The following is a 56,557-nucleotide window of genomic DNA, read 5'->3' as shown; positions in this document are numbered from 1 at the left end:
CGGTAATCAGGGATATGATTGGCAAACAGCGCCCCCAGCCCTTCCACATCGTTACGCCAGTCACGGTGCAGCTCACAGGCAACGCCGAACCAGGTCATCAACTGCGCGCCTTCGGCTTCCATCCGGCTCCAGGCCGATTGACGAGTCAGTTCGTTAAAGGTACCGGAAGCGTCGGTGACCACAAACACCTCAAAACCTTCGCTGAGAGCTGACAGCGCCGGGAAGGCCACGCACACTTCGGTAACCACCCCGGCGATAATCAACTGTTTACGACCGGTGGCTTTCACTGCCTTGACGAAGTCATCGTTGTCCCAGGCATTGATCTGTCCAGGACGAGGGATAAAGGGTGCATCAGGGAATTGAGCTTTTAGCTCCGGTACCAGCGGGCCGTTGGGGCCATCTTCAAAACTGGTGGTCAGGATGGTCGGCAGGTTGAAATACTTCGCTAAATCACCCAATGCCAGTACGTTGTTTTTGAAACGATCGGGATCGATATCTCGTACCAGTGAAAGCAGTCCTGCCTGATGATCCACCAGCAATACGGCGGCCTGATCCTTGTCGAGGCGTTTGTAATTTGCAGTCATGGTTTACTCCTGTGGGGTTTTGATTGTTGCGGCTAAAGTTGCCCTTGGCTGATAAGGCCAGAGCGCAGAGATTGTCTTAAAGTGTAGAACCGGATCCGGAGCTGTTTTTCCGGATCGGTTCTAAAGTGTGGATAAGCGCTTAACCAGCCTGGTGCTCAGCTGCCATGCTGCCGAACTTACCACCGTTGAAGTCCTGGAAAGCCTGCTGGATTTCCGCGTCGCTGTTCATCACGAACGGGCCATAACCGACGATAGGCTCGTCGATCGGCTCGCCGCTCAGTACCAGCAAGCTGACATCGTTATTGGCTTCGATAGTGACTGAATCCCCCGCACGGTCAAACCTGACCATTTGGGTTTCGCGCACCACTTCCTCGCCGTTAACATGAATGGCACCATGCAGTATCACCAGCGCCAGCGTATGGCCTTCTTTCACCGTCAACGTGGTGGTGTGGCCGGCGTTCAGCTTCATGTCCCAGACATTAAGCGGGCTGAAGGTGCGTGCCGGGCCTGCTGCGTCCCCGAAGCTACCGGCAATCACCCGAACCTGCCCTGCGCCGTCCGCCAGTGGAACCACCGGGATATCCGCATTCAGCAGCGTCTGGTAACCCGGCTCAGCCATTTTGTCCTTGGCCGGCAGGTTTACCCACAACTGCACCATTTCCATGGTGCCGCCGTTGCGCGAGAAGTCCCGTGAATGGAACTCTTCATGCAAAATACCCGAAGCGGCAGTCATCCACTGCACGTCACCAGGGCCAATCACCCCGCCGCTGCCGGTGGAATCGCGATGCTCGACTTCCCCCTGATAGACGATGGTCACCGTTTCAAACCCGCGATGCGGGTGCTGGCCAACGCCACGGGTGCCGGAGGCAGAGCGGAACTTGGTTGGTGCAGCGTGATCCAACAGCAGGAACGGGCTCATTTCCGCCCCCAGATCGTTATAGGAGAACAGCGAATTCACCAGGAAGCCGTTGCCGACCCAGTGGGCTTCAGGGCTGTTGTAAATACCGAGGATCTTTTTCATCTTGAACTCCTGTTTCAGGTCTCACGACCTTAGGTTGATGCCAGAAGTTTAATCCAACGCCATTTGCTGCAGTAGTAGGCAAGATGTACACTCAGCGTTCTATAAATGGAACGATAAGGACAGACGATGTTCACTGATTTGAACGATCTGTTTTACTTCGCCGCCGTGGTCGATCACCAGGGATTCGCCCCTGCCAGCCGTGCACTGGGCATTCCCAAGTCCAAACTGAGCCGCCGTGTGGCACTGCTGGAAGAACGTCTGGGCGTGCGCCTGATCCAACGCTCAACGCGGCGTTTCTCCGTCACCGACGTCGGCCAGAACTACTATGCACACTGCAAGGCGATGCTGGTGGAGGCCGATGCGGCGCAGCAGGCGATCGAACAAACCCGCGCCGAACCCTGCGGCACGGTGCGCATGTCCTGCCCGGTGGCGATCCTGCATACCCGTGTCGGCAGCATGGTGGCGGCCTTTATGGCCGATTATCCGAAAGTCACGGTACACCTGGACGCCACCAACCGCCGGGTAGATGTGGTGGGGGAAGGGCTGGATCTGGCGATCCGCGTGCGGCCACCGCCGCTGGAAGACAGCGATCTGGTGCTGAAGATCCTGGCGCAGCGCACCTGGTGTATCGCCGCCAGCCCGGCACTGGTGCGCACCCTCGGCCCGGTGCAACGACCGGAGGATCTGCATAAGTATCCCACGCTCGATCTCGGGCCTGCGCGTGCACAGCATTTGTGGCAGTTGACCGGGCCGGACGGCGAAAAAGTGGAATGGGAACACAGGCCACGACTGGTTACCGACGATATGCTGATGTTGCGTACCGCGGCGATTGCCGGCGCCGGTATTGTGCAACTGCCGTCGATGATGATGCGCGACGACATGTTGCGCGGCGAGCTGGTGCAACTGTTACCCGGCTGGCAGCCACAGGGCGGCGTGGTGCATGCGGTTTACCCGTCACGCCGTGGGCTATTGCCCGCGGTACGGCTGCTGCTCGACTATCTGGCGCAGCAGTTCGCGACTATCGAAGAAGAGTGATCAACCGGTGATTTCGATGGCGTTACCGTCCGGATCGCGGATGATCGCTTCGTAAAAACCATCGCCGGTCCAGCGTGGCGGCGCTTGCAGGATCCCCTCCTGCTGCGCACGCTGCGCCAGTTGATCGACCAACCCCTCGTCGCCGACCGACAGCGCAATATGCGCCCAACCGACTCGTTCTTTGGCCTGCTCCGCCGGCAGCAACTCCGGCAAACTCATGATCTCCAGCGTTGGGCCGCTAGCCAGGCTGACAAAACGGGAAACAAACCCCGGGCGGTTCTTGCTGACGTACAATTCTCCGGCCACGCCGTTGAAGTAACGCTGCCAGAACGCCACCTGCGCATCAATATCACGGGTCCACAGGGCAACATGGGCTATTTTCATTTCACTCTCCAATAGGGGAATCGCTGTACAACACCTTGCCACCGCTGTGGGTCACCTGCTGTTCGAGCTGTGGGTGTCTGCCGGGAGGCGTCACCAGGTAATCAACGCGGCTGGCATCGAGGAAGCTGTAAGGGGCATAGGTATTAAGTTTGTCGCCGGTACAGAGCACCGCCACGTTACCGGAACGCGTCAGCAAGCGTTTCTTGAACTGGGCATCCTGATAATTCAGCGCCGAAAAACCGCTGCCCGGCTCATAGGCGCAGATGCCGGTAAAGGCGATGTCGAAATAAAAACCGTCAATTTCCTGCACCGCTTTAGCGTCCACGCAACCACCGATGTCGGCATCGAGCTCACCGCCGATTAAAATAGTGCGGATCCCCGGCCTTTCCAGCATTTTAGCGGCGATACTCAGCGAATTGGTCACCACTGTCAGCCCTTGGTCAGATGGCAACAGATCGGCCAGGTAAAGGTGGGTGCTGCCGGCATCGAGGAAAATCACCTGATCCTGCTTGATCAACGCCAGTGCGGCCAACGCCAGAGCCTGCTTCTCATCACCGCTCAAATGCAGTCGTGCCTCGATCGGCCCGGTTGCCGGTGTCGGTGCCAGTGCGCCGCCGTAAATGCGCTTACACAGGTTCTGAGCCGCCAACTGGCGCAGGTCGCGCCGAATGGTGGCCTCGGTGGTGTTCAGGCGCTCGGCCATTTCGACCGCCAGCACCTGCCCCTGTTGCTGTAGCAGGGTCAGGATCGCTTCATGGCGTTGGTTGGGGAGCAGTTTGGACATTCTGTCTCTCGGAGGCGAATAAGTGATCATGAATGTACACAAATGTGCATAAACGTACAAATAATTCGAAAACGAGGCTGGCGGTTTTGTGGTTGCCGTCGTGGTGGGCATTTACTGCTGCTGTTGCTGGAAGAAGGGATCGGGTAAACACGGGAATTTCATCAGACGATCTCCTCAGCCCGAATGATTTGACTATACTGAGGCAAGCAACGTTACCGCAGAACGTAACGGCTTGGGCGCTAAGGGAAAAAGATGCTGTCAAAAGTGGTGAAGTGGCTGTTTCAATTGCCGGGCAGGCTGTTTGGGGGAGTTTTCAGGAGTCGCCTGACGATTTTTATCTTCTTTATGCTGATCGCCGTTGGGGTGTTCAGCGCCAAGCGCTATCTGCGTGCTCATCAAAATGACGATGAGTTTGTCTCGGTCATCCCCACTGATTACAACCGGGCTATTCAGCGTGAAATGCCGCTGCGCGAGGCACGCGAACAGTGCGGTGGCCCCCTGCATGACAATGCAGGACAACCCTGGCCAACCTCAGCCGGTTTCCTGCACCAGGCGGAACACCAGGCCAACGGGCGCCTGCAGCAACTGACGCTGGACAATCAAAACAACGATTTTCCGGTGTTGGTCAAACTGGAAACGCCCGGCCAGCCGCAACAGCTGGCCGAAGTGTTTATTCCCGCGGCCGGCAGTTTCCATCTCAAAACCAATCCGGCCGGCGAATATGTCCTGAAGGTCAGAAATATCAAAAGCGGCTGTAACTTCCGCTCCCGGCCTTTCACCCTCAACAGCCAGCAGAATTGGCGGCTGCCGCTAACCCCGCAAACGGACGGCAGCGTGCGGCTACAGCCGATCAGCGATCGTGAGTTTTAACCCGAGCGCTTATTTCTTCACCGGGTGATCGCGGCGAAACAGTTCCCAGCTTTCAATTTCCTGGCCATCAGGCAGGGTACAGGTGGAATACTGGCCGTTGGCATTTTGTTTGGCATTCAATTTGCCGCCAATCTCGGTGCAATAAACGTCTGCCGGATTGGCCATGCCGATCGGTTTCATTTTAGGTGGGGGTGGCGCATCGTTGGAGTTCATGGTGCAGCCCTGTAGCATCGCCATCCCTGCGAACAGCGAGATCATCAGAATTTTTTTCATGTTTTCATGCTTATACAAATTAAAACGGCGGTAACTGTTGTTAGCCGCCGTTTACGCTATCAGGAAATAAAGGATGCGCCCTGCTTCAGTACCAGATCGCAGGCCTTTTGCTTCACTTTTTCGGTAATTTGCGAGGTGCCCAGGCTGTTCAGATCCAGGCTCTTGCCTTCGCCGGTTTGCAGCAGACCGCCCAACCCTTGCTGGTAGTCCTGGCTCTTGGCGTTCTCAGGGCTGCTGATACCCAGCTTGCTCAACAACTTGTCCTGTACCGCTTCAGTGCTGTTGCCTGACAGTACGTTGTTTTTCACACAGTACTGCAGGATGCCGGCGGCATTGGTCATGCTGTTGGAACTCAGCGCTTTATCACCGCCGTTCAACAGGCCGGTTAGTGAAGACAGTGACGTGCCGCCAGTGCTGCCGCCTGACTTGCTCAGTTCACCGGCGGCGCTGCTGAGAGAATCCATCAGTCCGGCAGCCTGAGCCGCGCCACAGGTCATAGCGGTGGTCAATGTCAGTGCCAACAGTAAACGTTGCTTGGTGTTCATTAGGGTAAAACTCCTGTTATCTCGCCATTCCTGCCTGCTTCCATTGCCCTGTACGGCGGGGGAAATCAGGCGGGCCTATCCGGTGCAATAAGCGCAATGCGCTGGGTCACATCTTCGGACGCCACCACCGGCAACAAGTTCCTTTTAACGGACAATGCCGCGAATTTTTCAGAATTGAGGTAATTTTTTGGCTGAATAATCAGCAACAGGGGGCAGATCGAACGACCCGCCGGTGATTAGAACTGCCAGCGGAACCAGCCAAAGAACACGTTCCCGTTATTGTAGGTACCGGGAATATAGGTGGCCTGGAACGTCAGTTGTTTGTAGCCGATAGAGGCCAACGGCAAGGGTGCCGGGATAGGGATGTAATTCCAGTTATCACGCGCGGTGATGCTGGCGGTAAAGCCCAGGCCAAGACGGAAATCCTTGTCCTCCAGCGGCCGCCAGATCTTCTCATAAGCGTAACCGCCGATCGGTTCCCACTTATTGAACGAATCCTTGAATACCATCATATAGAGGCCATGCCAGTCGCCGTCGCTGTCGTAACGCGAGATACCATAGCCACCGCCCCACGGCCGCTCGTTGTACGAGTCGATTTTTTCCTGGCTGTAAGTCAGGCGGTTGTGCCAGGTAATTGCCGGCACATAGAGGTCTTTATTCGGAGAGTTGTTCCAGGTTTCGGCCACGTTACTGGTGAAACGCTGCCACAACCCCGGTTTTTCAGCCTGCGCGGAATTGCTATTTTCGGCACCAACCTCAGCGTAAGAAGGTAGTGCAGGAAATAGCAGCGCCACTGTGCAAGCCAAAATTGTCCGTTTAAAAAACATCATAAATTCCTGTAAAAAATAAGGCCGGGGATTCTTACCCATCACCCCATCAAGATCAAGCTGTATCTTATTTATCCAGCCTGTTTCTCCACCCTGTTGTCACTTGGTTAAGTTTAGCCGTCATCAGGGGCGAGAGCCGATTTTGGGCGCTCAGGCTATCCTTCCCTCAGGGCAGCGTCTGTCAGAATACTCCGCAATCGCCCCGCCACGCCGGCAGGTTCTGGCGGTTATAAAACCTGTGGGAAAACTTCTTTTCTACTCTGGGTGTAGCGAAATGTTTACTGCCGACCGGCAAGCAAATGTAACGGCGGTCACGTTTTTAATCGGGACTGAAAACCCGTTATATCGGCGATCCTATCCAGCTCAGGCCCCCGTCGGGCAGCGCCGCTGTAAATATGCAGTTACATCGCTGCAATAGAGGCCAATGTCGTCGATAACGGGTGGATGGCAGGCAGCAATTTAACCCGCAGGCAAAAGTACCGAACGTTCAACCAGCGGCCCATGATTTGGCTACACGCGCCAAATTTTACATATCTATTACATTCAATGAAAAATACCAACATCAATAACCTTACATTTGATGGTGATTAGTCACAACGTAAACCCCCGAATACAAGCCACCGGCTCCCGATACCGCCACCGCAACTTGAACAAGCCGATAGTTTAAATAATTGTTAAAGCTAACCAGCGAAGCCCTGCTCATACGGGTTCAGCGTTATTTCATGGTTCGCGACACAACATCACCGGCAATTAACTTTGCCGTTCTCTGCCTGATAAAAGAAAGATAAGAAATCCGGAGAAATACATGAAAATCACTATTGGAGCCTTTATCCTGCAACAGCTCCGCACCCTGAACATCGATCGTATTTATGGCGTACCCGGCGACTATAATCTGGCGCTGCTGGAACTGATTGAACAGGATGACAAGCTGGAGTTCATTGGCAACTGTAATGAACTCAATGCCTCCTACGCAGCCGATGGCTATGCACGGCTAAAAGGCGCCGGAGCGCTAATCACTACCTATGGCGTCGGCGACCTGGCCGCACTGTCCGGCATTGCCGGTGCCTACGCCGAATCGGCCCCGGTGGTCTGCCTGTCCGGTACCCCGCCGCTGCATGCCATGAAAAATCACCTGCTGCTGCACCACACGCTGGCGGACGGTAACTTTGATAACGTGATGAACTGTTTTAAACAATTCACCGTCGCCCAGGCATTAATTACGCCGGAAAATGCGGCAGTGGAAATTCCCCGCGTTATTTCCCGCGCCTGGACGGAAAAGAAACCGGTTTATTTGCAATTACCTTCTGATATTTGTGATGTAGAAATTGAAATCACTCAGGCGGTGGCACCACCGCAATTACCCGCCAGCGACAAATATAATGTTCAACTGGCGGCAATGGCGTTGCTTGCGCGGCTAAAACTGGCAAAAAAACCGATTATTCTGGTCGACCAAATGGTGGACCGCTTTCAGCTACAACAATTGGTGATCGACGTGGCGCATAAATTCGCCATCCCGCTCACCAACATGCCGACGGCCAAATGCATTATTCCTGAAACCACGCCGGGCTGGATCGGCGGTTACAGCGGTAATCTGTCACGCCCCGAACTCTATGAACACATGGCGCACTCAGACTGCGTGCTGAGCTTCGGCGTACGGTTGGTGGACTCCACCACCGGCTATTTCTCGCATCGCATCCCGTCCGACGCGCAAATCGATATTCAGCCGTTTTCAGTGAAGCTGGGAGAGACTTCTTATCCGGCAGTGGCGACGGCAGACCTGCTACAGGCGCTGCTGGCATTGGGTGAAGGCGTGGCAGATCATCAGCCGGCCGTGCTACCCGAAGCGCGCCATCGGCTGGCGACGCCGAGCGAAACCCCAATCGATCAGGCTTATTTATGGCAGCGCCTGCAACGCTTTATTCGGGCCGATGACGTGCTGGTGGTAGAGAACGGCACCTCGGGCGCGGCGATTGGCGGCATGCGGATGCCGGACGGCGTCCAGGTGGTTAATCAGCCGATTTGGGGCTCGATCGGTTATACCTTACCGGCACTGCTGGGTACCATGATGGCCGCACCGGAACGGCGGCACCTGCTGTTTATTGGCGATGGCTCGTTCCAGCTTACCGCGCAGGAAGTTTCCACCCTGCTGCGTTACGATCAGAAGCCTATTATCTTCCTGATTAATAACGACGGTTACACCATCGAGCGTTACATTCTCGGCGAAAATTCGTCGTACAACGATATTGGGCCGTGGGACTACGCCAAGCTGCCTGCCGTGCTCAACACCCAGGCGACACCGTTTTGCGTGGCGGTAGAAACCACCCAACAGCTGGAGTTGGCGCTCGAGCACGCCTCACGACAGGATCAATTGACCTTTATCGAAATAAAGGTGCCGATGATGGACACACCGCCGGTGATGAAGGAGTTCTGCAACCGCTGCAATAACTTTAATTTCGGCCTGACCAACCCGCGCCGCGCTTAGCTCCATCCGCCGTTGCTCAGGTAACGGCGGATTTTCCCAGAGCTTGCACCACCTGCTGCTGCAAGGTTTGCAGTATTGGGTGGTGCCGCCTGGCCCCCAGACGTAACGCATGCGCCACGGGTGGCAAAGGCAGACTGCGTTCAAAGTTGGCCTCGATCTGTACTCGCCGATCGACAGACTGCTGATTAAGCAGACCAATGCCCATTCCTGCAGAGATGGCCGCCAGCATCCCCGCCACCGACGGGCACTCCACCGACACCTGACAGGCAATACCCGCGGCGCTCAGGCGCTCTTGCGCCAGGCGGCGGTAAAAACAGTCCGGTCCGTAACTGACCAGTTTCACCCTGTCTCCGGGCTGATAGCGCCAACCCGGTGGTACACACCAGTGAATACGCTCCGTTGCCAGCACCACATCTTCTGCGCTCAGCGCATCGCAAAACTGTTGGTGTAGCACCAGATCCAGCGTTCCTTGCTCCAGTGCATTACGCAACACCTGGCTTTGCTCAATGACCAGTTGCACATCCACCTGTGGGTGTTGGTGGGTGAATGCCGCCAGCAAGGCAGCCAACTGAGGTAAAGACATCTGTTCCGTGGCACCAAAACGCACCTTACCCTGCAATAATGAAGGAGAAAAATGCGCCAGTGCCCGATCGTGAGCCTGCAGAATCTGCCGTCCATGCGACAACAGTGCCTCGCCATCCGCTGTGGCAGTCAACGTCATGCCCTGACGATTGACCAGCGTGCGCCCCAACTGTTCCTCCAGCCGTTTGATTTTCCAACTTACCGCCGACTGGCTGAGATTTAGCTGTTGTGCCGCACGCGTCATGCTACCGGTATCGATAACGCTCTGAAGCGCCCGTAAAGCATCAATGGATAAGCGCTGATTCATAGACACCTCATGACAAAAATCGGATTTACTCACCATAACTTGTCATTGGCGTCATAGGAAGACGATGAGTATGGTTTGCGTACAACACGGCAACCGGATAATCAACATGAACGGCTTAACATCTGTGCTTAATCAGCAGGTTATTGTCAATGGCCATCGTATTGCCACCGGCATACATGGCACCGGCATCCCCCTGGTATTGGTACACGGCACCCCTGCCCACTCAATCATCTGGCGGGATTTGCTGCCCAGCCTGACGGCGGCGGGCTTTAGAGTCCATATCTACGATTTATTGGGTTACGGCGCATCAGAACGCCCATTGTCGGCTGACACTTCAATTGCTGCACAGGCAGATTTACTGATCGACCTGCTGGACCATTGGCAACTGGAGTCCACCCACGTGTTTGGTCACGATATTGGGGGCGCATTGTCGCTACGCGCAGCGTTTGGGCACTCCCGGCGCTTTCGCTCGCTGACCATCGCGGATATTTGCAGTTATGATTCCTGGCCTTCGCCAAGCTGGCGCGGCATCCGCGATAATTATCATCAGTACGCCGTTATGGACGCCTCACAGCATGAGCAAACCCTGGCTCGCCAACTGAAAATGGCGGTGTTCAACAAATCGCGGATGTCCGGAGAGCTATTACAGCACTATCTGGCACCGATCGTCGGCGTGGTCGGTCAACCGGCATTTTATCAACATCAAATCGCCCATTACGACGCGCGCTATACTGAAGACTTCGCCCAGCGCCTGCCTGAGCTACGCCTGCCGGTGCAAATCCTGTGGGGTGAGAACGATGAGTGGCAACCGGTCAGTTACGCCTATCGTTTGCAGGGCGACATTCCCGGTGCCAGGCTGCAGGTGATCCCTCAGGCGGGCCATTTTTTAATGGAAGACGCGCCGGAAACGGTAGCCCAACGGCTGGTGACGTTTATTCATTCACTTAAATCGGGCGAATAGGCTCAGGAGAACATGATGCAACTGATTGGCATGCTGGATTCACCCTATGTACGCCGGGTGGCAATTTGTCTGAAATTATTGGAGATCGAGTTTGAGCACCGCGCAATTTCGGTATTCAGCGGTTTTGAGCAATTCAAAGCCATTAATCCGGTGGTAAAAGCCCCGACGCTGGTACTGGCCGACGATCAAATCCTGATGGACTCCTCACTGATCCTGGAATACGCCGCCGGCATAGCCCCCAGCGGTAAGGCTCTGCTGCCGACTGAGGGTACTGCGCGACTCTATGCCCTGCAACTCAATGGTCTGGCGCTGGCCGCCTGCGAAAAAACGGTGCAAATCGTTTATGAACAACAGTTACGGCCGCAGGAGAAACAGCATCAGCCCTGGTTGGATCGCGTTCAGGGCCAGTTGCTGGCAGCCTATGCCGAACTGGAAAAACAGTTGGCGCGAGCCGGCACCGCACTCGCGGTGATCGGCAGCGCTGAGGTCAGCGTGGCGGTGGCCTGGAGCTTCACTCAACTCATGTTGCCCGAATTGATTAGCGCCGATAACCATCCGACGCTGGCGGCATTTGCCGCCCAGGCCGAGCGGCATCCTGCATTTATCAGCACCCCACAGGTTTAACCCGCCGAGGCGCGGGTCATGCAACGTTGGCGCCGCTCATCCACCCGTTTGGCAAACCAGGCGGTGGTCAACTTGCGGGTTATTTTCGGGCTTTCCAGTTGAATGCCCGGCAGCATTTCCCGCGGCAGTTTCTTGCCGGTGGATTTCTCCGCCAGGGCATAGACTCGCTCATACAGGTCGGTGTCGGCAAACTCAGGCAAATCGCCCTTCTCCAGCGCCCGACGAATCGACGAGTCGCTCATGTCCAACCGCTTGCCGAGGGTGCGTACCGCCAGCTCGGTGGTGCCCGGCTTATCGGTACCGTAGTTAATCAAGTCGCCGTCCAGCGCCAACGGAATACCCGACGTGCGGCTGACTGCGCTCTGGAAGGCCGCGTTGCGGCTGGCGTACCAACCGGCATTGAAGTCGGCAAAGCGGTAAATCGGTTGGCTGTAGTTGGCCGGATAGCCCAACAGGTGAGCGATACCGAAATACATGCCGCCACGGCGGCTAAAGACTTCGCGGCGGATGGTGCCGTCAATTGGGTACGGATAGCCTTTGGCATGAGCTTCGGCGAAGGCAATACTCACCTGCATCGGCCCGGCGGTATGCACCGGATTGAGGCTGCCAAACAGTTTTTGCCCCATCGGCACCGAATTAATCATGTCATCAAAGATATCGCTCAGATCTTTCTCGGTGCGCACCTTATCGAGCCGCTCGCTGTAGCTCTTGCCGTTTGGTGATTTAATCATCAGGGCGGTATGCACCAGGAAGTTGGGAATATGCAGCTGGTCGGCGCGGCGGTCGATCTCTTTCCAGGCGATTTTTGGCAGCCCTGGCACTGACGGGTTGGCCTGGAAGGTCGACTCCTGCTCGGTGACGGCCAGCACCGAACACAGGTTCTGGTCGCTGGGTTCAATGCCCTGCGCAGCAAAAGCGGCGGTGATATCGGTGGCCCACCCCTGACGGTCTGCGGTGTTGGCCGGCATTAACCGCACCAGTTGGGCTTTGACGTCTGCCGGACGTTGCACCGGCGTAGTGGTCGTGGTTTTGGTGCTACAACCGGCCAGCACCAACAGTGCCCCCAGGCTCAATGGCTTGATAAAATGGCGAATTAGCATCTTTTCCCTGATCTTTTAGCATAAACTGCACTGACGTTAGCCCAGGCTGGGACCGTGATCCAGTTTAAATATGCCAATCCTCTCGTACGGCCACCAGGAAAATGCACTTTGATGATCTCAGGCATGTTCAAAGCGCCCTTAAACATGTATTTTATATGCAACATATAGAATCGTAATGCGGCAACGCAGAACCCAAGGAGTGATAGATGAACCAACTGCTTTGTTATAAAACCCTGCCTGAATGGAACAGCACCACGCTACCGGAAAGTTTCCAGCAAAAGCACAACACCCAGAGCGGCACCTGGGCCAAACTCAGGCTACTGAGCGGGACATTGACCTTCGCGTTGATGACCGAAGAGGGCGAAACTACCGAAACCTGGCAGTTCAGCCCCGAGAGCCAACCGCCGTTTATCGAGCCACAGCAATGGCACCGCATCGTTTCATTCTCCGATGATATGACCTGCCAGCTGGCTTTCTATTGCTCGTCGGAAGATTACTATCACAAAAAATACCAACTGACGCGTACCCACTCCGAAGTGATTGAGGCCGTACAGCAGATCGCGCCCGGCAAGACGCTGGATTTGGGCTGTGGCGGCGGGCGCAACTCGCTTTATCTCAACCTGAAAGGCTTCGACGTCACCGCCTGGGACAAACACGGCCCGTCGATCGATAACCTCAACGGCATCATCGATAGCGAAGGTTTGTCGCACATTCGCGCCAGCGTGCAGGATCTCAATACTTATACTTTCAGCGGCGAATACGACTTTATCCTTTCCACCGTGGTGTTGATGTTCCTCAACCCGGCGCAGATCCCGCGGCTGGTGAAAAACATGCAGGACAGTACCGTCGACGGCGGTTACAACCTGATCGTCGCGGCGATGGACACCCCGGATTACCCTTGCAGCCTGCCCTTCCCGTTCACTTTTAAACCGGGTGAGTTGAAAGACTATTACGCCGGGTGGGAAGTGCTTAAGTACAACGAGGACGTTGGCCAACTGCACAAAACCGATGCCGCCGGTAATCGCATTTCGCTGCGTTTCGCCACGCTGCTGGCACGTAAGCCATAACCCCTGTCTGCCTGCGCGCAACTGATGGCGAAATACGGCAATCAACATGAAGTTTATTACGTTGCCAACCCGCCCCCGCGGCGTTAGGATCGCGCCCGGCTACGGGTGTAGCCAGTGTTATTGGCTGTCAGTTCCGCGCATGGAGAGGTTATTGTGTTAGAAAGTTTTGGCGTCCTGAATCTTTGGACCTATCTGGCCGGGGTGATTTTTATCATCATCCTGCCGGGCCCGAATACGTTGTATGTGTTGAAAACCGGCGTAACACGCGGTGTGCGGGCCGGCTATACCGCCGCGCTGGGCGTGTTTATCGGTGATGCAATCCTGATTTTCTGCGCCTATATTGGCGTGGCCTCGCTGATCCGCACCACGCCGTTTCTGTTTACCCTGGTGCGTTTTCTCGGCGCGATTTACCTGCTGTTCCTGGGTGCCAAGATTCTCTACGCCACCTTTATCCAGAAAAATGCCGAGCAGCATCAACAGATTGAAGGCGGCCACAGCATTCTGCGCAAATCGCTGACGCTCAGCCTGACCAATCCGAAAGCGATCCTGTTTTATGTGTCGTTCTTCGTACAGTTTATCGATTTCAACTATGCCCATACCGGTCTGTCGTTCACCATTCTGGCGTTGATCCTCGAATCGGTCAGTTTTATCTACATGACCACGCTGATCTTTTCCGGCGCGATGCTGGCGCACTTCTTTAACCACAAGAAAGGCCTGGCAAAACTGGGCAATGGTCTGATTGGCCTGCTGTTCCTCGGCTTCGCCACCCGCCTGGCGACCCTCAGCTCCTGATCCCGCCGATTAACGGCTGACTCATTCAGCCGTTATGTCACGCAGAGCAAACCGATTGTCAGGCAGACAAAAGTCCTGCCGCTGGGCCTGCTGTAGACTTTTAAGGTTAATGATAGCGACCTTTTTTGTCTGACAGGAGGGCGTATGCCTGACAACACCCTAGCAGTGATGGACAGCGTTTCGCGTTTTCTCGATCGTCATCATGGGCTGTATATTGACGGCCAATGGTGCGAGTCCAGTGCCGAACATCGGTTGGTGGTATTTAACCCCGCTGACGGAAAACAAATTTCCTCCACCGCCGACGCCAACGCACAGGACGTCGCGCGTGCCGTACAATCTGCCCACCAGGCTTTCACCTCCGGAGTCTGGGCCCAACGTTTACCCGCCGAGCGCGAGCGCATTCTACTGCGCTATGCCGACCTGCTTGAACAACACACCGAAGAGCTGGCCCAGTTGGAAACGCTGGAACAGGGTAAGTCCATCAATATTGCCCGCATGTTCGAGGTCGGCTGCACGCTGAACTGGATGCGCTACACCGCCGGGCTGACCACCAAAATCACCGGCCAAACCCTGGACGTGTCAATCCCGATGCCTCCGGGCGCCAAATATCAGGTGTACACCCGTAAAGAGCCGATTGGCGTGGTAGCCGGTATCGTGCCGTGGAACTTCCCGCTAATGATCGGCATGTGGAAGGTAATGCCGGCGTTGGCGGCGGGTTGCTCTATCGTCATCAAACCGTCGGAAACCACCCCGCTCACCCTGCTGCGCATGGCCGAACTGGCCAGCGAGGCCGGTATTCCGCCGGGCGTATTTAACGTGGTAACCGGCAAAGGCACCGGCTGTGGCAAGGCACTGACCGAACACCCGTTGATCGCCAAAGTGAGCTTCACCGGCTCCACACCGGTGGGTAAAGGCATCGCGCGGGCGGCGGCAGATCGCCTGACCCGCGTCACGCTGGAGCTGGGCGGTAAAAACCCGGCCATCGTGCTGAAAGACGCCGATCAACAACAGGTTATCGAAGGCCTGATGGCGGGCAGTTTCCTCAATCAGGGCCAGGTGTGCGCCGCCAGCTCACGAATTTATATTGAAGCACCAATCTACGACAGCCTGGTCGCCGGGTTCGAGCAGGCGGTGAAGTCACTGACCGTCGGGCCGGGCATGGATGCCAATGCGCAGATCAACCCACTGGTCTCCAGCGATCACCGGAATAAAGTCGCAGCCTATCTGGACGACGCCAGATCCAAGCATGCGGAACTGATCAGCGGCGCAGCCGGGCCAGACTCGCAAGGGTTCTATATTCCGCCGACGCTGGTGATTAACCCGGATGATCAGTTGAATCTGGCACGCGAAGAAGTGTTTGGCCCGGTGGTGAATCTGATCCGGGTGGCGGACGCCGAAGAAGCGCTGAGCAAAGCCAACGACACCGATTACGGTCTGACCGCCAGCCTGTGGACCACCAGCCTGCAGGCAGCAATGGCTTATACGCCACGCATTCAGGCCGGTACGGTCTGGGTCAACACCCATACGTTGATCGACGCCAACATGCCTTTTGGCGGCTTTAAACAATCGGGTAGCGGCCGCGACTTCGGCCCGGACTGGCTGGATGCCTATACCGAATCCAAATCGGTGTGCATTCGTTACTAAAGAGCGCCTTCATCATCAATAGCGCCGCAGAAGGCGCTATTGATACTGCTTGCGATATTCGCTCGGCGAAACGCCAAAACGGCTTTTGAAGGCGGTGGAAAAGTGGCTGTGATCGGCAAAACCCCAGTCATAACCGATAGTGGCCAGTTTCTGCCGCTCCGGCGCGCTGCGTAACGCCTGTGCGCACAAGTCCAGGCGGCGGTGCTTGATATATTGCGCCACCACCAGCCCCTGACGAGCAAACATCCGATACAGACTGCGCACCGAAACGCCAAGCTCATCGGCGATCCACTCCGGCCGTAACTGCGGCGACTGAATATGCGTATCGATAAACGCCAGCGTACGGCTGAAGCTGCGTGGAGGGCTGTCTTCCCCCACCACGCGATCGACCAGCGCCGGACGCAACAGCGTCGCAACCGCGTTCAATATCGCCTCACTCTCTGGAGCGCTCATCTGTGAGTCTTGCATGCATCCCAGCACCAGTTGCCGGCTAAGGCGCACCACGCTGCTTTGCGCATCCAGCCGCCGCACGCACTGTACATCGGACGCAGACTGCTCAAGATAGCTGCGCGGCATCAGCAATGAAATTTGGCGGGAGTCTTGTTGAAAGGTAAAGCTGCTGGTGCGCGAAGCGTCGATTAGCGTGACGTCACCGGCGGACAACACCGCCTGCCGATCGCCCTGCTCCATCAATGAGCTGCCACGTAGCTGAAATACCGTGAAAAAGTGCGAACCGTCGCTACGGGCAATCTCCTGTTGGGTACGATACAACCGGGTTTGAGCGGCATCCACCACGCTCAGGCGCAGCGCGTGGGCACGGAATTCCTGCATAGCCCCGCTAAAGCCAGGCCCCAATGTCCTGGCGCAAAAGCGGCCGCAGGCGGAGTTGATTTTCGCCAACCACTCCTCGAAACCGGCCTCCCTGACCTGCGCGGAAATTGCCATGCTTTACCCCTTCACACATCAGCGACAAACGCTGTCGGCGTTGAACAGAAAATCAACATAACAACCCGATAACATACAAGCAATGCCGGAGCCGGGATCTGGCGCCGAGATCACAGATTGCGTCTTGAGCCACCCGATATGAAAAACCCGGCCGTAGCCGGGTAGGTAAAAACAAGAGTAAGGGGAAAATCTTAAGGCTGGGTGGTCAGCAGATAGTGGACTACGGCGGCGTACTCTTTGGCATAGCCGTCAACGCTTTGGCTCGCCATTCCGGCATTGTCGATCTTGTACTTGCCGGAAACATAAAACGATGGCGTGGCGCGCACGTCCAGCGCTTTGACCGCTTCATTCTGTTTGGCGATCATGCCCTTCACCAGCAGGCTGTGACGCGCATTTTCATAGGTGGCCGCATCAACACCGGCAGCGGCAAACACCCGCTGAATATCCTGTTCACTGTTGATGGCACGCTTCTTTTGCAGCTCGTCGAACAGCATGCCTTCGATTTTGTCCTCAATGCCCATCACCATCGCCACCGACCAGGCCTCGGTCAGCTCATTCCCCAGTTTGCCCATCAGGCCAACGTGGTATTTGGTCAGTTTGGTGCCCGCAGGCAATGCCTGGCTGACGGCGCTGCCCACATGGTAAGTCTCGGCAAACTGATAGCACGGGCCGCAATAGAAAGAGAAAAACTCCACCACCGCAGGGGCCGACGCCACCGGCTTATCCAGACGAGTATATTGCTCGCCCGCGCGGTAATCCGCCGCCGCAGCAACGGCAGGCAGCAATAACACCAGTAACGCACCGGCAAGCAGCCGATTAACTTTAGCCAACATAACTACTCCAATTCAGATGAGAACATTGTCCCTAACGCCGGTGTTTATAATCAAATTATCGGGACAAGACCAGTTTTTATTACCTTATGTTTATGTGGGATTGACCCATATCAAAGGCGTGGGCCAGACGTTTGGTGGTGTTCTCCGACCCAGGCACTATGCTTAAAAGAAGGCGTTGACCGGTGCGTAGCAGCACCAGGAAATCGGATACCGAGGTTAAAATGACACCCATTAATAAAAATATTGGCGAATACGATTTCACTGCGGAAAAGAGAGCGGGCATCATCACAGGCACCATCAGCGGTGAATTCCCGGACAGCGATGCCAGCCTTCCTCTGCTGCCCTTTTCCGGTACCTTTGTCGCGCCTTCCGTCGAGGAAGCCATAAACGATATTACGCGGCAATTCCCTGACATAGAGCCGGCGATAATCGATTTATTGCGAGATGAAATGCTCAGGGCGGGATATTAACCCCTCCTACTACCGTAATAGGTCACACCCCGATTAGAATATTCTTACTTACAGAACCTTTTCGGTTTGCCTACTCTTTCCATATTGCTAATACCAACGGCGGAAGATGATACTAGCCATCTTAATTTAGAGATTAAAGGTTATATTATGCGTCGTATTATGATGTTCATCAGCGCGCTGGCGATTAGCGCAATGCTTTCCGGCTGTATATTCCCGCCTCCAGGCGGTGGTGGCGGCGGTGGGCGCGGTGGCCCTGGCTATCATTTTAACGGCCCAGGTTAAGGAGTCAGCCCCTTGTCTGGGGCTGATCGAAAACACCACTGAAATAAATCAGGACATCATAATGAAAAAACTGATACTCATTATTACCGCCGTAATGGCGCTAAATTGCACATCGGCATTCGCTGCAACACCGGTTAATGAATATAATGACAGGCCGGTAGTTCATCAAAATAATAAAAAGCCGCACAGCAATAAAATGCAACCAAAATCACATCACAATAAACAAGCGCACAAGAAACCATATATAAAAACGCCAGAAAAACGTGCGCCAGAGGCTCGCCCCGCTCACCACAATTAATGCCGGTGACTGAGTCAGCGATGATTCAAATGCGGAAAGCTCACACCCACGTGCTTACCGCGGGTGTGAGTGGCTGAAAATTATTTATAGGCTTTTTGCCCGCAGGGTATCGCCGCTGCGAATAAAATTGCCGGCCCCCAGATGATGGATGGTGTGCAACTGCGGATCGGCGTCGGTAAAGTTCCAGCGGCCACCGTGAAATACCCGTTCATCTGCGGCAGCGGCGACCACTTCGCCGAAACAGGTGTCATATTTCTGCTGAGCGCCACTCTCCGGTAACAGACGGCACTCCAGCCAGGCCACGCAGCCCTGTTCTATCAAGGGGACATTCAACGTCGCACTGGAGATCGTGGCAATATTGAAACGGGAAAACTTATCCTCCACCTCCTGCCCCGAGATATTGCCCACCGCATAGGTGGTGTCGATAAACATCGCAGCCGGAATGCAGATACCAAACACCCCGCTCTCTTCGATCATTTGTCGGGAATGCGCCGCCTTGTCGACCACAATGGCAATTCGCGGCGGCGTAAATTCAACCGGCATCGACCAAGCGGCCGCCATCACATTGCGCCGTGCGCCATCCTGACTTCTGCTGGTGAGCAACACCGTCGGGCCATGGTTAAGTAAACGGCTGGCATGTTCCAGTGCAACGGGTCGAAAATGATTCATGGGAAGCCCTTAATGGAGGTATTTGGCTGATCAAATATCGGGGGGAATGGCGATGCCTTCCGTCCAGCAGTGTAGATCTGCGTTGCAGTGGGGATCAATTGCGTTGGCCGTGAAGAAGCACAGAATGTGTATGCATGAGCTGGCGGCATATTGAGGTCGGGCAGAAATACGCTGCGTCAGCCTTCACTGACGCAGCAGGATAAAACTAGTTTTTCGGCAGTTGAATACGCACCACGCTTTCTGGTTTACCGGCCTTGGTGCTGGCACCATCATTTTTCACCGTCACGAACAGCACATTGTTACTGGTATCCAGTGCCAGGCTGTTAGGGTGCGGTGGCAAATCCAGCGTTTGCAGGCGTTTGAGGGTCTTCGAATCGAACACCGTTAACGTACCCGCGCCGTGGTCGACACGGACCCCATTGCGGTTGGCGACGTACACCCGCTGATTACGATCGTCCAGCAGCAGACCGATCGGCACTTCATCGGTCAGTTCGCTGGCCAATACCTTGCCGCTGTCCGCGTCCAGTGCAAACACCCGGTGACCACTGCTGCGCTTCACGTAGTCGCGCTCCAGATGAGTGTTGCGATAGTTATCGCGATCGATCCCCTGATCCACGCCTAACAAACGGTTGTTCTTGCCGTCATACACCAGATTCAGCAACTGATCCGCCTGGATCTCTTTGGTGGAGGTGATCGCCAGCGTGTCGGCATTCAGGGTGATCAACTGTCCCTGCATGTTAGAGACAAATACGCGCCGTCCTTTTTCGTCGAGGGTGATGCCTACCGCGTTGTAGCCAAACCCTGGGATCATTTTTTCCAGTTTTTTGGTTTTGGTATCCACCACAAACAGCACGCTATCCACCCCGAAGCCCAGCCCCGGCAGGAACAAGCGACCGGTCTGCGCGTCATATTTCACCTCGCGGATACGGTATTGATAGTCTTCGGTTATCTTGAAGCGCTTAAGCTCTTCGAGCAAAAACTCCAGTCGTTTACCGCTGATACCGGCGTCTTTGTAGGTTTTTTCCAGCATGCTCTTTTCGGTCACCGGGATGCTGGCCAGTGCTCGGTTAGTGGTGGTGTCGACCACGCCGACCGAGCCGTTGAAACCCTGTGTCAGATAGAGCCGATGCCCGGCATCATCCAGCGCCACGCCGAAGCCCTTCACCTGCAGCGGGATCTCCGCCTGCACCGCCAGCGTGGCCGGATCCAGACGCAGCACGCGGGATTTCGCCTCTTCCTTCCAGTCCGGTGCACTGACAAACAGTGCCTGTTGGCTTGGGCTGAAGGCCATTTCCACCACCGCCGACGATAAAGGCTGACGCTTGATATCTTCTGGCTTAATCCCGGCATCACGGGCCTGTGCCGCACCGGCCACCACCAACGACGTGGCGATCAACAATGACAATAAAGCGCGGGGTGTTCCTAAAGTTCCAGACATCCGTTTATCTCCATGAAAGTAATAAAGTCAGTTAGGGTGAACAGTGTCATTGCCGTGGTACCGGCGGCAGGGCTGCCAGCGGCATATCCCCGTCGGCCAACTGGGCAAAATGTGAAAACACGTGCTGAATGCTGCCGGCGATCAGCTCAGCCTGGTGCGCGGTGTAGTGATCGGTGCGGTAGGTCATCATCACGCGCAGGGATTTCGCGCCATCGAGATTTTCTTCCATCACTTCAAACTGCAAACCGAGCAGCGATGCGGTTTTCTCCGGCTCTACCTGACGGTAGGCCACCCTGCTGCCATCCTGCAGGGTGAATGCCCCATTCAACTTGATGCGGCTGTGGATCTGAATGAACACTTCGAACATGTGATTCTTGCGATCGGCATCAACACCAAACAGCCCTTCTTCCACCAGATCGATGGGGATATCGGTGTAGGGCATGGAACCGTTGATGGTGTTTTTAACCTGATCAATCAGGCCCGCCACCGTCAACTGTTCGGCGAAACGTACCCGGTGCACCACCACAGTGGTGAAATAGCCGATGGTGTCGAAAAACTCGGCGTCGTTACGGCCAGAGGTGGAAGTGCCCACCAGCAGATCCGCCGGGCCACCGAGCAGGCGCAGGGCCGAGGTAATCCCGGCGTAGACCACGTTGAACAGTGAGGCGTTGTTCTTTCTGGCCTGCGCGTACAGCCCATCGGCCACCGCCGGGTCGACGTCAAACTCCAGCCAGCCGCCGTCAACGTCGGCGTCGGCCGGTACCGCAGGGTGGTGCGAAGGTTGCTGCTGGAACAACGGCTGACCGACCGGCGCGTCGCGCAGGTTATCCAGCCAGTAATCCAGGTGCTGCTGTACTACGCCGCCCGCCTGCTGCTGCCGGGCAAAGGCATGAAACTGCGGCACGGCACTTTTCCACTGCGGCGCCTGCCCCGCCACGCGCTGGCTATAGGCAACCCCCAATTCGTCCATCATCAGGTTCAGCGACCACTCGTCGAGCACCACATGGTGGAACAGCAGCGAAAGCAACTGCTGACCGGTGGCGGCATCCCGCAGGAAGGTAACGCGCAGCGGCAGCTCGGCGGTCAGATCAAAACGGTGATCCCCCGCCCTGGCCAACAACTCACTGGCATTACCGGCCGGTGTTTCATCGGAGAAATAAAACCAGCCGTAATCCAGCAGGTCAGCGGCTGGCACCACCTGTTGATATACCTCGCCGTCGCGGTCGATAAACAGCGAACGCAATACGCTGTGGCGGGTCATCACGTCGATAAACGCCTGACGCAGCGCGGTTTCATCCACCGGATCAAGGAAACAGATGGCGAATGGCAGATTGAAGATTTCGTCGTGGCCGAAGGCCTCGTAGACCTTCCACAAGGAGTGCTGTGCCAGAGACAACGGCGCCTGAACCACCTCCCCCTGTGTTTGCGCGGCAAGTTGCTGTGCGCTCGGTTCCGCCACTGCCTGACGTTTGGCGTAAGCCGACAATCCACGGGCGGTCGCGTGGCTGAACAGATCGTTAATGTTGAGTTCGATGCGGTGCAGGCTGAGCAGGCGGCCGATAACCCGGGTAGCCACCAGCGAGTGCCCGCCGCGATCGAAGAAATCTTCATCGGCGGTCATCTCCGGTGCGACCAGCGCGTCACGGAATTCCGCCAGGATCAGTTGGGTAATCTCGGCATTTTCTGCTTGCGCGTCTTGCGTCGCCAAAACGCTCTCGTGCAAGGTTGACGGCTGCTCAGCGGCAGGAAGTAGCGCCGTGGTTATTAACCGTCCGGCGAGGAAAGCAACAAACTGCTCCAGCAGGAAAGGCGCGGCATGTGGGGTTAAACGGGGATCCGTAACCAGTTCCAGCACCACCGTGTCCGGATCCGGCAGGCTCAGGGCCAGCACCATTTCAAACGGCGTATGCAGTGGTGGCAGCAACAGTCGTTCGGCGCTGACACCGTCAAGCTGCAACGCCACCGACGAGTCCGCCAGCCAGGTCACCAACAGTTGGGCCAGCTGGGGATTAGCCCGTTCCGCCGTTTGTTGTGCCAGCAGGCGACTTTCCGCCTCAGGATCCACAGGCCCCAGGGTCAGACGTTTGAGTTGCGCAGTGCTCATCCAGGCGTCCAGACCGCTCGCCTGCTGCGCATCGCCCTGCGGCACACTCAGTTGCACCGGTTGCCCGCCAGACTGCGCGCTGATAAAGCGCCCAAAACGCACGGCAATCGCCGCCAGCAGCGTCGCCGGGTTGTCTGCAGCAGGCAAGATTTTGCGCGCTACGCGAGTCGCTATACGCACCCCGGCCTGAGCCAGCAGCTCATCCTGAGGGGCGGAAGTCTGGTAATCGCGCAGGGCCGTCGCCTGACGCGGCCACGGCAGCGCCAGTTCGCTGGCTTCCGCCAGGGTCGCCACCGGAGGAATGATGGCAAAACTCGGCGTCGGCTCAATACCGTTATACAGCGCCGACAGCGTGGTCAATAATTGCCGACAGGACAGCGTTTCCGCCAAAATATCGTGCGCCACTACGCCTAATATCGCTCCGGTGCCGGTGAACAGCAGGAAACGTATCGGTGCTTCTCGCGCCAGTTCGAGAGGAGCGGCCTGCGCCTGCAGCAAACGGCTAACCGCCTGTCGTTCGTCCAACACCGCCTGAATGCTCACCGGGTTTAGCGTCGCGTTACCGCGCAGTTTGCGTAACCCCTGTTCGTCATCGAAGTCATAACGAACGTCCAGTTCAGGCATCAGCCGCGTCAGGGCTTCCAGCGCGCTAACCAAACGGCCGATATCCGGCTCGCCACCCAGACGCCAGGCCATTGCCTGCTGGCTGCTGCCATCGCCCCGCTGCTGGTGCATGAACCACGCCAGCTCTTCCGCTTCACTCAAGGGTTGAGAGGCATCCGCTGCCCGCGCACCCAGCGTCTGGAACGCTAGATCCAAACGCTGGGCTTCGTCATCGCTAAGAATATTGTCAAAATAACCGCTCACTGCTCTATCTCCTTGCGCCCGGCCACGCCGGAACATCGGGGAACGCGAGTCATGAAAAGGGGCGTTGGTACGCCCCTTGTGCAGACTGGCTGCTACCGCATCAGAATGTCAGTTCAAGTGCCGCGCCAATCATGCGCGGGCGCTGCTGAGTCGCCGTGTACACGTCGTTGCCGCTGACCATCACGCGACGCTCCGAGTCAAACAGGTTCTGTGCATACAGGGTGGCGCGACCATAGGCGAAGGTGTACGCCAGTTGGGTATTCGCCGACCAGTAAGAACCGATGCGCCCGCGTGAGTCGTTGTCGTACTGCGAGTAGTAGGAGTCCGAGAACGCCACGTTGCCGCTCAGTTCCAGCCCGGCCATCAGTTGGTACTTGGCGCCCATGTTGGCGGTATAAGCCGGCGCACGCGCCAGTTCGTGCCCATCGACGCCGCTGCCCGAGAACTTCTTGATTTTGGTCTTCAACAGGCCAACGTTAGTGAACAGCTCGAAGTCCCAGCGCGGCTGCCAGGTCGCCCCCATCTCCGCACCGTAGGTTTCCACCTTGTCGGCATTGCGGATCACCGATGAGTTTGGCCCCAGGGAGTACGGCAACTGCATGTCTTTGTAGTCGTTGTAGAAAATGTTGCTGGTCAGAATGACGTTGGCGTCTTTCAGGTGGTGACGGGTGTAGAGCTCATAGTTCCAGACATACTCGGAACCGTAGGTGTAGTTGACCACCGGCGTGCCGATAGTGATGCCCGCGCCACCGGCGTTATAACCCCGCGCCACTTTGGCGCCGTAGGTCTGGGTATCCGTCGGTTTCCAGGCCAGATCCAGCTTCGGCAGGAACACGTCGTAGGTTTCGTCGAAGTCGATACGTACGGCCTTGCTGCCACCGGTACGCTGACGGTGCTCTCGCTCCAGGCGGCTGGCGGCGGTAAGGTCCACCTGTGGCGTGATGGCATAGGTCAGTTCGGCAAACACCGAATTAGTGTCGGTTTTATCCTTGAAGGTGGAACCACCGAAAATATTAACGAACTCATCCTGCTTGGCGTGGAAGTAACGCAACCCCGCCAGCCCGTGCAGGCGGCTGCCCGGCCCGCCAAAGCGCGCCACCGGCTCCACATGCACCTCTTTGCCGCCGATATCGGCGTACGGCAAGGCATAAGCGGTAGGACGGTTGATATTGAAGTCGGTGTAGATCACCCGGTTTTCCAGCGTCAGGCTGTCGGACTGCTCCCAGGCCAGATCCCAGACGCCGCTGTTGGTGTTGCTTTTAAATACCGCACGACGCGGATCGTGACGCAGGCTGGTCGGGTGAACCAGCGGATTGAGGCTCTCGTTTTGCGGTGAGGTGCTGCCAAAATGGTTAAAGGTCAGCTTGGTGGTCAACTCGCGCATACCTGCCGGGTTGAACAACAGTTTGGCACGGGCGGTAGTGGCTTCAACCTCGCGCGGATCGCCCACCGGTTCATAGGCGGGCAGGTCGACGTCACTACGGCGGCGCTGACGATCGACGCTGACGCGGAACGCCAGTTGGTCTTCCACCAGCGGGCCGGAGACCATGGCGGACAGTTGTGAAGAATGCTGGTTGCCCGCGCCCCCCTTGAAGGCGCTTTCCCAGTCAAAGGTCGGATCCTTACTGGCCATCACGATGGCGCCGGCAATGGCGTTGCGCCCCTGAATATAGCTCTGCGGCCCGAGGAAGACTTCTACGCGATCCAGATCCCACAGCGACTGCGGGCCGTAGGCCTGCTCGTTATAGGTTAATGAACGCCCATCCAATGACAGATTGAGACGTGGGCGGGTGCCGCTGAGGAAGGCATTGGCACCGGTATTCGGGCCGGAGCCATCGATACCGCGCACGGTCGGAAGGTCGTTACCGATGCCCACATCCATGACGTTGGCAGTCATCCTCAGTAAATCAGGGACCTGCAACGCATTGGGCATAGAGGCAATGCGTTCGCTGTCGAACACTTGCACGCTGGAGCCGGTATCAAAAATGCTGCGTTTGATTTTTTCGCCGGTGACCAGCAGGCTCTCGGAGTCCTGCCAGTTGTCGTTACGTTTGCTGTCTGCGGTTTCCTGAACCTTCTCGTCCACGACGGCGGCGTTAACGCTGCCGACAGACAGAGAGCAAAGACCCAGAAAGAGTGAGGAAAATGCCCCGATGACCTGTAAGCCTGCTTTTTCCTTGTTTCCTACGATTTTATGCCTTTGAGCCGCTGAATGCTTGCTCATAGATGTATTCTCCTTTCATCCCAGATGCACAAAAATTTAATTGTTTTCACATAGGTAACGACGCTGCTTTTCACACTGACAATGGCATTGCGGCCTTCCTGACCTTGCTGTTGCATATCCTTGCCGCAGACAAACGCCCCACCCCCGATACGCAGCGGGTAGAGGCTGATTTTTGTCTGGAAACGTAAAGAATTGTTAATAATGATAATATTTTACATATTTTAATGCAAATCATTATCACTTGAGTGAATGAATGCCAGGAAAAACAATCAGAAAGGAGATCGGTAAAGCAAAAGAATCACATCACTAAAAAATCAATAATTTCATTTAAAATGAATATAAAACATAACCATATCAGAGTTAATAATTTACCCCCCTGAGTACCGCCCAGCATTAACCACATTATTCCTCTGCGTTATCATAATAAATATTAATAGTAATAATTTTCATTCCCATTAACATTGCAATATATTCTTACAGTCTCTAAATCTTGATGGAAACCCGATGAAAGCCTTGACCACGATGCAGGCCGCCTACTGGGTGGGCCGGCAATCCGCAGCGCCACTGGGGGGCGTCAGTGCCCACCTGTATGCGGAATTTAACTGCTGCGACCTGGATGTCGAACGACTGAGACAGGCCGTTGCCATTCTTTACCTGCATCACCCCATGTTACGCCTGCAGGTCACCGCCGATGGCCAACAAACTATCGCCCCCTGCGGCCCGCAACATGGCCTGCATCTGGACGATTTTAGCCACGCGGACACTGCCGATGTTACCCACAGGCTTGCCGAAAAACGGCTGGCGAAAAGCAGCCAAATGCTGCCGCTGGAACAGGGTATCCCCTGTGATATCAGCCTCAGCCTGCTGCCGGGTGGCCACAGCAGGTTACATGTCGATCTGGATATGATTGCCGGTGATGCCATGAGCTTTCGCGTGCTGATGGAGGATTTGGCGCGTTTTTATCATCAATGCCCGGTGGCACCGAGCGACAGCAGCATTGCCTACTTTGACTATCTGGAGCGGCAGCAAGCTGACACCGAGCTTCATGCACACCGCACCCGCGCGCAGGCCTGGTGGCGTGAGCGGCTAGCCCAGTTGCCGCCCGCACCGCACCTGCTGCGTACCCCGGATCGCTGCCGTAGCGATCGGCTGGCGCTGCAACTGAGCGCCACAGAAACCAAAGCCCTGGAGCAAGTCGCCAAAGCGCACCGCATCACGCTTTCATCGTTGTTTTTAGCGCTGTTCGCCGTCACCGTCGGCCACGGCTGGAGGCTGTCGCGCTTTCGGCTGAACGTACCGCTGTTCCATCGTGCCGAAGAGAGCGTCGACAACCTGATTGGCGACTTCTCCAATTTGGTGCTGCTCGGCGTGGAGCTGGATCCGGCAGAAAACCTGCCCGCCTTCTGCCGACGCCTGATGTCGCAGTTGGCAGAATTGATCGCCCATGCCGACTATCCGGGCGTCAGCGTGATGCGCGATCTGTCGCGTCTGCAGGGCAGCATGCAGCCCTCACCGGTGGTATTTACCGCCGGTTTCGGCATTCGCGGCAAAGCGCTGTTCTCAGGCAATGTCACCCGCACCTTTGGTCCGCTGGAATGGGTGATTTCCCAGGGACCGCAGGTGGCGCTGGATGCCCAGGTGGCGCACGCCAACGGCGGCATTCTGATCAACTGGGACGTGCGACTGGATGCCTTCCCGGATGGGCTGCTGCCACAGTTGTTTGCCACCTATGGCGCCTTGCTGAAACAGGCCGCCAACCAACCGGGCAGCTTCAATCTGCCGCTGGCGCAGTGGCTGGCAGAGTGTTCCACACCGGCATTGGCCCGCCAAATGCCAGTGCGCCAACTGCTGCATCATTTGCTGGCACGCGTGGTGCCGGACGCCAGGCTGAGTGATGACGACGACATCAACGCCCTGCCATTGCCGCAGGACGGGCTGCCGGCATTACTGGCGGTGGTTAACAAATATCTGTCGGTGGCGCTGACCCCAGCGGACGTAGCGGCTAATCCATCCCCGGCGGCCCTTGCTGCGCTGATCTGCCGGCAGGCGCCCAACGCCGTCGAGGGGGCGCAAATGCTGCTGAAGGTACTGACACCCAAAGCCTGATATCAGTGACGGGCGCGTAGCCTCACGCGCTCCGCATTCTTTTTCGTTGGTTAGCGACAATAGGGAAATACCATGGAGACACCATTAACCACGCTGCAGCAGGCTTATCTGCTCGGCCGCAGCGAACAATGGCCGCTCGGCGGCGTGGCAATGCACGACTTTCGCGAATATCACGGCCTGCGGCTGGATTTGGCACGGCTGGAAACCCGGCTGAGGGAGCTGGTACAACATTACGCGGCGCTTCGTACCTGCATCGATCCCCAGCGCTTTACTCAGCATGTTCGGCCGGAAGCCACGCTGAACCTGGATCGACAGGATCTGCGGGCGCTCGATCATCAGGCTGCACAACAACGTCTGGCCGACCTTCGCGAGCAATATTCGCACCAGCGCCACGATCCCGCGCAGCCGCTGTGGCGTATTGTCGCCATTCAATTGCCAGAGATGCAGGACGTGGCAGGCAACCCTTACGACAGTGTGATTTTCACCAGCTTCGACGCGCTAATTCTCGACGGTCAGGGCATCTCCAGCGTGATCGCCCGGCTGTTTGACGACGCCACGCTGCCGCCCATCGCCCCCACCAGCCCACCGGCCATCGCCACGGCAGAGCAGCGTCAGGCCGACGCCGCCTACTGGCAGGCCAAGCTGCAGGACATTACCACCCCGTCGGCGTTGCCGTGGCGCACTCCGCTGGCCAATATCAAATCTTCGCGTTACCGCCGTGCCAACCTGACCCTGCCGCGCGAGGTACTGAAACAGTTTTCACGCCTGGGGTCCGCCCATGCCCTGCTGCGCAACAGCAGCCTTTCGGCGCTGATCCTCGATACGCTGGCGCAATGGACCACCGACGGCGAGCTTTGCGTTGGGGTGCCGGTGGCATTTCCAGCGGCGGATGGCTCACTCAGTAACGCTTCCACCTTCGTGGCGGTGCGTTATACCCGCCTTGGCGGCAGCTTTGTCAGCCGCGCGCAGGCGCTGCAGGACGACGTGCTGGGCGCACTCGATCACCTGACGTTTTCCGGCGTTGATCTGGCGCGGCAGCTACAAAGCCACAGTCAGGGATCCCCTGCGCTGCCGGTGATCCTCACCAACTGTCTGGGCTGGGAGACACTGCCGGCCCATGCACCAGTGCGTTATTTTGACGGCGTAACCCAGACGCCGCAGGTGGCGATTGATATCCGGCTGACGCAGGATGCCGACAAAAACCTGCTGCTGTGCGTTGACTATGCCGAGCAAGCGCTGGATGGCGAGCAGGTGCAGGCGATGCTGGGCGCGCTGCAGCGCCGGGTGATGTTGATGTGCCGGGACGGTGATCTGGAAATTGCCCCGGCGCAATTTATCGATTATCAGCATTACCGCCATAACCACGACGAGGCGGCATTCAGTGCTTACCCTTATCTTGCTGAGTTGGCGGAACGACTATTTAACGATCCGCAGCCACGACCGGCGCTGATCTGCGATCAACAAACCCTGACTTACCCGCAACTAGGCGAGCAGGTCGCCGCGGTAATGGCCAATCTGCAACAACGTGGTCTGGGGCCTGGCAGCGTACTGGCGCTGTATCTGGCGCGTAGCCCGGAGCATGTCACTATCTCGCTGGCCTGTGCGCTGTTGGGGATTATCTGGGTGCCGATCGACATTAACTCGCCTCCGGAGCGCACCGCTTATCTGCTGACCAACTGTCGGCCGGATCTGGTGGTTCAGCGTGGTGAACTGGAAACACCGAACGGGGTAACACCGGCAGCGCTGCTCGCCCCGTCAGCAAGCCACGCAGCATTGCCGGACCGCCAGACGCTGACCGAACGCAGCGCCAGCAGCGAGGCCAGTTATTACCTGTATACCTCCGGTACCACCGGCAAGCCGAAGTGCGTGGTGCTCAACAACCGCGCCACCGCTAACGTTATCGGCCAGACCCTGCAACGCTGGGCGGTCACCGCCGATGACGTGATGATCTCGGTCACGCCACCGCACCATGATATGTCGATGTTTGATCTGTTCGGCTCGCTCAGCGCCGGTGCGACCCTGGTGTTACCGGCACCCCATCAGGAAAAAGACGCCATCAGTTGGAACCAACTGGTGGAGCGCTATCGCGTCAGCCTGTGGTGTTCGGTACCGGCCATTTTGGAGATGCTGCTGACCTGTAAAACCGACGACAGCCTGCGTTCGCTGCGGCTGGTGGCTCAGGGTGGCGACTACATCAAACCGGCCACGGTGCAGCAATTGCGTGGCCTGCGCCCGGATATCAGCCTGTTCTCGCTCGGCGGGCCAACCGAAACCACCATCTGGAGCATCTGGCACCCGATAGCACCGCAGGACACCGGAACCGTGCCCTATGGCCAACCATTGCCGGCCAACCAGTATTTTATTTGCCATGACGACGGCAGCCACTGCCCGGCCGGTGTGGTCGGCCGCATCCACACTGCCGGGGTGAATCTGGCATTGGGGTATCTGGAAGACGGTGATTTAAAACAGCATGATTTCGTCACGCTGGAGGGGCCAGACGGCCAACCGCTGCGCGCCTTCCGCACTGGCGACCAGGGTTACTATCGTGCCGATGGCAATATCCTGTTCGCCAGCCGGGTGAACGGCTACGTGAAAATCCGTGGCGTGCGCGTCTCGCTGCCGGAGATTGAAGACGTCTTGCGTGGACACGAGGCGATCCTCGACATCGTGGTGGTGGATTACCCCGGCGGAGATAACGGCGAAGCCACGCTCGGGGCGATGTACCTCACTCACAACGGCGAACCACTGTCGCTGGCGGCGATCCGCGCGTTCTCAACCGGTTACCTGCCCTGCACACATATCCCGACGCGCTTTATCCACGCCGAAGCGCTGCCGCTTTCGGGCAATGGCAAGACAGACCGCCACCGCATCCGCGCCGCCTTCAGCGCCGAACGGGCGGCACCGGGGTTAAACGCCTGCGCCGCACCGTTGCCAGGCACAGCACCGGCCAATAGCGGCAAGATTTTAGCTATCTATTTGCAGACCATCGGCGCAACGCCACGCCCGGAATGGGGAGATGAAACCGCCTTTATCAGCATGGGGCTGAAACTGCCGCACATTCGGCAGGTGGCCGCACAGCTCAACGACGCCTTCGGCACCCGTCTGCCACCCACGCTGCTGATCCCCTGCAAAAATGCCCGGGAGGTCGCAGCGCTACTGGCGCGTTAACACTGTTTAAACGTAGGGGCGCTGCATGCTGCGCCCTCTCACATCACCCAAGGGTAAATCGGGTCGAACGTGTTCGACCCCTACCTGCTCGGCATCAGGCGGGCACCGCCACCAGTTCACCGACCGAAGTTTCCAACGCCTCTTCCTGCAACGCACGCAGTAAAAACTCCTGCAGGGCATTGCCGTAGTCGGCAACCCCAGCCGTGGGGAACTGCTGCACGTAAATATCAATATCCAGATACAGATCGCCGGCATCAGTGCGGCCACGGAAGGTCAGGTTAGCGCCGTCGCCAGATCCGCCGGCCAGTACCCGCCGCGTGCTGGTGCAACCGCTGAAACCGGCCGGATCAAACGGCTGAACGTTGATAAACGGAGAGATAAACAAACGCGAAGCCGGCGTCACGCCGCGATCGGCAGCAATCTGCCGCAAGCGATAACCGGCGTGACTGCGCAGCTCGCGCAGCCTCTGCGCCATATCTGACAGAAAACGCCCCAGCGTCTCCTCCCCGCGCAGTGATACCAACAACGGCAGCGTATTGACCGCCAGCGCCGGAGTATTGGTCGCCTGGCTGCTGCGACGGTTCATCACCGGCATCCATAGGGTGCGCGTATCGCCTTTATCATGCGGCAACGGCGGTAAAGTAAAGAACAGCCAGGCGGCGGACAGTGCCAGCAGCAGATCGGGCCAGCCAATACCGCTGCGTTCCGACAGCTCACGCAACCGCAGCGAAATCTCTTCCGGCAGAGCCGTGCTGGTGCTCAGGCATTTCACGCCGTACTCCCGGCCGCCTTTGCGCACCGTCGGCAAGGTCTGTGACGGCGGCAGATAGTTCTGCCAAAAAAGCCGATCCTTTGAGCAACGTTCAGAAGCGGCATAGGCCAGTTCATGATGCTGGAAAGCGCTGAAGGTGCCCAGAGCCTGCCCCACTGCGCCGTTGCCAAGGAAATGCGCGTATAGCGTGGCGCAGCGGTGTTCGACCAACGCCATACCGAAGCCATCGATCACAATATGATGAGTGCGCAGATACCAGAGGTAGCGCGACGGCTCCAGTTTGATCAGCCATACGGCCGCCACCGGTTCGCTGCGTAAATCTATTGGTCGTTCGACATCCGCCTGCATCAGCCGCATCGCTGCCTGATAAGGATCGGACTGCGCCTGCAGATCAATTTTCTGCAAGGGCGGCACCGATTGAGGGTCGTAACGCTGCAGCGGCGGGCTATCGCCAGTACCGGCGCTAAACCGCAAGGCAAACGCCTGCGTTTCCGCCATGGTGAGCGTGATTGCCCGAGCCAGCGCCAGCTCATCCACCGCACCACGGAGTTCGCTGACGTGGGCGACGGTGGAAAAGGGCTGCCTGGGGTGCAAGGTAAATTCGTCCCAGAAGTCTAACTGCGCCGGTGTCAGCGGCAGCCATTCAGTAGCTAAAACAGTTCCCGACATGTTACCTACCTTTGAAAAGCCATAAACAAATGTTGAAACAACACAAGCCAAAACCCCGCCGCCGCAAATTACGTTTGATAGCGGCCAAAGCGGGATGAATGCTGGGCACGGCTGGGCGACCCGTTGGCAGACTGCCCGGCGTGTTCCTGCTTATTGTGGTTGGCGTGCCTGACCTCCCTGGTTCAGGTAAAAACGAGACGGCGTGGGCCACTAAAAACAACGGCCACAGCGCACTGAAGATGTTTCGATTCAGTTACAAATGAAAATGATAATAACACTTATTATCATTTTCATGAATATAGAACAACCTGTTCATACCGCAAACTTGCCTGACTAACCGGCACATGACGAAGCAACAGATCGGGAGAGAACTCTCATCCCCCAGTTCCCATATCTGCTATCAATCACTTATATTTAATTTGAGGGCTGCCTGAATGCCAATGCGGCGGCAGTGTCCTCAATCAACCTGAGGGAGCCATCCATTTTATGCGTTTAAAACCAAGCACTATGGGTCTGTTATTAGCGGGAACCGGCCTGTTGACGGCGGGCCATGCCCTGGCCGCCAGCGATACCCTGGTCTACTGCACCGTGGCCTCGCCGGAGTCTTTCAACCCGCAGCTATCGAGCTCCGGAACCACCTTTATCGCCACCTCGCAGGTGTTGTACAACCGCCTGCTGACGCTGCGTGAAAGCGATAAAACCCCCGCTCCCTCACTGGCGACCGAGTGGACCATCAGCCCGGACGGCAAGACCTACACCTTTACGCTGCGCAAGGGCGTGAAATTCAACAGCAACAAATACTTCACCCCAACGCGTGACTTCAACGCCGAGGACGTGGTGTTCACCGTGATGCGCCAAAAAGATGCCAATAATCCGTATCACAAGGTGTCCGGCGGCAACTACGAGTACTTTACCGACACCGGGCTGGACAAACTGATCACCAAAGTGGAGGCGGTGGATAACGACCACGTGCGCTTTACGCTGAGCCAGCCTAACGCCGCCTTCCTGGCGGACTGGACCATGGACTTCGCTTCGATCCTTTCCGCTGAATATGCCGATGCCATGCTGAAAAAAGGCACGCCGGAGAACGTCGATAACTGGCCGATCGGTACCGGTCCGTTCGCACTGCAGCAGTACAAGCAGGACTCGCTGATCCGCTACATCGCCAACCCGCATTACTGGCAGGGCGAAGTGGCCAGCAAGCACCTGATCTTCTCCATCACGCCAAACCCGGAAACCCGGCTGGCGAAGCTGAAAACCAACGAGTGCCAGATTATCCCTGCCCCGCTGGCGGAACAGTTTGACGCCATCAAGAGCGACAAAAACCTGCAGCTGCACAGTATCGACGGCCTGAACGTCGGCTATCTGGCATTCAATACCCAGAAGAAGCCGTTTGATAACGTGCTGGTGCGCCAGGCGCTGAGCTACGCGGTGGACAAAAAGGCCATCGTCGCGGCGGTGTTTAAAGAAAGTGGCAACACGGCCAACTCGATACTGCCGCCGGGCATGCTGGGCTACAACGACAAGCTGCCGGAATACGCTTACAACCCGGACAAAGCGCGTGAACTGCTGAAACAGGCCGGGCTGGAAAAAGGCTTTGAGACCGATATCTGGTCGATGCCGGTAGCCCGCCCTTACAACCCTAACTCACGCCGCATCGCCCAGATGATCCAAAACGACTGGGCGAAAGTGGGCGTGAAGGCCAAAATCGTCACCTGGGAATGGGGCCAGTACCTGGCCGGGCTGCGCAAAGGGGAACAGCAGAGCGCGTTGTACGGCTGGATGTCGGATAACGGCGACCCGGACAACTTCGCCACGCTGCTCAACTGCGCCGGCGTGCAGACCGGTGCCAATGCGGCCCGTTGGTGCGACAGCAGCTATGACAAGCTGATCCAGCAGGCAATTTCGGTCAGCGCCCCGGCCGAACGCGCCAAGCTTTACCAGCAGGCGCAGGTGATTTTTGCCAAACAGCTCCCCCTGCTGCCATTGGCTAACGGCAAGGTGTTCTACGCCACCCGCAGCAACGTCAGCGGCTATGTGGTTGACGTTAACGGCAGTGACTTCGCCAAAGCCAAGGCCAACTGAGTCACTACACGCGCCGGATGATTTTCACATCCGGCGCTTTCCTCCTCTGTAACATTTGGTTACTCTCATCAGCACTGTGATTTAACATTCAAAGGCAACCCGGTGCAGAACTCTTATATGCCGATGCAGATCCGTCTGCACTGGCTGGTGGCGATCCTGCTGATCATCACCTGCACGACGATTGAGCTAAGAGGATTTACCATACCGGGCACCCCGTTATGGTACGTGTTGGTGGTGACCCACTTCAGCTGTGGGGTGACGGTGTTTGTATTGATGATCGCCCGTCTATTCCTGCGCTGGCGCCACACCAGCCCTGCCATCAGCCCGAAACCGGCTAAATGGCAAACCGGCGCGGCGCATCTGGTGCACAGCCTGATTTATCTGTTGCTGCTGACGCTGCCAGTGTTGGGGGTTTATTCCCGCTATCTGGGCGGTAAAGAGTGGTTTCTGTTTGGCCTGCCGATGCCTTTTGCCGAGGTCGCCGATCGGCCGCAGGCGCGGATGATTATCGGCTGGCACAAGACGCTGGCGGCCTTCGGTTATTGGCTGATTGGGCTGCATGCCGCCGCCGCGCTGTTCCATCACTATATCGTTAAGGACAATGCGCTGGTGCGCATGCTGCCGTGGCTGAAAAAGCCTTAGCTATAGGTGACAATACCAACAGTGTAATAATAAGCATGTATATATAAGCCAATGGATATAATCCATTGGCTTATTATTTTTATAGTTTATGACTATTAAAAATAAATTTTTATCCGGCAATTTGTATCTATTCCAGTTATTGACTAAGGTTATTCATACAAATTATAAGCCCATGGGCTGACGAAGATCCGCAACCAATCTTATTAACCACTGATTATATTCATCTTAAAAAACGCCAGTTATTTTTCGGGAGAGCGGTGTCATGCCCTGTGGCAACACAAGGCGACGCCGTGCCCTCATGATTTCATTAATTAAATTCCATCGGCTACACACACGGGAAAGTTAATATTAACTTCCCATCATAAAGTCAGGAGCAAAGTAATGAAAATAATAACTGGCGTTATTTTACCTACCGTTGCCGCCATCGCGATGGCCGGCATGGCGCACGCAGCAGACAGCAAACAACCGGTGACCGGCAAAGAGACGGTTACCCTGGAACACGTGCATGCCGTGCAGGAGAATGGCAGCCCCGCGCCCCAACACGACGCGGCCTGCATGAAGGAGCTTTCTATGCCGACGTCCAAGTATGTCGGGATGAAAGTCACCAGCGAATACACCGTTAACCCCAGCTCGATGATGATGTCCGCGAAATCTATGCTGCCCTCCCCGATGGCCACGCAACCGCTGGAGTTGACGGTTGATTTATCCCCACTCGGTCTTGAAGGGGTTTATGCCTTTGGTGCCTTTAAACCCAATGTTCTGCCGCAGGACTATGTTTATTTCACCATCGGCAAAGATTTTAAAAAACCCGTCAGCACCTTTATGATTATTAATAAAGGGAAGGAATACAATTGCGTTATTTCCAGCTCAAACAAGGCGATGAGTAAAGAAGAACGTAAACACCTTATGGTTAAGAAATAATTTAGAATATGTATTGAATAATAATGGGGGTTGCGGATAGCATTCACTACCGCGGCCCCTTACTTAATAAGACGATAACGTCCGCAAGGTACCAGCCTCGTTTATCCATAATGATTAATCATCTTTGTTAACTTATTGCTCAACAATCCCTTTTTGGGATAATGGCAGATATTCGATTTTGGGATATCACTCGCGGAAAACGCCATGACTTCAGTTTATTCAACCGAGTATCAATTAGTTATAAAAATACTTCGGGATGCTCGCAGTCGTTTATCGCCAAGGTTGAGAACGGCGAGCGCAAACTCGATGTGGTGGAGTTTGCTTTGAACGCTCGGTTGCTTGGGGTTGATGCCGGGGCTGTGCTGGGAATGATTGGTGGGCGGGTTGCGGTATTGTGTTAGCTAGGGATTGAACCTTTGGCCTTCAGATTATGAATGCAGATATAGAGCCAATATCAATGCATATCAAGTCACCACGGGTAAATTAGGCACTTCCGAGGCATTGGTGGGCTGACTCCGCACCGGTAGACGATCCTGGCTGAAACTCCCGTAGAGGACTTCGGCGGCTATGAGCGAGGAGCGGACATTCAGATCGGAATAATGGCTGCGTAATTATAAAAATATAATTCGAACTGCGGGCCTTATCTTCAGAAAGCACACAATTTAATGCCTCCCAGTGGTATGGTTCTGTTTTTGCCGCTAAAAGAGGAAAAGCTAATGATTGTAAGAACCTGGCACGGCTGTGTTCCGCTTAAACATGCAGAAGGATTTGCGAAACACCTTGAGAAAACAGGTGTGGAGCATTCAAAGAGCGTCTCTGGCAACAGAGGCGCTTTTGTGCGTAGAGAAACCCAGGGAGAGTGGGAGCATTTTTTTCTGGCTACTTACTGGCAGGATCTGCAGTCGGTTAAGACTTTTGCCGGAGAAAGCTATCACGTAGCGGTGACTTACCCGGATGACGAAGAATTTGAACTACTTTCCGATCCCTACGTTTTCCAACATACAGTGGAGAATGTTGCACCGTTTTAGTTTCGTTTCCGGGGCAAACTGTCGGCTTCCCGGATTTTTTAAAATCCATAACCATTCAATGATAAGGTCTGCTTGTGGCACTAAGCCGACTGTCAGAATAGGTTTCTTTGAGGCCCGCAACGATGCCAATTCCGGTATGAACCAGAATACAAAAGGGCGCAGCATGCTGCGCCCCTAAAGTAAATCTCAACGTCGTACTAAAACTTAACCGCGAACCAAATCATCACCATAACCGATCCACTTGTAGGTGGTCAGAGCGTCCAGGCCCATTGGGCCACGGGCGTGCAGTTTCTGGGTGCTGACCGCCACTTCTGCGCCAAGGCCGAACTGGCCGCCGTCGGTGAAGCGGGTGCTGGCGTTGACGTACACCGCGCTTGAATCCACCGCACGCACGAAGTGCTCGGCGCTGCTCAGTGAACGGGTGAGGATCGCGTCGGAGTGGCTGGTGCCGTGGGTGCGAATATGGTCGATGGCCTGATCGATGTCATCCACCAGCGCCACGTTCAAATCCAACGACAGCCATTCATCGTCGTAATCTTCCGCCGCTACCGCCACCACCGTTGCCGGGCCGTCTTGCAGCAGTGGCATCGCGTTCTCCGCTGCGTGCAGGGTGACACCGACCGCCGCCATTCTGCTGCTCAGTGCTGGCAAGAACTCTGCGGCGATGTTGCGGTTCACCAGCAGCGTCTCCAGCGAGTTACAGGCGCTTGGGCGTTGAATTTTGGCGTTCTCGATCACCGTCAGTGCTTTGTCGAAATCAACGCTGTCATCAACATAGGTGTGGCAAACGCCGATACCGCCGGTGATCACCGGGATGGTTGACTGTTCGCGGCACAATTTATGCAGACCAGCACCGCCGCGTGGGATCAGCATGTCGACGTAGCGATCCAGGCGCAGCAATTCATTCACCAGTGCGCGATCCGGGCTTTCAATCGCCTGTACCGCCGCAGCCGGCAGGCCGCACTGTTCCAGCGCCTGCTGGATCACCTTCACCGTCGCCTGATTGGTGTGGTGGGTTTCTTTACCGCCACGCAGGATCACCGCGTTGCCGGTTTTCAGGCACAGGCTGGCGACGTCGATGGTGACGTTGGGCCGTGCTTCATAAATCACGCCAATCACGCCGAGCGGCACCCGGCGGCGTTCCAGCTTCAGCCCGCTGTCCAGCAGGCTGCCGTCCAATACGTGGCCGACCGGGTCGTTCAGGCGGCATACCTGACGCACGTCGTTGGCGATCGCCGCCAGGCGTGCCGGGGTCAGTAACAGGCGATCGAGCAGCGCTTCGCTCATTCCGCTGGCGCGTGCCTGCTCCATGTCCTGTTCGTTAGCCTGTAAAATCACTTCGCTTTCGGCTTCCAGTTTGTCGGCAATCACCGACAGCACCTGGTTTTTCTTCGCCGTGCTCAGCACCGCCAGTTGCCAGGAGGCCTGCTTGGCGGCCTTCCCCATCTGCTCGAGCATGCTCACTCCTTAGCTGACAATCATATCGTCGCGGTGAACTGCCACCGGGCCGTATTCATAACCGAGAATTTCGCTGATTTCCTGCGAGTGGTGACCGGCAATCATGCGCATCGCGTCGCTGTTATAACGGCTGACGCCGTGCGCCAGATCGCGCCCCGTCAGGTTGCGGATGCGGATCACTTCACCACGGGAGAAATCGCCTTTGACCTCGCGGATGCCCTTCGGCAGCAGTGAGCTGCCGCGCGCCATAATGGCGTCGACCGCACCGTCGTCGACGGTGATCTCACCGGCCGGGGGTGCGCCGAAGATCCAGCGTTTGCGGTTTTCCAGCGGGGTTTCCAGCGCGTGGAAACGGGTGCCCACCGGTTTGCCTTCAATCACGTCGGCCACCACGCCCGGCTTGCTGCCGGCGGCGATGATTACGTCGATACCGGCGCGGCAGGCCACGTCGGCGGCTTGCAGCTTGGTGCCCATGCCGCCGGTGCCCAGGCCAGAAACGCTGTCCCCGGCGATGGCGCGCAAGGCGTCGTCGATGCCGTGCACTTCACGGATCAGCTCTGCCTGCGGGTTGTTACGTGGGTCGGCGGTGTACAGCCCCTGCTGATCGGTCAGCAACAACAGTTTGTCTGCCCCGGCCAGGATCGCCGCCAATGCCGACAGGTTGTCGTTGTCGCCCACCTTGATTTCTGCGGTCGCTACCGCGTCGTTCTCATTGATTACCGGCACGATACGGTTGTCCAGCAACGCCGTCATGGTGTCACGCGCATTGAGGAAGCGTTCGCGGTCTTCCAGATCGGCACGCGTCAGCAACATCTGCCCGACGTGGATGCCATAAATGGAGAACAGTTGCTCCCACAGTTGGATCAACCGGCTCTGCCCGACCGCCGCCAGCAACTGCTTGGAGGCGATGGTGGCGGGGAGTTCGGGGTAACCCAAATGTTCGCGCCCGGCGGCAATCGCGCCGGAGGTGACGATAACGATGCGGTGACCCGCTGCATGCTGTTGTGCGCACTGGCGAACCAGTTCGACAATATGGGCACGGTTAAGACGCAGCGATCCGCCGGTCAACACGCTGGTGCCCAATTTCACAACCAGTGTCTGGCTGCCGTTCATAGTGTTTCTGCCGTGTAAGATGAGAAGAATAATACTAGGGACTTTGTAACAGGAGAGACGCGTTATGCCAACAGGCACAACGCGAAATCAGCAGAATACTTGCGGTCAAACGGGGTCAGGCGGAAAGTTTAATCAGTTTTTCTTTGAAATCAGCGGCGGGTTCAAGCGTCAGCTCCATGGTGGCCAGCAGTTCGCCCAGACGACGATGGAAATCACGCAGGGTGGTTTCCAGCTTGGTTTTGACTTCAGTATCCTTAATCTTTTCCGGCGTCCACTGCCCTTTCTTATCAAACAGGCCAAACTGATACGAATAGGTAAAACGCGTATCTTCAGCATGCAGTTCGATCCACCAACCCCAAAACTCTCGCAGCTCTGGAGCAGGCTTAACATTGACGCAGACGGCTAAACAATCAAAGAAAAAACGGTCGTTCTCACATTGCCCTTCACGCAGATACGGCCCCAAGCTGGCGAAACGTTTCATTAGTCGGCTTTTAGGGTGACCACTCGGTAACGTCATTCTTAAGCTCCTCAATGTAGACCATTCTTTTTAACAAACTGTTAAAATTTAGCAACTAATTAACGCATTTTATCTTTCATCCAATGGGACATTTGCAGCAGCGCCTTGTGGAAACTGCTGTATACCGGCTTGCGCGGTATGGCGATCAGTTTGCCGTCCATCGAGGACGAAACGATCAGCTGCGACTCTTCTTTTGGGCTGAGCGGATCCTGCTCCCAGTAGCCGGCCAGCATCGGCGTCGGGCAACGGCGGCCCAACAGCCCCTGGGTTTTCAGCGAATAGCTGTTCAACTCGACCTTCAGCACATGATCCGAAGCGTTGGCCATGCCCATCCGGCTGGCCAGCACGTCCATATACATGTCCGGTACGTGCTTCTGGGTGCTGCTGTCGCACAGCAGGCGATGCACCACCGGCCCCAGGCAGGCCACGCCACGCAACCGCTGTGGCTCCAGATAGGCCAGACGCACCGCCACATTGGCGCCAAAGCGGAAACCAAACGCGGTGACGCGCTGATGGTCAATCCAGGGCACTGTGGTTAACTGGGTCAGCACCTGCTGATGCAGGAAGCTGGAATCTTGCGTCAGTTTCCACTTGTAAGAAGAACCGATGGAAGGCATATCAATGGTCAGCATGGCGATGCCATGCGGTGCCAGATAATCGCGGAACAGGCGGTGATAGTCGGTCTGCAGGGTATCCAGGCTGCCGCACATCAGCACCGTCGGGAACGGCGCTTCGCCCTTCTCCGGCAAATGCAGGAAGCCGGTGATGCTGCTGCCACCTTCAATGCGAAACTCCAGCTCTTTCAACTGGTACGGCAGTAATAGCGCGGCCTCTTCGTAAGCCCGGTTGGACAACGCCTCCGCCTGCTCGGCCAACTCGTCACCTTTCAGATGCGGGTAGCCGGCAATGCTGTAAAAGTTGGCGGCGTTGAGCCAATACTGGCCGCCGGTCAGCGGATCCTGCTGTTCCAGCGCTCGCTGCTGCCAAAGCATGCCCTGATGCACCCATTCGTAGATCCAGTTGCCATTACGGTAACCGACCACGGTATCCAGCCATTTGTCGTTGGTGTGTTCCACATCCGCAACGGCAATACGGGCCAGCACTTCGTTGATTTCAATGGGATCGACACCGCGCCAGGCCCACAACAGTGGGTTGAGCATGCGGTACCAATTGCTGACGGTATTGCCCTCCAGCGTGGAATGCAGCTCGGCACTGATTTTACTGCGCGCGCGCAGTACCAGAGTTGAGGTCTCAGGGTGCTTAAATGAGGGTTTGAACAGGATTTCAGAAAGGTTGGCTTGTGCCATGGTAACAACAGCCTCCGTAAATCTGGTAATAGGCCGCAAACAGCCTAATCAACTGGAGGTAGTGTACCTAAGTCTGGCGCGATAAACCCGTCATACTTGAAGCGGATCTGTGGGGCAGAAATCAGAAATGCAAACGCCCGGTGGAACCGGGCGTTTTGGCAAATCGGCGTGGCGAACTTAACGACCGCCGATTGGTGGCACGAAGGTCACCGCCATGTCCCATGGCTGCTCGATCCAGGTATCCTGTGGGATATCAACCACATAATCGTCTACCAGCGGGCGACCTGCCGGCTTGGCGAAGATAGTGACGAAGTGCGCTTTCGGGTACATTTCACGGATCGCTTTCGCGGTGCCGCCGGTATCCACCAGATCGTCGATAACGATAAAGCCTTCACCGTCGCCTTCAGCGCGCTTGAGCACTTTCATTTCACGTTGATTGTCATGGTCATAGCTGGAAATGCAGACGGTATCCACGTGGCGAATACCCAGCTCACGCGCCAGTAAGGCAGCCGGTACCAGCCCGCCACGGCTTACGGCAATAATGCCCGTCCATTGGTCAGCAGGCAGCAGGCGATGAGCCAGTTTGCGCGCTTGCATTTGCAGCATGTCCCAGGTAACAACGTATTTTTCGCTCATAGAATGGTGTCCCAGCCAGCAGTGGTGCGGCTTACTCAGTAATCAGGGGAAAAAAGGTTGCGCGAGATTATAAAGACTGACCGCACCAAATGCCAGTTGTACCTTGGAATTCATAAGTATTTCGTCTGGTGATTGATGCTGAATAAATGAGCAACGACCAACCAAACTAGTGTGATCAAGCGCTTGAACAGCACAATACGGGACGGGCACCGCCCGGAATAAAGTGATATTCTCTGGAGATCGTGCCAAAGCCGCACGGATGCCCCTAACCCTAACCGAGCGGCATTCCCGCACTGCCGAGAATGCTGTTACAGGAGACTTATAGTGTCTGAATTGTCTCAACTTTCGCCACAGCCGCTGTGGGATATTTTTGCCAAAATCTGCTCTATTCCGCATCCTTCTTATCATGAAGAAGCGCTGGCACAGCACATCCTCGAGTGGGCCAAAGAGAAAAACCTGCACGCCGAGCGTGACCATGTAGGCAACATCCTGCTGCGCAAGCCGGCCACCAAAGGCATGGAAAACCGCAAGCCGGTTGCCCTGCAGGCGCACCTGGACATGGTGCCACAGAAAAATAACGACACCGTGCACGACTTCACCAGGGATCCGATTCAGCCGTACATCGACGGTGAGTGGATCAAGGCGCGCGGCACCACGCTGGGTGCCGACAACGGTATCGGCATGGCCTCCGCGCTGGCCGTGCTGGCCGACGACAGCGTCGAACACGGCCCACTGGAAGTGCTGCTGACCATGACCGAAGAAGCCGGTATGGACGGTGCATTTGGCCTGCAGGCTAACTGGCTGCAAGCGGATATCCTGATCAACACCGATTCCGAAGAGGAAGGCGAGATCTACATGGGTTGCGCCGGCGGTATTGATTTCATCACTACCCTGCCACTGCAGCGCGAAGCCGTGCCTGCCGGTTATCAGACCCTGAAGCTGACGATCAAAGGCCTGAAAGGCGGCCACTCTGGCGCGGATATCCACGTTGGGCTGGGCAACGCCAACAAACTGCTGGCACGCTTCCTGTTTGATCATACCGCTGAGCTGAACCTGCGCCTGCTGGATCTGAACGGCGGTACGCTGCGCAATGCTATTCCGCGTGAAGCTTCTGCGGTAGTTGCCGTGCCGGCCGAGAAAGCCGATGCGCTGAAAGCGCTGAGCCAGGCGTTCCTGGCTACCCTGCAAAACGAGCTGGCTGCCAAAGAGAAGAACATTACCGTTTTGCTGGAGCCTGTCACCAGCACCTCGCAGGCGATGACCAGCGATAGCCAACAGCGTTTTGTAGCGCTGCTCAATGGCACGCCAAACGGTGTGATCCGCATGAGCGACGCGGTGAAAGGCGTGGTGGAAACCTCACTGAACGTGGGCGTGGTCACCACCAGCGACAGCGAAGCAGAAATCATCTGCCTGATCCGCTCGTTGATCGACAGTGGTAAAGACTACGTGGTCGGCATGCTGACCGCGCTGGGTCAGTTGGCCAACGCCAAAGTGGCACCCAAAGGCGGCTACCCAGGCTGGCAGCCGGACGCAGACTCACCGGTGATGCATCTGGTGCGCGAGATTTATCAGGATCTGTTCAACAAGACGCCGAACATCATGGTGATCCACGCCGGTCTGGAATGCGGTCTGTTCAAAAAACCGTACCCAAACATGGATATGGTGTCGATTGGGCCAACCATCACCGGGCCACACTCGCCGGATGAGCAGGTGCATATCGAAAGCGTGGGCCTGTACTGGAAACTGCTGACCGCACTGCTGAAAGCGATCCCGGAACGCGCGTAATATTACAGATGACTTAGTGATTAAACCAAGGGCGCAAACTTGAATTGCGCCCTTGTTATTCCCAGGGCAGCAGCAGTTGCCGCTCCAGTTGCGGATCCAGCAGCGTCACGTGCAACCCGACCAGTCGCACCCCGCGCCCTTCACGCCGCTCGCGCCATACCTGCCGTGCCACGTTGATTAAATCGTCTTTATTCAGTACCGGCCAAACGTGTTCCTGGGTGGTTTGCTGGAAATCCTGAAACTTCAGTTTTACCCCCTGCCGGGCGATGTGCAGATCCGGTTTCACCTTACGCAACCGCAGTTCCAGCTCGGGATAGAGTTTGTCGACAATCAACGCTTCGCAGTCTTCCCAGTCATGGATATCTTCCGCCAAGGTTCGCTCCACCCCCACCGACTTGCGCAACCGCTCTGGCGAAACCTCACGCAGATCGATCCCCTGACAACGCTCCCACAGCACCCGGCCAAATTTGCCGAAGCGCTTTAACAGCGCCGCCAGATCGTACTGCTGTACGTCGGCACAGGTGATCAGCCCCACTTCTTCCAGCCGTTTGGCGGTCACTTTGCCCACGCCGGGGATTTTACTCAGCGGTAACTGCTGTAAAAAAGCCGGCACCTGCGCCGGGGTGATGACGTATTGTCCGTTCGGCTTATTCAACTCTGAGGCAATTTTAGCGAGGAACTTGATCGGCGCGATACCGGCAGAAGCGGTAAGGTTGAGTTCATCGGAGATAGTCTGGCGGATTTGCTCGGCGATCAACGTCGCCGAGCCGTTGCACTGGCTGCAGTCGGTCACGTCCAGATAGGCTTCATCCAGCGACAGCGGTTCAATCAGCGGGGTGTAACGGGCAAAGATTTCGCGGATATGCTGCGAGGCTTCCTTATACGCCGCCATGCGCCCGGGCAGCAGCTTAAGGTGCGGGCAAAGCTTGAGCGCCATCGCCGTCGACATCGCACTGTGCACACCATAGCGGCGTGCAGGATAGTTGGCGGTGCTGATCACCCCACGCCGGTCGGCACTGCCGCCGATCGCCAACGGAATATCGCGCAGGCTGGGATCGTCGCGCATTTCTACCGCCGCGAAGAAGCAGTCCATATCGACATGAATGATTTTACGCATCGCGCCTCCAATGACACTGTATAAGTATACAGTCAAAAATGGAAAGCTCAAGCCTCGGCTCTACTCGGAGAAAACGGGGTTTCACCCAATTATCTTCGACTTGTTAAAAAAGCGTAATTTTTCAATAGTACGCTGTGGAAAATTAGTCGCCACAGTTACTGACAACAATAACTCTACGCACAGGATGGTGCCCTACATGAAAACATTATCGGTCTATTTGTTAGCCTCAGCCTTATCCCTGATATCCCTTGCTGCTACCGCCGCCCCCGCCATTATCGCTCACCGTGGTGGTACCGCCGACGCTCCTGAAAATACCCGCGTCGCCATTGAAACCGCACTGAAAAACGGCGCCGACGCCATCTGGATCACCCTGCAGGAATCCAAAGACGGCGTGATCGTGCTTTACCGCCCTTCGGATCTGAAAGCGCTAACCGATCGGCAGGGATTGGTTTCCGCCTTTACCGCTGCGCAACTGGCGAAAGTTGACGCCGGTTGGTCATTCGCCAAAGGTGAAACCCATCCGTTCCGGGGTAAAGGCATTGGCATTCCACGTTTGGATGAGATCCTCAATGCCTTCCCCAAGGTTAACTTCTATCTGGATATCAAATCCCCAGACGCAGACCCGGCCCAGTTCGGCAAAGCTCTACTGGCAACGCTGGAAAAAACCAACAGCCTGAACCGCACCCGCGTGTACTCCACCGATGCCAAATATCTGCAGGCGCTGCCGCCCACGATCAAACGTTTTGAAACCCGCGATGAAACCCGCGACCTGCTGGCGAATATCAGCCTGTCACATCTGTGTGAGCTGAAGCCAGACCATCAGCAACCGCGCTGGTACGGGCTGGAACTGAAAAGAGAAGTGGAAGTGGTGGAGAAATTTACCCTGGGTGAAGGGCGCTCCAAGGCGTTTCTGACCTGGGATAAAGAATCGATCGACTGCTTCCGTTCGCAAGGCCCGGCGCACATCATCCTGTTCGGCATCAACACCCCGGCTGAATACCAGCAGGCGCTGGCGCTGGGAGTCGACGGGGTTATGGTTAACTCACCGGCTGAAGCCAGAGAGTTTGCCAAGGCCAAATAACCGATTTAAAACGCTGTAAAAAGGGGCGCTGTATGCGCCCCAGTTATTCAGATAATCCGGTGTTTTTCCAACTGTTGCTGGCGTAACGCCTCTTTCTCCAGACGCTTTTTACGCGCATCGCAGGGTTCAGGGCAGTCACAGACTTTATCCATTCCCAACGCCGTGATCCCGCCGCAGCTGCCCTGCAGGCTTTTACGCTTGAACACGTAACCCAACGACATCCCGCCGACAATCAACAGAAACAACACAAAGCTGGCGACAAATACTGTCAACATAGCGACCTCACTAGCTCTTGTTCAAATAGGGTTTGAACGCCTCGGAGTAGCGCTCTTCAAAACCTTTGGCGGTTTTCACAATCATGAACACCGGGATCCCCATCAGGTTCGCCAACGCCATGCCGCGCTCCGGCCCCAATACGTTCAACCCGGTCGACAAACCATCGGCGGCCATACAGGTCGGGCTCAGCACCGTAACCGACACCAGGTGATGATGGATCGGCTTGCCGGTAACCGGATCTATGGTGTGAGAATAACGCACGCCGTCCTGTTCGAAGTAATTGCGATAATCCCCCGAGGTGGCGATCGACATCTCGCCCGGCTGGATCACCAGTTGCGCCTTCTGCTCCATGCCGGCCGTCGGCCGTTCAATGGCGATACGCCACGGTTTTTTCTCACCGTTGTGGCCGCGAGTACGTACCTCACCGCCAATATCCACCATGTAGTTCTTAACCTGCTGCGACTGCAGATACTGGGCAATCACATCCACCCCGTAGCCCTTGGCGATCGAGGAGAGATCGACATACAGCTCAGGAATGCTCTTTACCAATGCATTGCCCTGCACCGACAGTTTGTCGATACCGGTCCAGGCTCGGCGGCGCTCCAGTTCGGCAGCGCTCGGCACCTTGTCCGGCCGCCCTTCCGGGCCGAAGCCCCACAGATTAACCAGCGGCCCGACGGTCACGTCCAGCGCGCCGTCGGTGACGCGGTTAATGCGCAGCGCTTCCAGCACCACCTCGGTGGTCGCTGCCGATACCGGGAAGGGTTTATCAACAGCGCGGCTGGCGTTGAAGCGGCTCAGTTCAGAGCCTGGCCGGTAGGTGGACATCTGGTCATTCACCAACTCCAGACGCTTGTCGATCTCCGCCTGCATTTTGCCGGCTGACGGCGTGTCATCACCGGTGACGTAGCGAACTGAATACGATGTCCCCATGGTTTTGCCATCGAGATTGACCTGCTCCGGTCCGCAGCCGGTCAATAACAGGGTGGCGCTGAGCGCCACCGTCGTCATCAACCCCTTCATTGCCCATGCGCGCATTTAGCCACCAAAGTCATCAAGCATGATATTTTCGTCTTCAACGCCCAGGTCTTTCAGCATCTTGATCACCGCAGCGTTCATCATTGGCGGACCGCACATGTAAAACTCACAGTCTTCCGGGGCCGGATGGTTCCGCAGATAGTTCTCCAACAGAACATTATGGATAAAGCCGGTGTAACCCGTCCAGTTATCCTCAGGCTGCGGATCGGAAAGCGCCACATGCCAGGTAAAGTTCTCGTTCTCTGCCTGCAGTTGGTTGAAATCTTCCTCGTAGAACATCTCACGCAGTGAACGCGCGCCGTACCAGAAGGTGATTTTACGCTTCGACTTCAGGCGATTGAGCTGGTCAAAGATGTGCGAACGCATCGGCGCCATACCGGCTCCGCCGCCGATAAAGATCATTTCCGCGTCGGTGTCCTTGGCAAAGAATTCGCCGAACGGCCCGGAAATGGTCACCTTGTCCCCGGCCTTTAACGACCAGATATAAGAGGACATGATGCCCGGCGGTACGTCAGGATCGCGCGGTGGCGGCGTGGCGATACGCACGTTGAGCATAATAATGCCCTTTTCGTCCGGGTAGTTGGCCATCGAGTAGGCACGTACCGTGGTTTCATTCACTACCGAGCGGTAGCGGAACAGGTTGAACTTGTCCCAGTCGCCCCGGTACTCGTCAGGCACGTCAAAATCGGCGTAGCTGATGTCGTGTGCAGGCGCTTCGATCTGGATAAACCCACCGGCGCGGAACGGCACGTCTTCCCCGTCAGGGATTTTCAGTTTCAGCTCTTTGATAAAAGTGGCTTTGTTATCATTGGAGATAACCTCGCACTCCCACTTTTTCACCCCGAAGATCTCTTCCGGCAGCTCGATTTTCAGGTTCTGTTTCACGTTCACCTGACAAGCCAGTCGGCAGCCCTCTTTCGCTTCACGCTTGTTGATGTGCGACAGTTCGGTCGGCAGGATATCGCCGCCGCCCTCTTTGATCACCACCCGGCACTGGCCGCAAGAACCGCCACCACCGCAGGCGGACGAAACGAAGATCCCCTGGCTGGAGAGCATGTTCAGCAGCTTGTCACCCGCCGGAGCGGTAAAGCTCTTGTCGAGATCGCCGTTAACTTCTACCGCAATGTCACCGGTGTTCACCAGCCTGGATTTGGCGAACAGGATGAGCAACACCAACACCATAACGATGCCGGTAAACATCGCGACGCCTAAAATAATTTCCATAAATTCTTCCCGCCTTTACAACTGAACACCGGAGAAGGACATAAAGCCCAACGCCATCAGCCCGGTGGTGATAAAGGTAATGCCCAGGCCGCGCAACCCTGCGGGGACATTGGCATACTTGAGTTTTTCGCGGATCCCCGCCATCGCGACAATCGCCAACATCCAGCCGGTGCCGGAGCCGAAGCCGTACACCACTGATTCAGCGAAGTTGTAGTCACGTTGCACCATGAAGGACACGCCGCCGAAGATGGCACAGTTCACGGTGATAAGCGGCAGGAAAATACCGAGTGCGTTGTACAGCGACGGGAAGAAGCGATCGAGGATCATCTCCAGAATCTGCACCAGCGCCGCAATCACGCCGATAAAGGTAATGAAGTTGAGGAAGCTCAGATCAACGCCTTCCACCAGCGCACCATCACGCAGGATCAGGTTGTAGACCAGGTTGTTCACCGGCACGGAGATCCCGAGCACCAGGGTCACCGCGATGCCCAAACCAAAGGCAGTCGATACCTTCTTCGATACCGCCAGGAAGGTACACATCCCCAGGAAGAACGCCAACGCCATGTTCTCAACGAACACCGCGCGTACAAACAGGCTGATATAATGTTCCATCGGCCATTACTCCTTTTCGATCTGCGCTGGTTTCAGGCTGCGTAGCGCCCAAATCAGCAGGCCGATGATAAAGAACGCGCTCGGTGCCAGCAGGAACAGGCCGTTCGGTTGATACCAGCCGCCGTTCTGCACCGTTTCCAGCACCGGAATGCCAAACAGCTTGCCGGAACCGAACAGCTCACGCAGGAAACCGACCAACACCAGGATCACCCCGTAGCCCAAGCCGTTGCCGATACCGTCCATAAAACTCTCGATCGGTGGCGATTTCATGGCATAGGCTTCGGCACGCCCCATCACGATACAGTTGGTGATGATCAGGCCGACAAACACCGACAGCTGCTTGGATATCTCGAACGCATAGGCGCGCAGCAACTGATCGACCACAATCACCAACGAGGCGATAATCGCCATCTGCACGATGATGCGCACGCTGTTCGGGATATGGTGGCGGATCAGCGAAATAAAGAAGCTGGAGAACGCGGTGACCAGCGTTACTGCGATGGTCATCACCACCGCCGTTTCCAGCTTGGTGGTCACCGCCAACGCAGAACAGACACCCAGCACCTGCAAGGCAATCGGGTTGTTGTCGAACAACGGTCCTAAAAGGACCCGTTTAATCTCTTTGGAATCAGCCATTTTTCAGCGCTCCTTCACGAACTTTTTGCAGGAACGGGCCAAAGCCGTGCTCGCCCAACCAGAAGTCAAAAGTATGCTGCACGCCGTTGGAGGTCAGCGTGGCACCGGATAAACCGTCCACCCCATGCTCATCCCCCTGACGCGCCCCGCCTTTCACTACGCGGATCGCCGGTTTGCCGCTGTCATCAAACAGCTTTTTACCGATCCACTGCTGACGCCAGCCGGCATTCTCAACCTCGCCGCCCAGCCCAGGGGTTTCGCCCTGGTCGTAGTAAGTGATGCCTTTCACCGTATTGGCGTCGCTATCGAGCGCCACAAAGGCGTACATCATCGACCACAGGCCGGTACCGTAGACTGGCAGCACGATTTTGTTGACCGCACCGCTGTCGTCGCGCACCAGGTAGATTTCCGCCTGGTTGCTACGGCGTTTGATACCGGCCGGATCGTCAGCCGCCGGTAGCGCTACGCTTTTGGCGTTATCACGCAGGGCTGCGGGCAGATCGAACGCCGTCGCGTTACCCGCAACAAATTCACCGCTGTTCAAATCCAGCAGGCGCGGTTCGATACGTTGGGTGAACAGCGCCTTGACCTGCTCGCCTTCCATTTTCGGCTGCAGCAAACCGGCCACGTCGAGAATATTGCGCTGTTTGTCGAGCAACTTCTGTTCTTGCTGTTTGGACTTCAGGCCGACGGCGGAACCCGCCACCACCACAGAACACACCAGGCACAGCAGCAGTACCACCAGCAGCGTTTTACCGATGCTGTCGTTTTTAGATTCATTCGCCACGGGCTTTTCTCCGCTTGATGTTGGCCTGCACCACCAGGTAATCGAACAGCGGCGCGAACAGGTTGGCGAACAGGATCGCCAGCATCATGCCTTCCGGATAGGCCGGGTTGACCACCCGGATCAGCACGCACATCACGCCAATCAAAATGCCGTACCACCACTTCCCCTTGTTGGTGAACGAGGCGGAAACCGGATCGGTAGCCATAAAGATCATGCCGAAGGCGAAGCCGCCCAACACCAGGTGCCAGTACCAAGGCATGGCAAACAGCGGGTTGGTAGTAGAGCCAATGCTGTTGAACAGGAAGGCGGTAGCCATCATGCCGAGCATCACCCCGGCGACAATGCGCCAGGAAGCTACGCGGCCAAACAGGATTATCGCTCCGCCGAGCAGGATCATCAGCGTGGAGACTTCACCCACCGAGCCGGGAATGTTGCCGAGAAAAGCATCCATCCAACTGATGGACTGGCCGGTAGCCACGTTGCTCAGGCTGTGTGCCCCGCCCGCGCTCCACTGTGCCAGCGGCGTCGCGCCAGAGAAACCGTCGGCGGAGGTCCACACCAGGTCACCGGAAATCTGCGCCGGATAAGCAAAGAACAGGAACGCGCGCCCCGCCAAGGCCGGGTTAAGGAAGTTGCGTCCGGTACCGCCAAATATCTCTTTCGCCACCACTACGCCGAAGGTGATCCCCAGCGCGGCCTGCCACAGCGGCAGCGTGGGCGGCACAATCAGTGCAAACAGGATTGAGGTGACGAAGAAGCCTTCGTTAATCTCATGTTTGCGAATGACCGCGAACAGCACCTCCCAGAAACCACCGACCAGGAACACCACGGCGTAAATCGGCAGGAAATAGCAGGCGCCCAGCACCATTTTGCTGATCCAGCCCGCGTCCGCCGCCAGTGATGCCCCCAGCCATTGTGCCAACCGATAGTGCCAATCCCCCGCCAGCACCTGCTGCAGTTGATCGCCACTGTAAAGGTGGTGCAATGCCGGAATGGCCTGTTGGCCGACGTTGTACATGCCCCAGAACATCGCCGGGAATACCGCCAGCCACACCAGGATCATCATACGTTTCAGATCGATGGCATCGCGCACGTGCGAAGCCCCGCGCGTCACCAAACCAGGGGTATAGAACACCGTGGTAGTCGCTTCAAACAGCGGGTACCACTTTTCCAGCTTGCCGCCCGGTGTGAAGTGATGCTCGATTTTTTCAAAAAAGTTCTTCAGGCCCATCGGTTATCCTTCCTGCTCAATCTTGGTCAGCACATCGCGCAGCACCGGAGCGTATTCATACTTGCCGGGGCAAACGAAGGTGCACAGCGCCAGATCTTCTTCATCCAGCTCCAGACAGCCCAACGCCTGTGCGCTGTCGCTGTCACCCGCCAGCAGGTCGCGCAGCAGCAGGGTCGGCAGGATATCCAGCGGCATTACCCGCTCGTAGTTGCCAATCGGCACCATTGCACGCTCACCGCCGTGGGTGGTGGTCGAGAAGGCGAACAGTTTGTTCTTCAGGAAGTGGCCCAGCGTAGTACGGGTGATGGAAAATTTATCCGGTGATGGCGCGATCCAACCGAACAGCTCTTTATCGCGCCCTTCCTGCAGTACGGAAACCAGCGAATGGAAACGGCCGAGGTAAGCGTTCGGCCCGGCAACGTGGGTGCCGCTCAGCACCGAACCGGAAATCACCCGGTTCTCACCGGCTTTCAGACGCCCGGCGGTCAGTTCGTCGATGCTGGCGCCCAACCGGGTGCGCAGCAACACCGGCTGTTCCACCTGCGGCCCGGCCAGTGCCACCACCCGACGGGTATCGAGTTTGCCGGTGGTGAATAAGGTACCGATGGCGATCGCATCCTGATAGCCGATATGCCAGACGGTTTTTTTCAAACTGACCGGCTCGAGGAAATGAATATGGGTGCCCACCAACCCAGCAGGATGTGGACCGGCGAATTCGTTATAGGTCACCTGCGCATCGGGTTGTTTGCCCAGGTTCGCGCCCGCGGCGTGGCAAACGTGCACCTTGCCGCCGGTCAGCCGGGCCAATACCGCCAGTCCGGCGTTGAACGCTGCCAACTGCTCGGCGATGATCACCTGCGGATCGGCAGCCAGCGGCTGGCTGTCCATGGCGGTAACAAAAATGGCACGTGGAGTGCTACCCGGTGCAGGCGTTTTACTGAATGGGCGGGTACGTAGCGCAGTCCACAGACCGCTGGCGAGTAATTCGCTTTCAACCTGTTCCCGCGGCAGCATCGCCAGTTCGGCAACCGGATAATGAGCAAACTCCAGTTGCTCATCGCCGCCATTTTCAACGGCGATAACTACCGACTGCAATACGCGCCGTTCACCGCGGTTGATCGAAAGAATACGGCCACTGGCGGGAGCGGTGAAGAAAACCCCGGGGGTCTTTTTATCTTCGAACAGCGCCTGGCCTTTCTTAACGCTCTCGCCTTCCTGCACCAGCATAGACGGGCGCATTCCGACATAATCTTCCCCAAGCAGGGCGACATGCTGAATGATTGGGCCGTCCTGAATCGCCTGAGCCGGAGCTCCGGCAATGGGCAGATCTAACCCTTTTCTGATTTTAATCATAGGATTTATACGATGTTGGTTAGTTTCACACGTCTTACCGGCCCCAGAGGCTGGTGCTGACGATGCCTGGATGATGAGGCCGCTTCGGCAGCCTCTGGGTTGAGCGAAACGGCATCACGCTCAACATGAAATCTTTCGCACTGACAAAATGGGGTAACGTACATTCCGTTGATTAACTCCTGCGTCCATTTTTTGCGCGCTAATTCGAGGCGGAATATTAACATTTTTCACAACATTTTTCTGTGTCAGGCAGTGACCTGAGTCAAGCAAACACAATTAAATTTCGGCTGTTTCGCCCCACTAATCGTTAAAATCTGCCTGTCGATTCACTTTTATCGAAGTTTGTAGTTTTTTTATACACAACACATATTGCTAAAAAAGAACACACTGGTAATCTGACGGTGTTTTAAGACCGTAAAACAATAATCAGTGGCATGTTGGCCAAGTGCATTGAGCCAGCAGATAAATATAAGCAGGAATAATAATGAGCAAAATCGCGTTGTTGTTTGCGATGCTTTTTTCTATGCCGATGATCACGGCCTGCAGCGCCAGCGAGCAGGTTCCCGAGGTTCCGGTAGTTAAGCAGCAATTAGTAGGGTCACCGGTCTATATTCAGATCTTCAAAGAGGAACGCACGCTGGAATTGTATGCCAAAATGGGCAACGAATTCCGTCTGGTGAACTCTTTCCAAATCTGTAATTTCTCCGGCGGCCTCGGCCCGAAACGCCGTGAAGGTGACTTTAAGAGTCCGGAAGGCTTTTATAGCGTCGACGCGCGTCATCTGAAACCCGACAGCAAGTATTATCGAGCCATCAATATCGGCTTCCCGAATGATTACGATAAATCACAGGGTTATTCCGGCGCTTATCTGATGATCCACGGTGAATGTAAATCTATTGGGTGTTATGCAATGACCAACACCTATATGGATGAGATTTATCGCTACGTCGAAGCAGCGTTTGCTTACGGCCAGAGCCGGATTGATATCAGCATCTATCCGTTCCGCATGACCGACAAGAACCTGAAACGTCACAGCTCCTCCAGCTACATCGCCTTCTGGCGCCAGTTGAAGCCGGGCTATGACTACTTCGTCAAAAATCACCAGCCGCCGATGGTCAGCGTAGCCAATGGCCAGTACGTGTTGGGTCAGCCCCTCCTGAGCAGCGGCCAGATGACGCAGTATGCGTCAACCACGGCTCCCACTGTCAGTACCAATCCCTTCGCTCAGACCAAGCCGCTCACCGAAGTGAAATAGTGCGAATTCACCTGGCGCAATCTTGTGCCAGGTTTCATTCGCCGTCAGCGGCTGGGTAGCAATCACCGTGACCACATCGTTAGGCGTGGTCTGCTGCTGAAAATCAATCTCTACGTCCTGATCGAGTAACGTGGCTTTGCCAAACGGCGCGCGACGCGTGATCCAGTACAGGTTGGTCGAACAATAAGCCATCACAAAGCGCCCATCCGACAGCAACATATTGAATACCCCCTTCTGATGCAGTTGATCCGCCAGCAAAGCGATATAACGGAAAACCGGCGGCCAGCGGCTCGGGGTGCGCGGATATTTCAGGGAAAGCTGATGCAGCAGCCAGCAGAAAGCGTATTCGCTGTCAGTCTGGCCCACCGGGCGGAAGGTGCCGGTTTCCAACTGACGGTAGCCTTTCAACTGGCCATTGTGCGCGTAGGTCCAGTTACGGCCCCACAGTTCACGGGTAAAGGGATGGGTATTTTCCAGCGCCACTTCACCGCGATTGGCCTGACGGATATGCGACACCACCGCGCAGGATTTGATCGGGTATTCCTGCACCAGACGGGCAATCGGCGAGTCGAAACTCGGCTGGGGATCCTTAAACGTGCGGCAACCGTTCCCTTCGTAGAAGGTAATGCCCCAACCATCTTTATGTGGCCCGGTACGGCCACCGCGCTGAACCAGCCCGGTAAAGCTAAAGCAAATATCGGTCGGTACGTTTGCGCTCATCCCGAGCAGTTCACACATCGCCAGCACTCCTTAACCACACTGACACCGTTTATTAGGGCGCGACCTGCTGCACCCCGGTGCATTATTAACGGGGGCAATATGCCCCCTAAAGCCGTTAAGCCTTAACCATCTCTTTTTCAATCAGCTGAATCAAGATGTGGATCGCTTTGATATGAATTTCCTGAATGCGGTCTGCGTAACCGAAGTGCGGTACGCGGATTTCCACATCGGCAGAACCGGCCATTTTGCCGCCGTCTTTGCCGGTCAGGGTGATCACTTTCATCCCTTTGGCACGCGCCGCTTCGATGGCTTTAATAATGTTGCCGGAATTGCCGGAGGTGGAAATGCCCAGCAAGACGTCGCCTTCACGGCCTACCGCTTCCACATAGCGTGAAAACACATACTCGTAACCAAAGTCGTTGCTGACGCAAGACAGATGGCTGACGTCGGAAATAGCAATCGCCGGATAACCCGGACGGTTTTCACGGTAGCGGCCGGTCAACTCTTCGGCAAAGTGCATCGCGTCACAGTGGGAGCCACCGTTACCGCAAGAAATGACTTTCCCGCCGGCTTTAAAGGAATCGGCCAGCAGCACTGCTGCGCGTTGGATGGCGTCGATATTGGCGTCGTCATTGATAAATTTCGCCAGGGTATCGGCCGCTTCGTTCAGTTCACTGCGAATAAGGTCGTGGTACATGAGGAACCTCTTGTTATCGTCAATCTTCCGCTCCGCAGTGTAACGGATCGGGGAAAAACCGAGAAGCATTGTCAGTCAAACAGCAGCCTGGTTGAGGCCGCGATGAGGTTTTTGATGATTGATGCGGTCAGTTTGTGACTTAAGTTGTAATTAAACTGTAAATGCATTGATAAAAATATGGGGTTGTACTAAAACCTATTACATACACACAACAGGTCAGACCTCTTGCCACTTTGGAGCTTCTTATGATGGTTCTTAGTATTGTTGTTTTGCTGGCACTCATTGGTGTGGTGTTTTATCACCGAGTGAAC

The 56,557-nt window shown here is 56.3% G+C and carries 53 protein-coding genes and 1 pseudogene (2 of these 54 running past the window's edge); 22 read left to right on the top strand and 32 right to left on the bottom strand.

What is annotated here, in order from left to right; genetic code table 11:
* Together ycaC and ACNT1W_RS06980 are read right to left on the bottom strand one after the other, a co-directional pair.
* Nucleotides 1-584: the 5' portion of an isochorismate family cysteine hydrolase YcaC gene (gene ycaC / locus ACNT1W_RS06985; RefSeq protein WP_012005442.1), read on the bottom strand. It extends 43 nt beyond the left edge of the window; 584 of the gene's 627 nt are visible here — the first part of the coding sequence; the start codon lies at nucleotides 582-584; its stop codon lies beyond the left edge, outside the window.
* A gap of 139 nt (nucleotides 585-723) precedes the next feature.
* Nucleotides 724-1,605 (bottom strand): pirin family protein, encoded by an 882-nt coding sequence (locus ACNT1W_RS06980; protein ID WP_012005441.1) that lies wholly within the window; start codon nucleotides 1,603-1,605, stop codon nucleotides 724-726.
* A 126-nt stretch (nucleotides 1,606-1,731) separates the two neighbouring features.
* Here ACNT1W_RS06980 and ACNT1W_RS06975 point away from each other — a divergent pair, with 126 nt between their 5' ends.
* Nucleotides 1,732-2,640: a LysR family transcriptional regulator gene (locus tag ACNT1W_RS06975; protein ID WP_012005440.1), complete on the top strand. Its 909-nt coding sequence runs from the start codon at nucleotides 1,732-1,734 to the stop codon at nucleotides 2,638-2,640.
* Here ACNT1W_RS06975 and ACNT1W_RS06970 read toward each other — a convergent pair whose 3' ends face one another.
* Complete coding sequence (locus tag ACNT1W_RS06970; protein WP_419246564.1) at nucleotides 2,641-3,024, bottom strand: VOC family protein; 384 nt, start codon at nucleotides 3,022-3,024, stop codon at nucleotides 2,641-2,643. It abuts the gene before it with no gap.
* 1 nt (nucleotide 3,025) lies between these two features.
* On the bottom strand, nucleotides 3,026-3,808 hold the full coding sequence (locus ACNT1W_RS06965; protein WP_041418476.1) for a DeoR/GlpR family DNA-binding transcription regulator: 783 nt from the start codon (nucleotides 3,806-3,808) through the stop codon (nucleotides 3,026-3,028).
* Between the two features lie 252 nt (nucleotides 3,809-4,060).
* Here ACNT1W_RS06965 and ACNT1W_RS06960 point away from each other — a divergent pair, with 252 nt between their 5' ends.
* Nucleotides 4,061-4,678, top strand: a complete 618-nt coding sequence (locus ACNT1W_RS06960; protein ID WP_419246563.1) for a hypothetical protein — start codon at nucleotides 4,061-4,063, stop codon at nucleotides 4,676-4,678.
* Nucleotides 4,679-4,687: 9 nt separating this feature from the next.
* On the opposite strand, the gene ACNT1W_RS06955 is transcribed toward ACNT1W_RS06960, so the two are convergent.
* The 3 genes from ACNT1W_RS06955 to pagP form a co-directional block, all read right to left on the bottom strand.
* Nucleotides 4,688-4,951: a DUF333 domain-containing protein gene (locus ACNT1W_RS06955; RefSeq protein WP_012005436.1), complete on the bottom strand. Its 264-nt coding sequence runs from the start codon at nucleotides 4,949-4,951 to the stop codon at nucleotides 4,688-4,690.
* Nucleotides 4,952-5,010: 59 nt separating this feature from the next.
* Complete coding sequence (locus ACNT1W_RS06950) at nucleotides 5,011-5,496, bottom strand: DUF2501 domain-containing protein (protein ID WP_012005435.1); 486 nt, start codon at nucleotides 5,494-5,496, stop codon at nucleotides 5,011-5,013.
* Between the two features lie 236 nt (nucleotides 5,497-5,732).
* Nucleotides 5,733-6,326, bottom strand: coding sequence for a lipid IV(A) palmitoyltransferase PagP (gene pagP / locus ACNT1W_RS06945; RefSeq protein WP_329910357.1), 594 nt, complete (start codon nucleotides 6,324-6,326; stop codon nucleotides 5,733-5,735).
* Between the two features lie 802 nt (nucleotides 6,327-7,128).
* On the opposite strand from pagP, the gene ACNT1W_RS06940 reads away from it, so the two are divergent.
* Nucleotides 7,129-8,805, top strand: a complete 1,677-nt coding sequence (locus ACNT1W_RS06940; protein WP_012005433.1) for an alpha-keto acid decarboxylase family protein — start codon at nucleotides 7,129-7,131, stop codon at nucleotides 8,803-8,805.
* Between the two features lie 16 nt (nucleotides 8,806-8,821).
* On the opposite strand, the gene ACNT1W_RS06935 is transcribed toward ACNT1W_RS06940, so the two are convergent.
* Entirely contained in the window at nucleotides 8,822-9,730 is a 909-nt protein-coding gene (locus ACNT1W_RS06935) for a LysR family transcriptional regulator (protein WP_419246562.1), read from the bottom strand.
* Nucleotides 9,731-9,800: 70 nt separating this feature from the next.
* On the opposite strand from ACNT1W_RS06935, the gene ACNT1W_RS06930 reads away from it, so the two are divergent.
* Together ACNT1W_RS06930 and ACNT1W_RS06925 are read left to right on the top strand one after the other, a co-directional pair.
* Complete coding sequence (locus ACNT1W_RS06930; protein ID WP_419246561.1) at nucleotides 9,801-10,655, top strand: alpha/beta fold hydrolase; 855 nt, start codon at nucleotides 9,801-9,803, stop codon at nucleotides 10,653-10,655.
* 15 nt (nucleotides 10,656-10,670) lie between these two features.
* The gene (locus ACNT1W_RS06925; protein ID WP_310473624.1) at nucleotides 10,671-11,279 is read left to right on the top strand and encodes a glutathione S-transferase; all 609 of its coding nucleotides are present in this window, start codon (nucleotides 10,671-10,673) and stop codon (nucleotides 11,277-11,279) included.
* Here the strand turns inward: ACNT1W_RS06925 and ACNT1W_RS06920 are convergent.
* Nucleotides 11,276-12,379 carry a DUF1615 domain-containing protein gene (locus ACNT1W_RS06920; protein ID WP_012005429.1) on the bottom strand — a complete coding sequence of 368 codons (1,104 nt, stop codon included), beginning with the start codon at nucleotides 12,377-12,379 and terminating at the stop codon, nucleotides 11,276-11,278. The two genes, ACNT1W_RS06925 and ACNT1W_RS06920, sit on opposite strands and share 4 nt — an antisense overlap.
* A gap of 206 nt (nucleotides 12,380-12,585) precedes the next feature.
* On the opposite strand from ACNT1W_RS06920, the gene tehB reads away from it, so the two are divergent.
* The 3 genes from tehB (at nucleotide 12,586) to ACNT1W_RS06905 (ending at nucleotide 15,882) form a co-directional block, all read left to right on the top strand.
* A complete protein-coding gene (gene tehB, locus ACNT1W_RS06915) occupies nucleotides 12,586-13,446 on the top strand; it encodes an SAM-dependent methyltransferase TehB (protein ID WP_218217499.1) in 861 nt (286 codons plus the stop codon).
* A 153-nt stretch (nucleotides 13,447-13,599) separates the two neighbouring features.
* Nucleotides 13,600-14,238, top strand: coding sequence for a leucine efflux protein LeuE (gene leuE, locus ACNT1W_RS06910; RefSeq protein WP_419246560.1), 639 nt, complete (start codon nucleotides 13,600-13,602; stop codon nucleotides 14,236-14,238).
* 144 nt (nucleotides 14,239-14,382) lie between these two features.
* A complete protein-coding gene (locus ACNT1W_RS06905; protein WP_419246559.1) occupies nucleotides 14,383-15,882 on the top strand; it encodes an aldehyde dehydrogenase family protein in 1,500 nt (499 codons plus the stop codon).
* 36 nt (nucleotides 15,883-15,918) lie between these two features.
* On the opposite strand, the gene feaR is transcribed toward ACNT1W_RS06905, so the two are convergent.
* Nucleotides 15,919-16,827, bottom strand: coding sequence for a transcriptional regulator FeaR (feaR, locus tag ACNT1W_RS06900; protein ID WP_259190572.1), 909 nt, complete (start codon nucleotides 16,825-16,827; stop codon nucleotides 15,919-15,921).
* Between the two features lie 191 nt (nucleotides 16,828-17,018).
* Complete coding sequence (locus tag ACNT1W_RS06895; RefSeq protein ID WP_419246558.1) at nucleotides 17,019-17,660, bottom strand: DsbA family protein; 642 nt, start codon at nucleotides 17,658-17,660, stop codon at nucleotides 17,019-17,021.
* A gap of 221 nt (nucleotides 17,661-17,881) precedes the next feature.
* Here ACNT1W_RS06895 and ACNT1W_RS06890 point away from each other — a divergent pair, with 221 nt between their 5' ends.
* From ACNT1W_RS06890 to ACNT1W_RS06880, 3 genes are all read left to right on the top strand, one after another.
* On the top strand, nucleotides 17,882-18,130 hold the full coding sequence (locus ACNT1W_RS06890; protein WP_115183191.1) for a hypothetical protein: 249 nt from the start codon (nucleotides 17,882-17,884) through the stop codon (nucleotides 18,128-18,130).
* Between the two features lie 147 nt (nucleotides 18,131-18,277).
* The gene (locus ACNT1W_RS06885) at nucleotides 18,278-18,412 is read left to right on the top strand and encodes a hypothetical protein (protein ID WP_419246557.1); all 135 of its coding nucleotides are present in this window, start codon (nucleotides 18,278-18,280) and stop codon (nucleotides 18,410-18,412) included.
* A 61-nt stretch (nucleotides 18,413-18,473) separates the two neighbouring features.
* Nucleotides 18,474-18,710 (top strand): hypothetical protein, encoded by a 237-nt coding sequence (locus tag ACNT1W_RS06880; RefSeq protein ID WP_419246556.1) that lies wholly within the window; start codon nucleotides 18,474-18,476, stop codon nucleotides 18,708-18,710.
* An 84-nt stretch (nucleotides 18,711-18,794) separates the two neighbouring features.
* Here the strand turns inward: ACNT1W_RS06880 and ACNT1W_RS06875 are convergent, their stop codons facing one another.
* From ACNT1W_RS06875 to ACNT1W_RS06860, 4 genes are all read right to left on the bottom strand, one after another.
* Nucleotides 18,795-19,379: a flavin reductase family protein gene (locus ACNT1W_RS06875; protein WP_419246555.1), complete on the bottom strand. Its 585-nt coding sequence runs from the start codon at nucleotides 19,377-19,379 to the stop codon at nucleotides 18,795-18,797.
* A gap of 205 nt (nucleotides 19,380-19,584) precedes the next feature.
* Nucleotides 19,585-20,817 (bottom strand): YncE family protein, encoded by a 1,233-nt coding sequence (locus tag ACNT1W_RS06870; protein ID WP_026142225.1) that lies wholly within the window; start codon nucleotides 20,815-20,817, stop codon nucleotides 19,585-19,587.
* A gap of 46 nt (nucleotides 20,818-20,863) precedes the next feature.
* Nucleotides 20,864-23,788: a condensation domain-containing protein gene (locus ACNT1W_RS06865; RefSeq protein ID WP_419246554.1), complete on the bottom strand. Its 2,925-nt coding sequence runs from the start codon at nucleotides 23,786-23,788 to the stop codon at nucleotides 20,864-20,866.
* 100 nt (nucleotides 23,789-23,888) lie between these two features.
* On the bottom strand, nucleotides 23,889-26,012 hold the full coding sequence (locus ACNT1W_RS06860; RefSeq protein ID WP_419246553.1) for a TonB-dependent receptor: 2,124 nt from the start codon (nucleotides 26,010-26,012) through the stop codon (nucleotides 23,889-23,891).
* Nucleotides 26,013-26,516: 504 nt separating this feature from the next.
* On the opposite strand from ACNT1W_RS06860, the gene ACNT1W_RS06855 reads away from it, so the two are divergent.
* Entirely contained in the window at nucleotides 26,517-28,118 is a 1,602-nt protein-coding gene (locus ACNT1W_RS06855; RefSeq protein WP_419246552.1) for a condensation domain-containing protein, read from the top strand.
* A 72-nt stretch (nucleotides 28,119-28,190) separates the two neighbouring features.
* Nucleotides 28,191-31,286 carry an amino acid adenylation domain-containing protein gene (locus ACNT1W_RS06850; RefSeq protein WP_419246551.1) on the top strand — a complete coding sequence of 1,032 codons (3,096 nt, stop codon included), beginning with the start codon at nucleotides 28,191-28,193 and terminating at the stop codon, nucleotides 31,284-31,286.
* Nucleotides 31,287-31,380: 94 nt separating this feature from the next.
* Here the strand turns inward: ACNT1W_RS06850 and ACNT1W_RS06845 are convergent, their stop codons facing one another.
* A complete protein-coding gene (locus ACNT1W_RS06845; protein WP_419246550.1) occupies nucleotides 31,381-32,727 on the bottom strand; it encodes a condensation domain-containing protein in 1,347 nt (448 codons plus the stop codon).
* Nucleotides 32,728-33,213: 486 nt separating this feature from the next.
* Between ACNT1W_RS06845 and ACNT1W_RS06840 the strand changes: the two genes are divergently transcribed.
* From ACNT1W_RS06840 to ACNT1W_RS06820, 5 genes and pseudogenes are all read left to right on the top strand, one after another.
* Nucleotides 33,214-34,812 carry an ABC transporter substrate-binding protein gene (locus ACNT1W_RS06840; protein WP_419246549.1) on the top strand — a complete coding sequence of 533 codons (1,599 nt, stop codon included), beginning with the start codon at nucleotides 33,214-33,216 and terminating at the stop codon, nucleotides 34,810-34,812.
* A 117-nt stretch (nucleotides 34,813-34,929) separates the two neighbouring features.
* Nucleotides 34,930-35,454 carry a cytochrome b561 gene (gene cybB, locus ACNT1W_RS06835; RefSeq protein WP_419246859.1) on the top strand — a complete coding sequence of 175 codons (525 nt, stop codon included), beginning with the start codon at nucleotides 34,930-34,932 and terminating at the stop codon, nucleotides 35,452-35,454.
* A gap of 381 nt (nucleotides 35,455-35,835) precedes the next feature.
* Complete coding sequence (locus tag ACNT1W_RS06830; RefSeq protein ID WP_419246548.1) at nucleotides 35,836-36,375, top strand: hypothetical protein; 540 nt, start codon at nucleotides 35,836-35,838, stop codon at nucleotides 36,373-36,375.
* A 204-nt stretch (nucleotides 36,376-36,579) separates the two neighbouring features.
* A pseudogene (locus ACNT1W_RS06825) lies at nucleotides 36,580-36,776 on the top strand (XRE family transcriptional regulator).
* 315 nt (nucleotides 36,777-37,091) lie between these two features.
* Nucleotides 37,092-37,403 carry a hypothetical protein gene (locus ACNT1W_RS06820; protein ID WP_329911276.1) on the top strand — a complete coding sequence of 104 codons (312 nt, stop codon included), beginning with the start codon at nucleotides 37,092-37,094 and terminating at the stop codon, nucleotides 37,401-37,403.
* A gap of 204 nt (nucleotides 37,404-37,607) precedes the next feature.
* On the opposite strand, the gene proA is transcribed toward ACNT1W_RS06820, so the two are convergent.
* The 5 genes from proA to gpt all read right to left on the bottom strand — a co-directional run bounded on the left by proA (nucleotide 37,608) and on the right by gpt (nucleotide 42,434).
* A complete protein-coding gene (gene proA / locus ACNT1W_RS06815) occupies nucleotides 37,608-38,861 on the bottom strand; it encodes a glutamate-5-semialdehyde dehydrogenase (RefSeq protein WP_419246547.1) in 1,254 nt (417 codons plus the stop codon).
* 9 nt (nucleotides 38,862-38,870) lie between these two features.
* Nucleotides 38,871-39,974 carry a glutamate 5-kinase gene (gene proB, locus ACNT1W_RS06810; protein WP_012005410.1) on the bottom strand — a complete coding sequence of 368 codons (1,104 nt, stop codon included), beginning with the start codon at nucleotides 39,972-39,974 and terminating at the stop codon, nucleotides 38,871-38,873.
* Between the two features lie 115 nt (nucleotides 39,975-40,089).
* Entirely contained in the window at nucleotides 40,090-40,491 is a 402-nt protein-coding gene (gene crl, locus ACNT1W_RS06805; RefSeq protein ID WP_012005409.1) for a sigma factor-binding protein Crl, read from the bottom strand.
* 59 nt (nucleotides 40,492-40,550) lie between these two features.
* Nucleotides 40,551-41,798, bottom strand: coding sequence for an esterase FrsA (gene frsA / locus ACNT1W_RS06800; protein ID WP_012005408.1), 1,248 nt, complete (start codon nucleotides 41,796-41,798; stop codon nucleotides 40,551-40,553).
* A gap of 177 nt (nucleotides 41,799-41,975) precedes the next feature.
* Nucleotides 41,976-42,434 carry a xanthine phosphoribosyltransferase gene (gene gpt / locus ACNT1W_RS06795; RefSeq protein WP_012005407.1) on the bottom strand — a complete coding sequence of 153 codons (459 nt, stop codon included), beginning with the start codon at nucleotides 42,432-42,434 and terminating at the stop codon, nucleotides 41,976-41,978.
* 324 nt (nucleotides 42,435-42,758) lie between these two features.
* Here gpt and pepD point away from each other — a divergent pair, with 324 nt between their 5' ends.
* Entirely contained in the window at nucleotides 42,759-44,219 is a 1,461-nt protein-coding gene (gene pepD, locus ACNT1W_RS06790; RefSeq protein ID WP_419246546.1) for a beta-Ala-His dipeptidase, read from the top strand.
* A gap of 55 nt (nucleotides 44,220-44,274) precedes the next feature.
* On the opposite strand, the gene dinB is transcribed toward pepD, so the two are convergent.
* The gene (dinB, locus tag ACNT1W_RS06785) at nucleotides 44,275-45,336 is read right to left on the bottom strand and encodes a DNA polymerase IV (protein WP_012005405.1); all 1,062 of its coding nucleotides are present in this window, start codon (nucleotides 45,334-45,336) and stop codon (nucleotides 44,275-44,277) included.
* Nucleotides 45,337-45,532: 196 nt separating this feature from the next.
* Here dinB and ACNT1W_RS06780 point away from each other — a divergent pair, with 196 nt between their 5' ends.
* Nucleotides 45,533-46,417: a glycerophosphodiester phosphodiesterase family protein gene (locus ACNT1W_RS06780; RefSeq protein ID WP_017891737.1), complete on the top strand. Its 885-nt coding sequence runs from the start codon at nucleotides 45,533-45,535 to the stop codon at nucleotides 46,415-46,417.
* 47 nt (nucleotides 46,418-46,464) lie between these two features.
* On the opposite strand, the gene nqrM is transcribed toward ACNT1W_RS06780, so the two are convergent.
* From nqrM to ACNT1W_RS06740, 8 genes are read right to left on the bottom strand one after another with little or no spacing between them, the layout of a single operon-like run.
* On the bottom strand, nucleotides 46,465-46,692 hold the full coding sequence (nqrM, locus tag ACNT1W_RS06775) for a (Na+)-NQR maturation NqrM (RefSeq protein ID WP_012005403.1): 228 nt from the start codon (nucleotides 46,690-46,692) through the stop codon (nucleotides 46,465-46,467).
* A gap of 10 nt (nucleotides 46,693-46,702) precedes the next feature.
* On the bottom strand, nucleotides 46,703-47,731 hold the full coding sequence (locus tag ACNT1W_RS06770; protein WP_419246545.1) for an FAD:protein FMN transferase: 1,029 nt from the start codon (nucleotides 47,729-47,731) through the stop codon (nucleotides 46,703-46,705).
* Nucleotides 47,732-48,955, bottom strand: coding sequence for an NADH:ubiquinone reductase (Na(+)-transporting) subunit F (gene nqrF, locus ACNT1W_RS06765; protein WP_012005401.1), 1,224 nt, complete (start codon nucleotides 48,953-48,955; stop codon nucleotides 47,732-47,734).
* A gap of 15 nt (nucleotides 48,956-48,970) precedes the next feature.
* Nucleotides 48,971-49,567 (bottom strand): NADH:ubiquinone reductase (Na(+)-transporting) subunit E, encoded by a 597-nt coding sequence (gene nqrE, locus ACNT1W_RS06760; protein ID WP_012005400.1) that lies wholly within the window; start codon nucleotides 49,565-49,567, stop codon nucleotides 48,971-48,973.
* Between the two features lie 6 nt (nucleotides 49,568-49,573).
* Nucleotides 49,574-50,203: an NADH:ubiquinone reductase (Na(+)-transporting) subunit D gene (locus ACNT1W_RS06755; protein ID WP_012005399.1), complete on the bottom strand. Its 630-nt coding sequence runs from the start codon at nucleotides 50,201-50,203 to the stop codon at nucleotides 49,574-49,576.
* On the bottom strand, nucleotides 50,196-50,990 hold the full coding sequence (locus ACNT1W_RS06750; RefSeq protein WP_012005398.1) for a Na(+)-translocating NADH-quinone reductase subunit C: 795 nt from the start codon (nucleotides 50,988-50,990) through the stop codon (nucleotides 50,196-50,198). Before ACNT1W_RS06750 ends, ACNT1W_RS06755 begins: the two co-directional genes overlap by 8 nt.
* The gene (locus ACNT1W_RS06745; RefSeq protein WP_012005397.1) at nucleotides 50,980-52,221 is read right to left on the bottom strand and encodes an NADH:ubiquinone reductase (Na(+)-transporting) subunit B; all 1,242 of its coding nucleotides are present in this window, start codon (nucleotides 52,219-52,221) and stop codon (nucleotides 50,980-50,982) included. The genes ACNT1W_RS06750 and ACNT1W_RS06745 overlap by 11 nt, the downstream gene beginning before the upstream one ends.
* 3 nt (nucleotides 52,222-52,224) lie before the next feature.
* Nucleotides 52,225-53,574, bottom strand: a complete 1,350-nt coding sequence (locus ACNT1W_RS06740; protein WP_329911290.1) for a Na(+)-translocating NADH-quinone reductase subunit A — start codon at nucleotides 53,572-53,574, stop codon at nucleotides 52,225-52,227.
* Nucleotides 53,575-54,058: 484 nt separating this feature from the next.
* Here ACNT1W_RS06740 and dpaA point away from each other — a divergent pair, with 484 nt between their 5' ends.
* The gene (gene dpaA, locus ACNT1W_RS06735) at nucleotides 54,059-54,829 is read left to right on the top strand and encodes a peptidoglycan meso-diaminopimelic acid protein amidase (protein WP_112363322.1); all 771 of its coding nucleotides are present in this window, start codon (nucleotides 54,059-54,061) and stop codon (nucleotides 54,827-54,829) included.
* Here the strand turns inward: dpaA and ACNT1W_RS06730 are convergent.
* Both ACNT1W_RS06730 and lpcA read right to left on the bottom strand, forming a co-directional pair.
* Nucleotides 54,761-55,567, bottom strand: coding sequence for a class II glutamine amidotransferase (locus tag ACNT1W_RS06730; protein WP_419246544.1), 807 nt, complete (start codon nucleotides 55,565-55,567; stop codon nucleotides 54,761-54,763). The two genes, dpaA and ACNT1W_RS06730, sit on opposite strands and share 69 nt — an antisense overlap.
* Before the next feature lie 97 nt (nucleotides 55,568-55,664).
* Nucleotides 55,665-56,246, bottom strand: a complete 582-nt coding sequence (lpcA, locus tag ACNT1W_RS06725) for a D-sedoheptulose 7-phosphate isomerase (protein WP_004949058.1) — start codon at nucleotides 56,244-56,246, stop codon at nucleotides 55,665-55,667.
* A gap of 245 nt (nucleotides 56,247-56,491) precedes the next feature.
* Here lpcA and fadE point away from each other — a divergent pair, with 245 nt between their 5' ends.
* Nucleotides 56,492-56,557 carry the 5' end (the start) of an acyl-CoA dehydrogenase FadE gene (fadE, locus tag ACNT1W_RS06720; protein WP_115183207.1) on the top strand. The gene runs 2,391 nt beyond the window's last position, so only the first 66 of its 2,457 coding nucleotides appear in the window; it begins with the start codon at nucleotides 56,492-56,494; its stop codon lies beyond the right edge, outside the window.

This window comes from Serratia sp. NFX21 (assembly GCF_048517035.1).
Lineage (GTDB): Bacteria > Pseudomonadota > Gammaproteobacteria > Enterobacterales > Enterobacteriaceae > Serratia > Serratia quinivorans.
Note: the sequence above shows the minus strand (reverse complement) of the source record. Positions and strands in the feature narration are given on the sequence as shown.

Bases quoted from the DNA above. Each gene is read 5' to 3' on its own strand.
- ACNT1W_RS06980 (WP_012005441.1), bottom strand. From the start codon at position 1,605: ATGAAAAAGATCCTCGGTATTTACAACAGCCCTGAAGCCCACTGGGTC.
- ACNT1W_RS06975 (WP_012005440.1), top strand. From the start codon at position 1,732: ATGTTCACTGATTTGAACGATCTGTTTTACTTCGCCGCCGTGGTCGAT.
- ACNT1W_RS06970 (WP_419246564.1), bottom strand. From the start codon at position 3,024: ATGAAAATAGCCCATGTTGCCCTGTGGACCCGTGATATTGATGCGCAG.
- ACNT1W_RS06965 (WP_041418476.1), bottom strand. From the start codon at position 3,808: ATGTCCAAACTGCTCCCCAACCAACGCCATGAAGCGATCCTGACCCTG.
- ACNT1W_RS06960 (WP_419246563.1), top strand. From the start codon at position 4,061: ATGCTGTCAAAAGTGGTGAAGTGGCTGTTTCAATTGCCGGGCAGGCTG.
- ACNT1W_RS06955 (WP_012005436.1), bottom strand. From the start codon at position 4,951: ATGAAAAAAATTCTGATGATCTCGCTGTTCGCAGGGATGGCGATGCTA.
- ACNT1W_RS06950 (WP_012005435.1), bottom strand. From the start codon at position 5,496: ATGAACACCAAGCAACGTTTACTGTTGGCACTGACATTGACCACCGCT.
- pagP (WP_329910357.1), bottom strand. From the start codon at position 6,326: ATGATGTTTTTTAAACGGACAATTTTGGCTTGCACAGTGGCGCTGCTA.
- ACNT1W_RS06940 (WP_012005433.1), top strand. From the start codon at position 7,129: ATGAAAATCACTATTGGAGCCTTTATCCTGCAACAGCTCCGCACCCTG.
- ACNT1W_RS06935 (WP_419246562.1), bottom strand. From the start codon at position 9,730: ATGGTGAGTAAATCCGATTTTTGTCATGAGGTGTCTATGAATCAGCGC.
- ACNT1W_RS06930 (WP_419246561.1), top strand. From the start codon at position 9,801: ATGAACGGCTTAACATCTGTGCTTAATCAGCAGGTTATTGTCAATGGC.
- ACNT1W_RS06925 (WP_310473624.1), top strand. From the start codon at position 10,671: ATGCAACTGATTGGCATGCTGGATTCACCCTATGTACGCCGGGTGGCA.
- ACNT1W_RS06920 (WP_012005429.1), bottom strand. From the start codon at position 12,379: ATGCTAATTCGCCATTTTATCAAGCCATTGAGCCTGGGGGCACTGTTG.
- tehB (WP_218217499.1), top strand. From the start codon at position 12,586: ATGAACCAACTGCTTTGTTATAAAACCCTGCCTGAATGGAACAGCACC.
- ACNT1W_RS06905 (WP_419246559.1), top strand. From the start codon at position 14,383: ATGCCTGACAACACCCTAGCAGTGATGGACAGCGTTTCGCGTTTTCTC.
- feaR (WP_259190572.1), bottom strand. From the start codon at position 16,827: ATGGCAATTTCCGCGCAGGTCAGGGAGGCCGGTTTCGAGGAGTGGTTG.
- ACNT1W_RS06895 (WP_419246558.1), bottom strand. From the start codon at position 17,660: ATGTTGGCTAAAGTTAATCGGCTGCTTGCCGGTGCGTTACTGGTGTTA.
- ACNT1W_RS06890 (WP_115183191.1), top strand. From the start codon at position 17,882: ATGACACCCATTAATAAAAATATTGGCGAATACGATTTCACTGCGGAA.
- ACNT1W_RS06885 (WP_419246557.1), top strand. From the start codon at position 18,278: ATGCGTCGTATTATGATGTTCATCAGCGCGCTGGCGATTAGCGCAATG.
- ACNT1W_RS06880 (WP_419246556.1), top strand. From the start codon at position 18,474: ATGAAAAAACTGATACTCATTATTACCGCCGTAATGGCGCTAAATTGC.
- ACNT1W_RS06875 (WP_419246555.1), bottom strand. From the start codon at position 19,379: ATGAATCATTTTCGACCCGTTGCACTGGAACATGCCAGCCGTTTACTT.
- ACNT1W_RS06870 (WP_026142225.1), bottom strand. From the start codon at position 20,817: ATGTCTGGAACTTTAGGAACACCCCGCGCTTTATTGTCATTGTTGATC.
- ACNT1W_RS06860 (WP_419246553.1), bottom strand. From the start codon at position 26,012: ATGAGCAAGCATTCAGCGGCTCAAAGGCATAAAATCGTAGGAAACAAG.
- ACNT1W_RS06855 (WP_419246552.1), top strand. From the start codon at position 26,517: ATGAAAGCCTTGACCACGATGCAGGCCGCCTACTGGGTGGGCCGGCAA.
- ACNT1W_RS06850 (WP_419246551.1), top strand. From the start codon at position 28,191: ATGGAGACACCATTAACCACGCTGCAGCAGGCTTATCTGCTCGGCCGC.
- ACNT1W_RS06845 (WP_419246550.1), bottom strand. From the start codon at position 32,727: ATGTCGGGAACTGTTTTAGCTACTGAATGGCTGCCGCTGACACCGGCG.
- ACNT1W_RS06840 (WP_419246549.1), top strand. From the start codon at position 33,214: ATGCGTTTAAAACCAAGCACTATGGGTCTGTTATTAGCGGGAACCGGC.
- cybB (WP_419246859.1), top strand. From the start codon at position 34,930: ATGCCGATGCAGATCCGTCTGCACTGGCTGGTGGCGATCCTGCTGATC.
- ACNT1W_RS06830 (WP_419246548.1), top strand. From the start codon at position 35,836: ATGAAAATAATAACTGGCGTTATTTTACCTACCGTTGCCGCCATCGCG.
- ACNT1W_RS06820 (WP_329911276.1), top strand. From the start codon at position 37,092: ATGATTGTAAGAACCTGGCACGGCTGTGTTCCGCTTAAACATGCAGAA.
- proA (WP_419246547.1), bottom strand. From the start codon at position 38,861: ATGCTCGAGCAGATGGGGAAGGCCGCCAAGCAGGCCTCCTGGCAACTG.
- proB (WP_012005410.1), bottom strand. From the start codon at position 39,974: ATGAACGGCAGCCAGACACTGGTTGTGAAATTGGGCACCAGCGTGTTG.
- crl (WP_012005409.1), bottom strand. From the start codon at position 40,491: ATGACGTTACCGAGTGGTCACCCTAAAAGCCGACTAATGAAACGTTTC.
- frsA (WP_012005408.1), bottom strand. From the start codon at position 41,798: ATGGCACAAGCCAACCTTTCTGAAATCCTGTTCAAACCCTCATTTAAG.
- gpt (WP_012005407.1), bottom strand. From the start codon at position 42,434: ATGAGCGAAAAATACGTTGTTACCTGGGACATGCTGCAAATGCAAGCG.
- dinB (WP_012005405.1), bottom strand. From the start codon at position 45,336: ATGCGTAAAATCATTCATGTCGATATGGACTGCTTCTTCGCGGCGGTA.
- ACNT1W_RS06780 (WP_017891737.1), top strand. From the start codon at position 45,533: ATGAAAACATTATCGGTCTATTTGTTAGCCTCAGCCTTATCCCTGATA.
- nqrM (WP_012005403.1), bottom strand. From the start codon at position 46,692: ATGTTGACAGTATTTGTCGCCAGCTTTGTGTTGTTTCTGTTGATTGTC.
- ACNT1W_RS06770 (WP_419246545.1), bottom strand. From the start codon at position 47,731: ATGCGCGCATGGGCAATGAAGGGGTTGATGACGACGGTGGCGCTCAGC.
- nqrF (WP_012005401.1), bottom strand. From the start codon at position 48,955: ATGGAAATTATTTTAGGCGTCGCGATGTTTACCGGCATCGTTATGGTG.
- nqrE (WP_012005400.1), bottom strand. From the start codon at position 49,567: ATGGAACATTATATCAGCCTGTTTGTACGCGCGGTGTTCGTTGAGAAC.
- ACNT1W_RS06755 (WP_012005399.1), bottom strand. From the start codon at position 50,203: ATGGCTGATTCCAAAGAGATTAAACGGGTCCTTTTAGGACCGTTGTTC.
- ACNT1W_RS06745 (WP_012005397.1), bottom strand. From the start codon at position 52,221: ATGGGCCTGAAGAACTTTTTTGAAAAAATCGAGCATCACTTCACACCG.
- ACNT1W_RS06740 (WP_329911290.1), bottom strand. From the start codon at position 53,574: ATGATTAAAATCAGAAAAGGGTTAGATCTGCCCATTGCCGGAGCTCCG.
- dpaA (WP_112363322.1), top strand. From the start codon at position 54,059: ATGAGCAAAATCGCGTTGTTGTTTGCGATGCTTTTTTCTATGCCGATG.
- ACNT1W_RS06730 (WP_419246544.1), bottom strand. From the start codon at position 55,567: ATGTGTGAACTGCTCGGGATGAGCGCAAACGTACCGACCGATATTTGC.
- lpcA (WP_004949058.1), bottom strand. From the start codon at position 56,246: ATGTACCACGACCTTATTCGCAGTGAACTGAACGAAGCGGCCGATACC.